General features: G+C 73.2%; 44 protein-coding genes and 2 pseudogenes (1 of these 46 running past the window's edge). 22 read left to right on the top strand and 24 right to left on the bottom strand.

Translation table 11 applies throughout. From position 1 onward, the window contains the following. On the bottom strand, positions 1-696 hold the 5' portion of the coding sequence (locus ACWGR4_RS23085) for an AfsR/SARP family transcriptional regulator (RefSeq protein ID WP_452133057.1). It extends 1,269 nt beyond the left edge of the window; 696 of the gene's 1,965 nt are visible here — the first part of the coding sequence; the start codon lies at positions 694-696; the stop codon falls past the left edge of the window. A gap of 164 nt (positions 697-860) precedes the next feature. On the opposite strand from ACWGR4_RS23085, the gene ACWGR4_RS23080 reads away from it, so the two are divergent. Beyond that, complete coding sequence (locus ACWGR4_RS23080) at positions 861-1,739, top strand: alpha/beta hydrolase (protein ID WP_452133056.1); 879 nt, start codon at positions 861-863, stop codon at positions 1,737-1,739. A gap of 101 nt (positions 1,740-1,840) precedes the next feature. On the opposite strand, the gene ACWGR4_RS23075 is transcribed toward ACWGR4_RS23080, so the two are convergent. The 6 genes from ACWGR4_RS23075 to ACWGR4_RS23050 all read right to left on the bottom strand — a co-directional run bounded on the left by ACWGR4_RS23075 (position 1,841) and on the right by ACWGR4_RS23050 (position 9,531). Beyond that, positions 1,841-2,233, bottom strand: a complete 393-nt coding sequence (locus tag ACWGR4_RS23075; RefSeq protein WP_452133055.1) for a hypothetical protein — start codon at positions 2,231-2,233, stop codon at positions 1,841-1,843. Then, positions 2,230-2,634 (bottom strand): cupin domain-containing protein, encoded by a 405-nt coding sequence (locus tag ACWGR4_RS23070; protein WP_379999888.1) that lies wholly within the window; start codon positions 2,632-2,634, stop codon positions 2,230-2,232. The genes ACWGR4_RS23075 and ACWGR4_RS23070 overlap by 4 nt, the downstream gene beginning before the upstream one ends. Positions 2,635-2,759: 125 nt before the next feature. Continuing rightward, positions 2,760-5,897 carry an ATP-binding protein gene (locus tag ACWGR4_RS23065; RefSeq protein WP_452133054.1) on the bottom strand — a complete coding sequence of 1,046 codons (3,138 nt, stop codon included), beginning with the start codon at positions 5,895-5,897 and terminating at the stop codon, positions 2,760-2,762. 141 nt (positions 5,898-6,038) lie between these two features. Then, positions 6,039-6,656: an acyltransferase gene (locus ACWGR4_RS23060; RefSeq protein WP_379999892.1), complete on the bottom strand. Its 618-nt coding sequence runs from the start codon at positions 6,654-6,656 to the stop codon at positions 6,039-6,041. Between the two features lie 46 nt (positions 6,657-6,702). Beyond that, a complete protein-coding gene (locus ACWGR4_RS23055) occupies positions 6,703-8,235 on the bottom strand; it encodes a glycosyltransferase (protein WP_452133053.1) in 1,533 nt (510 codons plus the stop codon). Positions 8,236-8,457: 222 nt separating this feature from the next. Beyond that, on the bottom strand, positions 8,458-9,531 hold the full coding sequence (locus tag ACWGR4_RS23050; protein ID WP_452130735.1) for a glycosyltransferase family 2 protein: 1,074 nt from the start codon (positions 9,529-9,531) through the stop codon (positions 8,458-8,460). A gap of 291 nt (positions 9,532-9,822) precedes the next feature. Here ACWGR4_RS23050 and ACWGR4_RS23045 point away from each other — a divergent pair, with 291 nt between their 5' ends. From ACWGR4_RS23045 to ACWGR4_RS23030, 4 genes are all read left to right on the top strand, one after another. Continuing rightward, positions 9,823-11,349, top strand: a complete 1,527-nt coding sequence (locus ACWGR4_RS23045) for an LCP family protein (protein ID WP_452130736.1) — start codon at positions 9,823-9,825, stop codon at positions 11,347-11,349. Positions 11,350-11,427: 78 nt separating this feature from the next. Next, positions 11,428-12,807, top strand: coding sequence for an LCP family glycopolymer transferase (locus ACWGR4_RS23040; RefSeq protein ID WP_452130737.1), 1,380 nt, complete (start codon positions 11,428-11,430; stop codon positions 12,805-12,807). A gap of 152 nt (positions 12,808-12,959) precedes the next feature. After that, positions 12,960-14,792 (top strand): HSP90 family protein, encoded by a 1,833-nt coding sequence (locus ACWGR4_RS23035; RefSeq protein WP_452130738.1) that lies wholly within the window; start codon positions 12,960-12,962, stop codon positions 14,790-14,792. A gap of 10 nt (positions 14,793-14,802) precedes the next feature. Beyond that, entirely contained in the window at positions 14,803-17,625 is a 2,823-nt protein-coding gene (locus tag ACWGR4_RS23030) for a tetratricopeptide repeat protein (protein WP_452130739.1), read from the top strand. A gap of 62 nt (positions 17,626-17,687) precedes the next feature. On the opposite strand, the gene ACWGR4_RS23025 is transcribed toward ACWGR4_RS23030, so the two are convergent. The 7 genes from ACWGR4_RS23025 to ACWGR4_RS22995 all read right to left on the bottom strand — a co-directional run bounded on the left by ACWGR4_RS23025 (position 17,688) and on the right by ACWGR4_RS22995 (position 27,328). Further along, on the bottom strand, positions 17,688-18,155 hold the full coding sequence (locus ACWGR4_RS23025) for a DUF6299 family protein (RefSeq protein WP_452130740.1): 468 nt from the start codon (positions 18,153-18,155) through the stop codon (positions 17,688-17,690). Positions 18,156-18,261: 106 nt separating this feature from the next. Then, on the bottom strand, positions 18,262-18,753 hold the full coding sequence (locus ACWGR4_RS23020) for a GNAT family N-acetyltransferase (RefSeq protein ID WP_452130741.1): 492 nt from the start codon (positions 18,751-18,753) through the stop codon (positions 18,262-18,264). Between the two features lie 184 nt (positions 18,754-18,937). Further along, a complete protein-coding gene (locus ACWGR4_RS23015) occupies positions 18,938-20,779 on the bottom strand; it encodes an LCP family glycopolymer transferase (protein WP_452130742.1) in 1,842 nt (613 codons plus the stop codon). A 347-nt stretch (positions 20,780-21,126) separates the two neighbouring features. Next, positions 21,127-22,632 (bottom strand): LCP family protein, encoded by a 1,506-nt coding sequence (locus ACWGR4_RS23010; RefSeq protein WP_379999912.1) that lies wholly within the window; start codon positions 22,630-22,632, stop codon positions 21,127-21,129. A 156-nt stretch (positions 22,633-22,788) separates the two neighbouring features. Next, complete coding sequence (locus ACWGR4_RS23005) at positions 22,789-24,858, bottom strand: LCP family glycopolymer transferase (RefSeq protein WP_452130743.1); 2,070 nt, start codon at positions 24,856-24,858, stop codon at positions 22,789-22,791. Positions 24,859-25,114: 256 nt separating this feature from the next. Beyond that, on the bottom strand, positions 25,115-26,485 hold the full coding sequence (locus ACWGR4_RS23000) for an LCP family protein (RefSeq protein WP_452130744.1): 1,371 nt from the start codon (positions 26,483-26,485) through the stop codon (positions 25,115-25,117). 96 nt (positions 26,486-26,581) lie between these two features. Then, positions 26,582-27,328, bottom strand: coding sequence for a TIGR03089 family protein (locus tag ACWGR4_RS22995; protein WP_452130745.1), 747 nt, complete (start codon positions 27,326-27,328; stop codon positions 26,582-26,584). A 124-nt stretch (positions 27,329-27,452) separates the two neighbouring features. Between ACWGR4_RS22995 and ACWGR4_RS22990 the strand changes: the two genes are divergently transcribed. Then, entirely contained in the window at positions 27,453-28,595 is a 1,143-nt protein-coding gene (locus ACWGR4_RS22990) for a peptidoglycan recognition protein family protein (protein WP_452130746.1), read from the top strand. A gap of 23 nt (positions 28,596-28,618) precedes the next feature. Here the strand turns inward: ACWGR4_RS22990 and ACWGR4_RS22985 are convergent, their stop codons facing one another. Beyond that, the gene (locus tag ACWGR4_RS22985; RefSeq protein ID WP_452130747.1) at positions 28,619-29,821 is read right to left on the bottom strand and encodes a glycosyltransferase family protein; all 1,203 of its coding nucleotides are present in this window, start codon (positions 29,819-29,821) and stop codon (positions 28,619-28,621) included. An 82-nt stretch (positions 29,822-29,903) separates the two neighbouring features. On the opposite strand from ACWGR4_RS22985, the gene ACWGR4_RS22980 reads away from it, so the two are divergent. Both ACWGR4_RS22980 and ACWGR4_RS22975 read left to right on the top strand, forming a co-directional pair. Next, positions 29,904-30,833: a DNA-3-methyladenine glycosylase family protein gene (locus ACWGR4_RS22980; RefSeq protein WP_395800264.1), complete on the top strand. Its 930-nt coding sequence runs from the start codon at positions 29,904-29,906 to the stop codon at positions 30,831-30,833. Between the two features lie 123 nt (positions 30,834-30,956). Further along, a pseudogene (locus ACWGR4_RS22975) lies at positions 30,957-31,400 on the top strand (SRPBCC family protein); the annotation flags it as partial. Between the two features lie 362 nt (positions 31,401-31,762). Here ACWGR4_RS22975 and ACWGR4_RS22970 read toward each other — a convergent pair. Both ACWGR4_RS22970 and cofD read right to left on the bottom strand, forming a co-directional pair. Next, positions 31,763-33,097, bottom strand: a complete 1,335-nt coding sequence (locus tag ACWGR4_RS22970; RefSeq protein ID WP_452130748.1) for a coenzyme F420-0:L-glutamate ligase — start codon at positions 33,095-33,097, stop codon at positions 31,763-31,765. Beyond that, positions 33,097-34,059, bottom strand: coding sequence for a 2-phospho-L-lactate transferase (cofD, locus tag ACWGR4_RS22965; RefSeq protein ID WP_379999931.1), 963 nt, complete (start codon positions 34,057-34,059; stop codon positions 33,097-33,099). The genes ACWGR4_RS22970 and cofD overlap by 1 nt, the downstream gene beginning before the upstream one ends. A 138-nt stretch (positions 34,060-34,197) precedes the next feature. On the opposite strand from cofD, the gene ACWGR4_RS22960 reads away from it, so the two are divergent. Continuing rightward, positions 34,198-35,193: an NAD-dependent epimerase/dehydratase family protein gene (locus ACWGR4_RS22960; protein ID WP_379999934.1), complete on the top strand. Its 996-nt coding sequence runs from the start codon at positions 34,198-34,200 to the stop codon at positions 35,191-35,193. A gap of 34 nt (positions 35,194-35,227) precedes the next feature. On the opposite strand, the gene ACWGR4_RS22955 is transcribed toward ACWGR4_RS22960, so the two are convergent. Further along, positions 35,228-36,346, bottom strand: a complete 1,119-nt coding sequence (locus tag ACWGR4_RS22955; protein WP_452130757.1) for a sensor histidine kinase — start codon at positions 36,344-36,346, stop codon at positions 35,228-35,230. Then, complete coding sequence (locus ACWGR4_RS22950; protein WP_379999936.1) at positions 36,343-37,035, bottom strand: response regulator transcription factor; 693 nt, start codon at positions 37,033-37,035, stop codon at positions 36,343-36,345. Before ACWGR4_RS22950 ends, ACWGR4_RS22955 begins: the two co-directional genes overlap by 4 nt. A 277-nt stretch (positions 37,036-37,312) precedes the next feature. Here ACWGR4_RS22950 and ACWGR4_RS22945 point away from each other — a divergent pair, with 277 nt between their 5' ends. Both ACWGR4_RS22945 and ACWGR4_RS22940 read left to right on the top strand, forming a co-directional pair. After that, positions 37,313-38,005, top strand: coding sequence for a glycosyltransferase family 2 protein (locus tag ACWGR4_RS22945; protein ID WP_452130758.1), 693 nt, complete (start codon positions 37,313-37,315; stop codon positions 38,003-38,005). Beyond that, on the top strand, positions 38,002-38,622 hold the full coding sequence (locus ACWGR4_RS22940) for a TIGR04282 family arsenosugar biosynthesis glycosyltransferase (protein ID WP_379999938.1): 621 nt from the start codon (positions 38,002-38,004) through the stop codon (positions 38,620-38,622). Before ACWGR4_RS22945 ends, ACWGR4_RS22940 begins: the two co-directional genes overlap by 4 nt. 263 nt (positions 38,623-38,885) lie before the next feature. Here ACWGR4_RS22940 and ACWGR4_RS22935 read toward each other — a convergent pair whose 3' ends face one another. Continuing rightward, on the bottom strand, positions 38,886-39,359 hold the full coding sequence (locus ACWGR4_RS22935) for a hypothetical protein (RefSeq protein ID WP_452130749.1): 474 nt from the start codon (positions 39,357-39,359) through the stop codon (positions 38,886-38,888). Next, positions 39,356-40,522, bottom strand: a complete 1,167-nt coding sequence (locus ACWGR4_RS22930; protein ID WP_452130750.1) for a molybdopterin-dependent oxidoreductase — start codon at positions 40,520-40,522, stop codon at positions 39,356-39,358. Before ACWGR4_RS22930 ends, ACWGR4_RS22935 begins: the two co-directional genes overlap by 4 nt. Positions 40,523-40,596: 74 nt before the next feature. Between ACWGR4_RS22930 and ACWGR4_RS22925 the strand changes: the two are divergent. Next, positions 40,597-41,745 (top strand): annotated as a pseudogene (locus tag ACWGR4_RS22925) (glycosyltransferase 87 family protein); the annotation flags it as partial. 221 nt (positions 41,746-41,966) lie between these two features. On the opposite strand, the gene ACWGR4_RS22920 reads toward ACWGR4_RS22925, so the two are convergent. Together ACWGR4_RS22920 and ACWGR4_RS22915 are read right to left on the bottom strand one after the other, a co-directional pair. Next, positions 41,967-42,404 carry a rhodanese-like domain-containing protein gene (locus tag ACWGR4_RS22920; protein ID WP_379999943.1) on the bottom strand — a complete coding sequence of 146 codons (438 nt, stop codon included), beginning with the start codon at positions 42,402-42,404 and terminating at the stop codon, positions 41,967-41,969. After that, on the bottom strand, positions 42,401-42,964 hold the full coding sequence (locus ACWGR4_RS22915; protein WP_379999945.1) for a cysteine dioxygenase: 564 nt from the start codon (positions 42,962-42,964) through the stop codon (positions 42,401-42,403). Before ACWGR4_RS22915 ends, ACWGR4_RS22920 begins: the two co-directional genes overlap by 4 nt. A 929-nt stretch (positions 42,965-43,893) precedes the next feature. Here ACWGR4_RS22915 and ACWGR4_RS22910 point away from each other — a divergent pair. From ACWGR4_RS22910 to ACWGR4_RS22900, 3 genes are all read left to right on the top strand, one after another. Further along, positions 43,894-44,163: a WhiB family transcriptional regulator gene (locus tag ACWGR4_RS22910; RefSeq protein ID WP_078976971.1), complete on the top strand. Its 270-nt coding sequence runs from the start codon at positions 43,894-43,896 to the stop codon at positions 44,161-44,163. Positions 44,164-44,295: 132 nt separating this feature from the next. After that, positions 44,296-48,063: a glycosyltransferase gene (locus ACWGR4_RS22905; protein ID WP_452130751.1), complete on the top strand. Its 3,768-nt coding sequence runs from the start codon at positions 44,296-44,298 to the stop codon at positions 48,061-48,063. Then, complete coding sequence (locus ACWGR4_RS22900) at positions 48,060-49,529, top strand: DUF5719 family protein (RefSeq protein ID WP_452130752.1); 1,470 nt, start codon at positions 48,060-48,062, stop codon at positions 49,527-49,529. The genes ACWGR4_RS22905 and ACWGR4_RS22900 overlap by 4 nt, the downstream gene beginning before the upstream one ends. A gap of 72 nt (positions 49,530-49,601) precedes the next feature. On the opposite strand, the gene ACWGR4_RS22895 is transcribed toward ACWGR4_RS22900, so the two are convergent. Then, positions 49,602-49,967: a metallopeptidase family protein gene (locus tag ACWGR4_RS22895; RefSeq protein WP_078976974.1), complete on the bottom strand. Its 366-nt coding sequence runs from the start codon at positions 49,965-49,967 to the stop codon at positions 49,602-49,604. Between the two features lie 266 nt (positions 49,968-50,233). Between ACWGR4_RS22895 and ACWGR4_RS22890 the strand changes: the two genes are divergently transcribed. The 7 genes from ACWGR4_RS22890 (at position 50,234) to ahcY (ending at position 57,518) form a co-directional block, all read left to right on the top strand. Then, on the top strand, positions 50,234-50,608 hold the full coding sequence (locus ACWGR4_RS22890; protein ID WP_174861553.1) for a DUF3499 domain-containing protein: 375 nt from the start codon (positions 50,234-50,236) through the stop codon (positions 50,606-50,608). A gap of 106 nt (positions 50,609-50,714) precedes the next feature. Then, positions 50,715-52,085: a phosphomannomutase/phosphoglucomutase gene (locus tag ACWGR4_RS22885; RefSeq protein ID WP_379999951.1), complete on the top strand. Its 1,371-nt coding sequence runs from the start codon at positions 50,715-50,717 to the stop codon at positions 52,083-52,085. Between the two features lie 103 nt (positions 52,086-52,188). Beyond that, entirely contained in the window at positions 52,189-52,374 is a 186-nt protein-coding gene (locus ACWGR4_RS22880) for a Trm112 family protein (protein WP_379999953.1), read from the top strand. Next, positions 52,371-53,552 carry an SIS domain-containing protein gene (locus ACWGR4_RS22875; protein WP_452130753.1) on the top strand — a complete coding sequence of 394 codons (1,182 nt, stop codon included), beginning with the start codon at positions 52,371-52,373 and terminating at the stop codon, positions 53,550-53,552. Before ACWGR4_RS22880 ends, ACWGR4_RS22875 begins: the two co-directional genes overlap by 4 nt. Positions 53,553-53,554: 2 nt before the next feature. Further along, complete coding sequence (gene manA, locus ACWGR4_RS22870; protein WP_452130754.1) at positions 53,555-54,793, top strand: mannose-6-phosphate isomerase, class I; 1,239 nt, start codon at positions 53,555-53,557, stop codon at positions 54,791-54,793. 138 nt (positions 54,794-54,931) lie between these two features. Beyond that, on the top strand, positions 54,932-55,912 hold the full coding sequence (locus ACWGR4_RS22865) for a cation diffusion facilitator family transporter (RefSeq protein WP_452130755.1): 981 nt from the start codon (positions 54,932-54,934) through the stop codon (positions 55,910-55,912). A gap of 157 nt (positions 55,913-56,069) precedes the next feature. Further along, the gene (gene ahcY / locus ACWGR4_RS22860; protein WP_452130756.1) at positions 56,070-57,518 is read left to right on the top strand and encodes an adenosylhomocysteinase; all 1,449 of its coding nucleotides are present in this window, start codon (positions 56,070-56,072) and stop codon (positions 57,516-57,518) included. Positions 57,519-57,671 lie beyond the last annotated feature (153 nt).

Below are 57,671 nucleotides of genomic sequence, written 5' to 3'. Positions count from 1 at the left end.
CCCGAGCCGCTCGACCAACAACCGTCGGGCCCGGCGCAACACCGCGAGCGCGTCGCCCTGGCGCCCGTCCCGATAGAGCCCGAGCGCCAGCAGTCGCCAGCCCTCCTCGCGCCACGGATGCTCGGCCACGTACCCGTCCAACTCCGCCACCGCCCGCGCGGCCTGCCCCACCGCCAGCCGGGCCGCCCCCCGGCGCTCCACGGCGTGCCGCCGCAGCTCACCGAGCCGGGCCCGCTCGGCCCGGGCCCACCGCTCGCCGGCGAAATCGGCGTACGCGGGCCCGCGCCAGCACTCCAGCGCCGCCGTCAGCCGGGGCAGCGCCTCACCCGGGGGCAGCGCGTCGGCGGCGCCCAGCATGTGTTCGAAACGCCCGCCGTCGACCGCGTCCCGATCCGCGCGCAATACATAGCCCGGCCCCGCCGTGACCAACAACCGGCCCGGAGCACGCGGCGGCCGATCCGGCTCGACGGCCCGGCGCAGCGCGGACACGAACGTGCGGACCGCACCGACCGCGTTCTCGGGCGGCTCCGCCCACAGATCCTCGACCAGCCGGGCCACCGGCACCACGCGCCCCCGGTCGACGAGCAGCCGCGCCAGCACCGCGCGGTGCCGGGGTCCCTTCAGGGCGACGAGGTCGCCGGCGGCGTCCCAGGCGACCACGGGGCCGAGCACCCCGAACGTGATGCCCGCCGCCATGACCAGCCCTTTCCCCTGCCGAAGTCCTGCCCCGAGCCCCGCTCCAGGCCCGCTCCGGGCCACGCTAGCGCGCGCTCATCCGATGCTCATCCGCTGCGGCGAGGGTGGGAGGCACCCCTTCGACGAGGACTCGACGAAGAGAACACGAGGAAAAGAGGCCACCCATGGCACCCGGCACCACCGCCGACCGCCGGCACCGGATCACCGTCGCGGACGGGGTCGCCCTGCACGCCGCCGTCTCCGGCTCGGGCCCCGCGATCGTGCTCCTGCACGGCTTCCCGCAGACCCACCTGATGTGGCGGCACGTCGCGGCGGATCTGGCCGCCGACCACACCGTGATCCGCCCCGACCTGCGCGGTTACGGCGCGAGCGACAAGCCCGTCGACACCGACGGTACGACCTACGCCAAACGCACGATGGCCGCCGACGTGGTCGCGCTCGCCGCGGCCCTGGGGCACGAGCGGTTCGCGCTGGCCGGGCACGATCGCGGCGCGCTGGTGGCCTTCCGCGCCGGTCTGGACCACCCGGACCGAATCACCCACCTCGCCGCCCTGGACGTACTGCCCACCCTCGACATGTGGGACGTCATGCACGGGGTGACCGCGGCCGTGGGCTTCCACCTGTACCTGATGGCCCAGCCGCCGGGTCTGCCGGAGCGGATGATTGCGGCCGACGCGGACGCCTTCTTCGGCCACTTCCTGGACACCTGGACCCTCGACCGGGGGGCGATCCCCGCCGACGTCCGCGCCGCGTACCTGAGGGCATGCCGCGAGGCGGTGCCGTCCATCGTCGCCGACTACCGGGCCTCGGCCGGGATCGATGTCGAGCACGACCGGGCAGACCTGGTGGCCGGCAACCGGCTGACGATGCCGGTCGCCGTGCTCCAGCAGGACTGGGGCGCGGCCCTCGGCTTCGACGCCGCCGCACTGTGGTCGGCCTGGGCGCCCGACCTGGCCCACACCACCGTCTCCACCGGCCACTTCATGGCGGAGGAGGCCCCCACCGAGGTCGCCGCCGCGCTGCGGGCCCTCCTGCGGCGCTGAGAGCACGCGGGGCGGTCGGCGAGACCGGCGGGGCGGCCCGGCCCGCGCGGGAGCCCGCGGGAGCCCGCGACGGATCACCCTGCGCGCTCACGGCTCCACGCTCACGGCTCCAGCAGCGTCACCTCCTCCGCGTGCCGGCGCTGTTGCGCCTCGTCCCAGTCGCCGGTGCAGTAGACCGCGAGCCGGGCGATCGTGTCGTCCTCGACGTCGGCCCGGATCAACTCCCGGCAGTACCAGTGCTGTTCGTTCTGCTCCCAGCGCTCCTCGACCTCGATCACGAACCCCGTCGGGGTCGGGTCGACCCGGTGGCGCGCGACGGTGCCCGGGGCCGGGTGTCCGCCCTTGCGCAGCGCGATCAGGTCCTCGATGCCTCGGGCCTGGAGCCGCCACTGCGGCAGGGTCAGGTCGCAGAAGGAGTCCGGACCGAACAGGCCCTCCGGCGGGGTGCCGGTCTCCAGGAAGGTGATCAGGCGGGCCACGAGTACGTCGTTCATGACCGCGCCTCCGACTTTTCGGCCTGCGCCGTCTTCGTCGCGGCCAGGTTGCGGCCGACGACCGCCATCGTCCGAGCCAGTGCCTCGGTGGGGCTGAACTCCACCAGTTCGGTGCCGGCGAAGATCAGCGGCAGGTGGCCGGGAGCGCCGTAGTAGGCGTCGCCGGCCCGGTAGACCTCGTCGTGGTCCGGGTAGCGGAAGACCACCTTTCCGGTGAGCACCACACCCCAGTGCGGGCTCTGGCAGCGGTCGTCGGGCAGTCCGGCGAACAACGCCGCCGGGTCGACGTCGGCCTTGTGGGTCTCGAACCCGACGGTGTAGCCGTCCAGTTCGGCATAGCGGCCTTCGATCACCGGCTCGTCCAGGGTGAACGCGGCCTGTGCTTTCGAGATGCCGGGCACGATGTCCTCCTCGATCGGTTCCGATCCCCTCGTCCGGGGACCCCCGTACGGAGAAGGCGTGCGATCGGGCGGCACGATGTGCGATCGCACCTCACGACGATGGTTCCGCCGCTGTTGTGCCGTGCTCACAGCCGCCATGTGACGGGTTGTTCCGGGCTGTACACGCACAGCGTGCCGGTGTGGATCGTGTTGGCCAGGTGTCGGCCCAGGGGTGGGTGGGCTCGGGTGATGCGGTCGATGGCGGCATGGATACGGGCGGTGACCGCGGTTCGGGCCCGTTCGGCGGGCGAGCCGGAGCGGCGGACGCGGCCGCCGAGGCCGTACGCGGCGGACAACTGCCCGACCAGCGCGTCGTGTTCGACGGCGATCCGGGCCGAACGCTCCGCGTCGCCGGCCGCGTCCGCCTCGGCCGCCTCGCCCTCCAGCTCCCGGAGCCGCCGTCGATACGCGGAGCGCGCGGCGGCGTCGATCACCTCGCCGGTGTCGCCCGGGCGGTGCAGCGCGTCGTCGGCCCGCGGAGCGGCCTCGGCGCCGGGGCCGGCGGTGGTGGCCAGGTCGAGTGCGGGCACCGGCGTGCCCGGACGGGCCAGCAGTACGGCGAGATCGTGCATGCCCTTGCTGTCGGGCAGCATCACCTCACGATCGGCGTAGCCCAGCCGCCACAGGCGGTCCGAACGGCGGAACACGTTCGGCCGGTCCGCCGCGGCCGGCGCGACACCGGCCTCTTGGGCGATCCGGGTGACCAGCGGGGCCGCGCCGATGCCCCGGGCGGCGGCGAGGGCGGCGGCGAAGTGGCGTTCGGCCGCCGCGTGGTCGCCGAGCGCGCTCGCCAACAGGCCGAGGTGTCGGTGTACCGGGCCGCGCACGGCGGCGCCGATGCCCTCGACCACGAACAGGTCCCGGTACGGCGACAGCCACTCGTACAACCGCCGGGCCAACGGGGTCGGGCCGACGAGCGCTATCGTCTCGGCGGCCTGGGCGAGCATCGGCAGCCACTCGCTGTCCCGGGGCGCGTCCGCGAGGAGCGGGCCGGCCGCCGCCAGTCGGCGTGCGGCCTGATCGGTGTCGCCCAGCTGCGCGGCGACCAGCGCGAGGCTCACCTTGGCCCATGCGTCCGGGATCTCGTCGAGGCGTGGTTGCCCGGCGATCAGCTCCGCGATGGCAGTTCGGTCCGCCGACTCGGCCAGCAGGCACCAGCGTTGGGTGGCCGCGAGCAGCGCGGCGTTGCCGCTGCCGGCCCGGCGGCCCAGTTCCTCCACCCGATCGACGCAGCGCGCGCAGTCGGCGAACCGGCCCTCCAGGAGCGCTCGCATGCCGCGCCACAGCGGGACGTACCAGGCGTAGAGCGGATGTCTCAGCGCACGTTCGGCGGCGCCGAAGGCCGGCATCTCGGCATCCGCCTCGGCGACCCTGCCGAGTTCGAGCAGCGCCACCATCCGCAGCCGGCGGCCCAGGAGTTCGAGCGCCGGATCGGGCAACCGGCGGGCCGCGTCGATGATTTCGGCGGACCGGGCCAGCCGCTCGGCGCAGTACGCCGGACCGGCGAGCGCGTCGCACTCGGCGGCGAGCGCGTAGCCCAGGCCGGCCGCGTCACCGCAGGCCCGCGCGAGGCGCACGGCCTCCTCGGCGAGGGCCAGGCGGACGGGCTCGGGCTCGATGAGGGTGACCGCCACGGAGAGGCGGGCGGTGACGGCGGCGAGCAGCTCGGGGTGCGCGACGAAGGCCCCGGCGCCGGCCGCCGGTTCGGCTCGCCGGTCCGACAGCTTCGTTCGCGCCTCGGTGAGCAGGTCGATCTGCGGGCGGTCGAGCAGGTCGACCTCGATGCCGGCCGGGCCGTTGCCGAGGCCGAGGGCGGCGTGCGCGAGCAGGTCGGCGCGCCCGTGCCGGCGGGCCAGGTCGGCGGCGCGCAGGAAGTCGACTCGTGCCGCCGCGCGTTCGCCCATGCCCAGGTGGGCCGTGCCCAGTTCGATCAGCACCTCGGCGAGTGTGGTGTCCGCCGCGCCGACCGTGCCCAGGGCCGCGACGCATCGTTCGTACCACTGGGCGGCGTCCTCGTACGCGAAGACGCCCGCCGCCTCGTCCCCGGCCCGGCGGGCGTACCCGGCCGCCGCCTCGGCGTGTTCCGGGCCGGCGCGCAGCAGGTGGTGGGCGACCTGGGCGGGACCGACGTCCCGACCCCGGGCGGCGAATTCGGCCAGTACGCCCCCCGCTCGCTCGTGCCACGCGACCCGCTCCGCCGGGGACAACGCCTCGTACGTCGCCGCCCGCATCAGCTCGTGCCGGAACGCGCCGGACCCGGCCTCGACCAGGGCGAGCAGCCCGGCCGCCGTCGCCTCGGCGAGGACCGTACGCACCTCGCCCAACGGCACCCGCGCGACCTCGGCGAGCGCATCCAGCCGGAAGTCCGCGCCGAGTGCCGCCGCCGCGCCCAGGACGCGTGCGCACTCCGGCGGCAGCTCGGCCAATCGGACACCGACCGCGTCCCGGACCGACGCGGGTAGCGGTCCGGGGGCGCGGTGGCGCAGCAGCTCGGTGACGAAGAAGGCGTCCCCGCCGGAGCGCGTGTGCAGCGTCCGGACCGCGGCCGGGTCGGGCCGTCCGCCGTCGGCGGCCTCGACCAGTGCGCGCACGTCCGGCTCGGTGAGCGGACCCAGCGGCAGGCAGCGTGCGGTGCGCAGGAGCGCGGAGCGGGCCGACGACCGTCCGCGCCAGGAGGCCTCGTCCTCCCGGAGGGTCACCAGCAGGAGCGCCGTCGTCGTACGCAGGCTCGGCGCGAGGTCCGGGAGGAGGCGGACCGAGGAGGCGTCGGCCTCGTGGACGTCGTCGACGATCAGGAGGAGCGGGGTGCTCGCGGCGCCCGTTCGGATCAGCCGGGCGAAATCCCCGGCCAGCCGGAACCGGGCCGCCTCGGGTGCGCTCCCGTGCGGGCCGTGGGTATGGCCTCCCGTGCGGCCGGACACCAGTGCGCGCAGGCCCGGCAGTGTCTCGGCCAGGCGGGCACCCGCCGCGTCGCCCGCGACCAGCTCCCGAGCCACCGCCGACCACGGGCGCAACGGGGCGGCGGCCGTCTCGGGCGGACAGCTCACCCACAGGACGCGGAATCCCCGCGCCCGCCGCGCGACCTCCTCGGCGGTCCTGGTCTTGCCCGCCCCCGCCGCCCCGGTCAGCGCGACCACACCACCGCGCCCCGCGCGGGCATCGGCCAGCGCCGAGTCCACCTCGGCCAACACCTCGGTGCGTCCGACGAAGGGAAAGCCGGCCATGCTCAGTCCTCCCACCCCTCACCGGGGGCCGGGTCCCAAAAGACCGAGGCCGCACGTGCTCGTCTCACCACCCCAGCGTGAGATACCCGCCCGAACCGGACAATCACCCTGCTCCGGTCGCAGCGTGTCGCCCGCTTCGACTCAGGTTTGCGCGGGCTCCGTCGCCGTCGTGGTCGCCGCCGGCGTCAGCTCGCCGTCCCGCTCCGTGAACAGGTCGCCCGTTTCCGGGCAGCGCCACGAACCGTCGCCGGTCGGGGTCAGCGGCACACCCGCGCGGCCCACCCACTTGATGCGGCGGGCCGGTACGCCGGCCATCAGGGCGTAGTCCGGGACGTCGCGGTGGACCACGGCACCCGCCGCGATCAGGGCCCAGCGGCCGATCGTGACGCCCGCGACGACCACACTCCTGGCGCCCACGGCGGCGCCCCGACGGACCGTCACACCCTGTGCGTGCCAGTCCTGTTCGCCCTTGATCCGGCCGTCGGGGGTGACCGCGCGCGGATAGAGGTCGTTGGTCAGCACCACCGCCGGCCCGATGAAGACGCCGTCCTCCAGGACGGCCGGCTCGTACACCAGCGCGTGGTTCTGCACCTTGACGTTGGCCCCGACGCGCACGGCGGGGCCGATGTACGCGCCGCGCCCGATCACGCAGTTCGGGCCCAGGACCGCGTCCTCCCGGATCTGGGCGAGGTGCCACACACGGGTGCCCTCGCCGATGCTCGCCGAATCGTCCACGTCCGCGCTGGGGTCGATTGCCATTTCCCGAACGCTAGTGCCCGTCCGGGCTCCGCGCCCGGGAAAGGGCTCACTCGGCCGCGACGCCCAGGAAATCGGCGAGGATCCGGGCCGAGCGCCGGCCGTCGTGGTGTTCGGCCACGTAGGCCGGTCCCCGCGCGGCCATCTCGCGCGCCGCGTCGGGCTCGGCGGCGATCTCCTCCAGGACCTCGGCGAGCGAGTCCGGGTCGGCGGCGCGGATCGGCAGGTCGGCCGGCAGGTGCGCGGTCGCCGACTCGTGGAGGTAGCAGATCGTCAGTCGGCCGGCGGCCATGCCCTGACACGACGTCATCCCGTAGGAGCCGCAGGCGAATTGGTCGAGCACGATGTCGGCGTCGGCGAACAGCGCCGGGAGTTCGGCGGCGGGTCGGTTCAGGATTCGGCGGTATTCGATCAGGCCGATGTCGTGCAGTCGGTGCAGCGTCGGCTCGATCCGCGCGGTGCCGCGCAGGAAGGGGCCGGCCATCACGTGCACCACGACCGGCCGTTCGCGGGTGAGCACCGGAGTGTCCGTGCGCCAGTCCGCCGGGTCGAGCGCGGCGGGCAGCCACACCGCGTCCGGCACGTCGGCGATCAGGTCGGGCGTGGCCACGAACGTCGGCACCTCCAGGCCGCGCAGGATCGGCAACAGCCGGTCCACCTTGGCCTGGAGCGCGTGGGTCAGCTCGTAGCGCGGGTCGAATGGGGAGAACTCGACGCGGGCCCGATGCGCCGCCGGATCGCGCACCTCCGAGCCGTACAGGACCAGTCCGAGTGCGATCCCGGCCGCGCGCAGCTCGGCCAGGTCGGTGTCCACCCAGGAGCCGCCGAGTCGACCGAACGCGGGCATCCCGCACTCGGCGAGCACATGCGTATAGCGGTCCAGGACCTCGGCGAGCCGGCCCAGCTGCCAGCGGGTGGACAACCAGTCGTCGGTGCCGATCGCCCGATCGGTGGGGTGACCGAGGGTGTTCGCCGAGGCGAGCGCGGCCGACTCGGCGCGCACCCCGGGCAGGTGCCGCTCCACCGCGCGGGCCCACGCGTGGCCCTGCCCGGCGGTGTTGGTCGGCCCGATCCCGAGCACGGGGGAGGGCGTCGGGGCCGGCACCGCGTCGGCCGCGAACGCGCGCACGTACGGCTCGTACGCCCGGGCGCAGCGCGCCGCCCACGCCGTCGCGTCGCGCTCGACCTCGGCGCGGTGCCGGTTGCGGATCGCGTCCAGGTCGCGCTGGGCCATCATCCGGCGCAGGCCGCGGATCACCCCGCCGCCGTCCAGCGCCTCGACCGCGGCCCGTGCCGCGGCCAGTTCGGCGGTGCGGGCCGGGTCGACCGGTACCCGTAGCGACCGCACCACACCGGTCTCGGAGACCTCGACGGAGGTGGTCACCGCGACCGTCTCGGCCGGCGCCACGTGCAGCGTGTACATGCCCTCGACCGGATCGTGCGGCACCTGCCCGCCCACGTCCGTGTGGGTCACGACGACCCGTCGCAGCCGCTCGGGCGGGGTGAATCCACGGTCCTCCGCGGCCTGCCGGGCATCCGGAATCGCCACACCCGCGGCCACAGCCGAGTCCCTGTCGCTCATTGCCGTCGTCTCCCAAGGCCGTGCCGACTGTTCACAGACTGTCACCGGGGACGAGCGGTGACCAGCGTCGCCACGTTACTTGGCTTTACCGAAAGGACCCGGTTTCCGCCGGGGGGCACGGCGCGTCGGGCCGGGAGGCGGGCGCCCCGCGCGCACGGATACGCGTCGGCCCGGGCCGCACACAGGGGCGACCCGGGCCGACGCGACGCGTGCGGGGTGTCCTCAGCCGGACTCCTCGGCGCCTCGTTCCGTACCCGCCTCGACCCGCTCGGCCAGGCTCTTCGGGCTGGTCAAAAAGCCCGCGCCCCACGACCCGTGCATCGTCGCGAGCACCCCGGGCAGCCGGACCAGCGCGTTCGGGCTCAGGTCGCGGCCCTCCCACGCGGCGCCGGCGAGGATGCCCATCGCGTACCCGCCCGGCACCAGCCAGCCGACCTTGCGCCCGGACAGACCCACCACGGTCCCGGCGGCCACCGCGGCGAGCGCGGCCGGCGGGGCCAGGTAGCGCAGGTTGACCGAGCCCTCGTGATGCCGGGTGACCACCCGACGCCAACGGCCGTAATGGAAGTACTGCTTCGCCAGCGCCTTGGTGGTCGGCCGGGGCCGATACGAGACCTCCAACTCGGGGGAGAACCAGATCAGATAGCCGGCCTGCCGGATCCGATAGTTCAGCTCCCAGTCCTGGGCCCGCTCGAACTCCTCGTTGTAGCCGCCCAGTTCCTCCAGCACCTCGCGGCGGAAGACGCCCAGGTAGACGGTGTCGGAGGGACCCGCGCCGCCGCCGGTGTGGAAGCGCGCGTTGCCGACGCCGAGCTTGGAGGTCATCGCCCGCGCGACGGCCTCCTCGTACGGCGTGGTGCCCTCGGCGTGCATCAGCCCGCCGACGTTGGCCGCGCCGGTCTCGGCGAGCAGTCGCACGGCGGTGGAGATGTAGCCGGGCGGCAGGATCCCGTGGCCGTCCACCCGCACGATCACGGGGTGACTCGACGCACGGATCGCCGCGTTGAGCGCACTGGGGGTGCGGCCGGTGGGGTTGGGCACGGTGCGCACGCGGGAGTCGTTCGCGACCAGTCGGGCGGCGATGGCGTCGGTGTCGTCCGTGGACGGACCGAGCGCGATCACCACCTCGATGTCGCCGAGGTAGTCCTGGGCGAGCACCCGCCCGACGGCCTCCTCGAGGTGTCGGGACTCGTTGAGCACCGGCATGATCACGGAGACGGGCGGTTTTTCGGGAAGCGGCTCCACCCGGCGAGCAGGAGGCTCGGGCGTGGCGGGCTCGTCGGCGGTGTGATTCATCGTCTCGGAGCGTACTGCGAACGGCCCCCTCGCCGGGCATCGACCGGGTGGGCGAGCAGGTATCGAGCGGACGACGGCCGGGTGGGCGAGCGGGCGCCGACCGTCGGCGTGCCGCTGCGGTTCGCCCCCCGTCCCGCTTTACGGTGGTTCGACGCCCACCGCAACCGTGGCCGGACGACGAGGCGTCCTTCGGGTGTAAGCGGGTACGGATGCACATCCGCACGGCGCGCGCGACGGCGCGCAACGGAACGGCGGGACGAGATCGGTCCGCGAGGAGGGACACCGCACCCCATGGCGACAACCGGCGGCCGATCCTCGGCGAGAAGCCCCCAGGGCGACCGGAACGGGCAGCGCGTCGGCCGCAACTGGCTGGTGCTGCTCACCGGCGCGCTGGCCGCGGCGATCCTGGCCACCAGCGGCATCGGCTGGGCCTGGGTGAAGCACTTCGACGGGAAGATCCAACGGATAGACCCGTTCAAGGGTCTGACGGACCGTCCGGACACCGGATCCGGCAAGGACCTGAACTTCCTGATCGTCGGCTCCGACAACCGCGAGGGCATCCCCAGGGAGACGCTGAACAAGCTGCACGCGGGCGGCGAGTCGTGCGACTGCACCGACACGATCATGATCGTGCACCTGAACGGCAAGCGGGACCGGGCCACCATCACCAGCCTGCCGCGCGACAGCTACGTGGACTTCCCCGCGCACAAGGACAAGACCACCGGGCAGCAGCGGGGCCCGTCCAAGGGCAAGATCAACGCCGCGTACACGCTCGGCGGCCCGTCGCTGACCGTGGCCACCGTGGAGAAGGCCACCGGGATCCGGATCGACCACTACATCGAGGTCAACTTCGTCTCCTTCGTCAGCGTCGTGGACACCCTCGGCGGCATCGAGATGTGTACGCCCAAGGCGCTGCGCGACCCCAAGTCGGGCCTGGACCTGCCCGCCGGCACCAGCAAACTGGACGGCGTCAAGGCGCTGCAGTTCGTCCGCGCCCGCTACATCGCCAGCGACCCGACCGGCGACATCGGCCGCACCCAGCGCCAGCAGAAGTTCATCACCCAGGTGCTCGCGAAGGCGACCTCCTCCGGCACGCTGACCGACCCGCTCAAGCTCAAGAACGTGCTGGACGCGGTGCTCGGATCGATCAAGGTGGACGAGGGGATGAGCTCGCAGTCCTTCCTGGAACTGGGTACCAAGATGCGCAACCTGTCCAACTCGGGCGTGACCTACGCCCAGGTGCCGCTCAAGAGCATCGACCACCAGGTCCCGGAGTGGGGCTCGACGGTGTTGTGGGACGACGCCAAGGCCCCCGGCCTGTTCCGGGCGATCCGCGAGGACAAGGACCTGATCGCGCCGCCGGAGAAGAAGGCCGACGGGCCGAGCCCGAGCACCGCCGCCGCGCCCTCGCCCGTGTCGGTGGAGGTGGCGCCGGGCGACATCTCGGTGCAGGTGTACAACGGCACGCCGGCCACGAGCCCGGGCACGCGCGCGTACGACGACCTCAAGGGCGCGGGCTTCGTCATGGCCGGTCAGCCGCGCAGCTCCAACGCCTCGGACGGGACGCGTACGATCATCCGCTACGACCCCAAGTGGAACCGCTCGGTCAAGACGGTGCAGGCCGCGCTGCCGGGCGCGACCTCGGAGCAGGTCACCGGCCTGGGCCGGACGATCGAGGTGATCGTGGGCTCGTCGTATCCGGGCCTGACCCCGGTTCGGGTCGGCGGTACCAACACCGAGGCGCCCCCGACCGACCCGGCGTCGCCGGGTCCGGCATACTCCGCCAAATCCGGCGATGAGGTCTCATGTAAGAAGTGAGCATCAAGTGTGGAACAGATGGTCGCCGAGTTCGGCATTCGGTTGCCTCGGGGCTGATCCAGTGACAGCTTCGGGGTCATGAACACGTGGCCGCCGGGGTGGGCGGATGGCGACCAGCAGCCGCAGCAGCCTCCCCCGGGAACGATTCCGAGCCGCCCCGGCGGGAACGCCGCGGGCGGCTATCCACCGCCGCCGGCGCAAAGCCCGAGCGGATACCCGCCGCCGCCCCGGACCCCCGACGGCTACCCGCGTCCGCAATCGGGCACGGCCGGGCCGGGCGGCGTGCCGCCGGTGCAGGGGCCGCCCGGCGCGGACGGCTACCCGCCCCAGCCGTCGTACGCCGACGCGAACGCCGCGCCGCCCGGGCCGCCGCCGCAGCGCGCTCCGGGCGAGCCGGGCGGACCGGGGGGTCCGGACGGCCCCGGTGGTCCCGACGGCCCGGCCGGCCCGCCCGCGCGCCCCCGGCGTCCGGTCAATATCAAGAAGCGCATCCTCATCGGGGTCGGCATCTTCGTCGCGCTCGTGCTCACGTTCGGCGTGGTGACCTACTTCTGGGCCGACTCGAAGATCCGGCACGAGGACGTGCTGGACAACTACGCGGGCCGGCCCAAGGGCATCGAGGGCACCACGTGGCTGATCGTCGGCTCGGACAGCCGCGAGGGTCTGGACGCGACCGACCGCAAGAAGCTGCACACCGGCAAGGCCCCGGGCAAGCGCACCGACTCGATGATGCTGCTGCACAAGGGCAAGGGCGGCACCGCGCTGATCAGCCTGCCGCGCGACTCGTACGTGGACATCCCCGCCTTCAGCAAGAACGGCAAGACGGTCAAGGCGCAGAAGAACAAGCTGAACGCGGCCTTCGAGAAGGGCGGCGCGCCGCTGCTCGCCCGCACCGTGGAGATGGCCACCGGCATTCGGCTCGACCACTACGCGGAGATCGGGTTCGGCGGGTTCAACAACATCGTCAACGCGATGGACGGTGTGGACATCTGCCTCAAGGGGCCGATCAAGGACCCGAAGTCCGGGGCGAACCTGGAGGCCGGCTGCCAGACGCTGAACGGCGAGCAGTCGCTGGCCTTCGTGCGCTCGCGCTACTACGACCCGGCGCGCTCGGACCTGGCCCGGATGGAGAACCAGCAGATGTTCCTCAGCGCGCTGGCCAAGAAGGCCAAGTCGGCGGGGATCCTGCTCAACCCGTTCAGCGCCTTCCCGGTCGCCGACGCCTCGCTGAGCGCGGTGACGGTGGACGACGACGCGGGCCTGTTCGACCTGTACGACCTGTTCAAGGACATGGGCAGCCTGTCCGGCGGCAAGGGCGTCACCACCACGGTGCCGATCGCCAACCCCGGCCACATGGTCAAGGACATCGGCTCGACCGTGTTGTGGGACGACAAGGGGGCCAAGGCGCTGTTCCAGGCGTTGCGCGACGGACGCACGGTGGACGCGGCCAAGAACTGACCCGGGGACGGGGCGCCGGATCGTGGCGCCCCGTCCCGCCCGTGGTGACTGATGGTCGACAAGTGACTCGCCGCCTGTCCCCGTCGTTTCGTACCATCGGCACTCGGCCGGGATGTCGGCCGGCGACCCTGCCCCGAGGTGACTGACTCCGCATGAACGACGCCGCGATATCCGACGCAGACCACACCTTCCAGGTCGATCTGCGGGGTCTGGTCGACCTGTTGTCGCACCACCTCTACTCCAGCCCTCGGGTATACCTGCGCGAGCTGCTGCAGAACGGCGTCGACGCGGTCACCGCGCGGCGGGCCGTCGATCCGCAGGCCGAGGCGGCGATCACCATCACGGTCGCCGACGGCGGGCTGCGCGTCGCCGACACCGGGGTCGGGCTGACCGAGGCCGACGTGCACCGCTTCCTGGCCACCATCGGCCGCAGCTCCAAGCGCGACGCGCTGGAGAGCGCGCGGCGCGACTACATCGGCCAGTTCGGCATCGGCCTGCTCGCCTGCTTCGTGGTCGCCGACGAGATCACCGTGGTGACCCGCTCGGCGCTGACCGACGCGGCGCCGGTGGAGTGGAAGGCGGGCTCGGACGGCCGCTACACGGTTCGCACCCTGGACCCGAGCGCACACGAAGTGCCGGGCACCACCGTGTTCCTGACTCCGCGTCGGGGCAGCGAGGCGTGGTTCGCCCCCGAGCGGGTGATCGAACTGGCCCGCGACTTCGGCGCGTTGCTGCCCTACCGGGTCACCGTGGTGGCCGGCGGCGAGCACACTCCGATCACCGACACCCCCGCGGTGTGGGACCGGCCGTACCCGACGGTGGGTCTGCGGCGGGCCGCGCTGACCGCCTACTGCGAGAGCCGGCTCGGCTTCACTCCGCTGGACGTGATCGACCTCGACGTACCGCTCGCGGGCGTGCGCGGCGCCGCGTTCGTCCTGCCGGAGGCGGTCAGTCCGGCGATGCGCGGCAAGCACCGCGTGCATCTCAAGGGCATGTTGCTCACCGAGAACGCCGACGGGCTGCTGCCCGACTGGGCGTTCTTCGTGCGCTGCGTGGTGGACACCGACACGTTGCGGCCCACCGCGTCGCGGGAGAGCCTGTACGACGACGAGTCGCTGGCCGGGGTGCGCGACGCGCTCGGCGGGCACATCCGGGACTGGCTCGCGGACCTGGCCGCGCACGACCAGCCGCGCCTGGCCCGGTTTTTGAGTGTGCATCACCTCGGCGTCAAGGCACTGGCCCGGCACGACGACGAACTGCTGCGCCTGGTGCTGCCGTGGTTGCCGTTCGAGACCACCGACGGGCGGATCGCGCTGGACGAGTTCGCCCGCCGGCACCCGGTCGTGCACGTGACCTCGACGGTCGAGGAGTATCGGCAGGTCGCGCCGATCGCGGCGGCGGCCGGCCTCGGCGTGGTCAACGGCGGCTACACCTACGATCTGGACCTGGTGTACCGGCTCGCGGAGATCCGGCCGGGCACCACCGTCGCCGAACTCGACCCGGACACCGTCACCGCGCACCTGGACGCGGTCGACCCGGCCGTGGAACTGGGTGCGGCGAGCTTCCTCGCGCACGCGCGGGCCGCGCTGGACCCGCTCGCGTGCGACCTGTCGCTGCGCACGTTCCAGCCGGTGACCGTGCCCGCGCTGTTGCTGGACGGGCGCGATGCGCGCGGGGAGCGGGGTCGGGCCGAGGCCGAGCAGGACGCGGCCGGGCGCGGTGACGACCTGTGGTCGGGGATCCTCGGCTCGCTGCGCAACCAGGGCCCGCGCGCGCAGCTCGTGCTCAACCATCTCAACCCGCTGGTCCGCCGGATCGCCGGCCTGGCGGATCCGGAACTGGCCCGGGCCGCGGTCGAAGGGCTCTACGGCCAGGCCCTGTTGCTCAGCCACCGTCCGCTCACCGCGGCCGAGACCGGCCTGCTCGGCCGATCCTTCCTCGGCCTGCTCGAGCGCGCCGTCCACCAGCCGAACCCCGCCGAATAGGAACCCTGTGATGGAAATCCGTGACGACGCCGGGTTCTTCGCTGCCCTGGACGCGAACGAGGAACAGCCCTACGGCAAGGCCCGCACCGCCCGGGCGGAGGAACTGGTCACCGTCGCCGAACGTATGGGCAACGACGAGAACCTCGCCTGGGCGCTGCTGCGGCTGATCACCGCGTACAACTACGGCGGCGAGTCGCCGCGCACCCCGGTGCCGCTGTCCCGGCTGCTCAAGCTGTGGGACGAGCACCCGGAGGGCTTCGACGAGCAGTTGACGCACCACCTGTTCTGGGATCTGAAGTGGATCACCAGTTCGCTGCTCTCGGTGCCCGAGGTGCCGCTGACCGCGATCCGCGGCTACCTCGCCGACATGGAACGCCGCTACCGCACGGCCGGACACAGCCTGCGGCCGGTGCACCAGAGCCGGTTCTACCTGGCCCGGCACATCGGCGCCGACGCGGAGACCACCGAGGCGTTCGAGGCGTGGCTGGCGGCGGACCGGGACCGGCTGGCCGACTGCGACGCGTGCGAACGGCGCGAGCAGGCACGCTGGTTGATCGCGCAGGGCCGGGACGCGGACGCGCTGGAACTGCTCGCGCCGACCCTGGACGGGGCGCTCACCTGCGCGGAGGAGCCGCAGGTCTCGCTGGCCACGTCGATGTTGCCGCTGGTGCGCGAGGGCAGCCCGGACCGGGCCCGGGCGCACCACCTGCGCGGCTACCGGTCGGTGCGGGGCAAGGTGAGCACGTACGCGGCGGTCGCCGAGCACATCGAGTTCTGCGCGCTGACCGGCAACGAGGGGCGCGGGATCGAGATCCTGGCCGAGCACCGGGCCTGGCTGGCGCGTCCGCAGAGCGACCCGTCGGACCACTCCGACTTCCTGGCCGGCGTCGCGGTGCTGCTGCGGCGTCTGGTCGCGGTGGGCGGGCCGGAGCTGGTGGTGTTCGAGGACACCACCGCCGGTGGGCTGGGCGAGACGGTCGAGCGGGAGCTGTTCGAGATCGCCGCGCGCTTCGACGCGCGCAACGGGAACGACGCGGTGAGTTCGCGAGTGCGGCGCCGGTTGGCGGCGGCCCCGGTGGCGGATTCGCTGCCGCTGGGCCTGCGTTCGGTCCGGGTGGCGACGCGGGCTGCCGTTGCTCCGGCGACAACTGCGGTGTCCGGGCGGGGAGTTGCGGAACTGCTTTCCTATGCACGTGAGTTGGATGAGCAGGGGCATCCCCGGGCGGAGGCCGCCTGGCGGGACTACGCGGCGGCGGCGCGGGCGCAGGGGCAGGACGTGGACCCGTTCGCGCTTGCCGCGATCACCGAGGCGGACGGCATCGAGCTGGTCGAGGAGGGCGAGTTCGCGGCCGGCGCCGCGGCGCTCGACCGGGCCGCTGCCGGCTATCGGGCGGCGGACGCGGCGGGGCGGGCGGTGGGCGCCGAGGTGCGGCTCGCGATGGCCCGGTTCCGCGCCGACGAGCCGGACGCGCTCGCGTTGTTCGAGGCGGCGCAGGTCAAGGCCGCCGCATTCCTGCCGGACGACGCGGCGCCGCTCGCGCTGGTCCTGCACCACCGCGCGATCGTGGCGTTGGCGAGCGAGGACGCGGACGCGATCCTGACCGAGCTGCACGACCTGGGCCGCGACCACGGGCTGCGGCACCGCCAGTCGGCCGCCCTGCACATCCGGGCCGAGCGGGCGTTGCAGGACGACCGGACGGCGGACGCCGAGGCCGACCTGAGCGCTGCCATCACGCTGTGCCGCGAGGCCGAGCGGCCGTGGCTGGCCTGCCGGCCGCTGTTCCTGCGCAGCCAGGTGCGGATGCGGCTCGCCGACCCGGCGGCGGCCGAGGCGGACATGCGGGCGGCGCTGGAGACGGCCGCGTTCTACACCGAGCCGCAGTTCCCGGTGGGACACGCGCTGACCATGCTGGCCAACGCGATCGGGGCGCAGAACCGGCCCGAGGACGCGCTGCCGTTCGCGCTGGAGGCCGCGCACGTCTTCGACGACGAGGGCGACCCGGAGATGGCCGCGGCCTGCCGACGGGGCGCGGTGGGTATGTTGTTCGGCCTGGGTCGGGACGCGGAGGCCGCGGCGATCCTGGAGGAGTTGCTTCCGGAGGTCGAGGAGCACCACGGCCCCGAACACGCGATGCAGGAACGCTGGGCGCTCGGGTTGTGCCTGCGCCGACTCGGCGACACCCGGGAGGCGGCCCGGCACCTGGCGATGGCGGCGGAGACCGCGGTGAAGGTGGCCGACCGGGCGACCCAGGCGGAGCTGGCGGTGGCCGCGGCACACGCGCTCGACGACGCGGGGATGGCGCCGCAGGCCCAGGCGGCGTTCGGGCGGGCGATCGAACTGCTGCGCGCCGAGGGGGATGTGCGCGAGACGGTCCGGGCGCTGCGGGCGAAGGCGTGGAACATCGCGAGCAGCACCGACCGGGAGGACCCGTCGGGGGTGGACCGGGCGGTGGCGCTGTTCGCCGAGGCGCTGCGGGAGCTGGCGGGCGCCGAGACCGGTGCGGGGGCGGCGGACGACGAGGCGACGATGCTCGCGGTCGAGCGGGCGGGTACGCACCACCAACTGGCCCACCTGCTGGCCCGTGCCGACCGGCTGCACCCCGCACGGGCGGCGGCGGACAAGGCGGCGACGGCGTATGTGGCGGTGCTGCCGGAGGAGGCCGACGGCTACCTGGACGCGGTGCAACTGGCGGCGCGCATCGAGGCGTTCGGTCTGGACGAGCGGCCGGCGGCGGTGACCCGGTTGGACGTGGCGCTGAAGGTGTGCGCGACGAGCGGGGTCACGGCAGTGGAGGAACTGACGGAGCTGCGCGAGGAGTTGGACCGGGCCTGAGCCCGGAGGAGCCCGGCCGGGCGGGGTGTCCGGCCGGGCTTGGGATCAGGCCGGGCTTGGGGTCAGGCGGGGGTGATCGTCACGTCGCGCGCGCTCTGCGCGAGGATGTTCGGCACCACGGGGACCACACCTTCGCCGGGCAGGAGTTCGAGCAGCGTCGCGTCGGCGCGTGCGGGACCGGGCACGAAGTCGAGCGGAGGCCGCGCGGAACTGTGCCAGTCGTGCGTCAGGCCATCGCACGTGGCGGCGCTGCCACCGACCGAGAAGTTCCGGCCGGCCTGGCTGACGGTGCCGCCGACCAACACGCTCCCGGTGTGCTCGGCCGCGCAGCTGTAGGTGCCGGAGACCGTGACGGTGCCGTCGGCCGCCACCCACACGGTGGGGTCGAGCGAAACCTGGTCGCCCGCGACCGGGAGCCGCCGTGCGTGCGGTTGCGCCTGTGCCTGTGCGGCGACGGGGACGAACGCGAGTGCGAGCCCGGCGAATCCTACGGACAGGGCCATGGCCTTACGGCCGGAACTGATCATCATGCCGACGCCAACGATCCGCACCCCCGAAGGTTCCGTGCACGCGTACGAACGGGGGAACGAGGCCGAGGCGTACCGCCGGCCGCCGAAGCGCGGGGAGGGGGTCGGGTCAGTCGATGTCGAGGATGGCTTCGATGGTGTCGCCGTGGGGGGTGGGGGTGGCGCGCGTGTGCAGGTGGGCGCCGGCGCCGGTGAGGAGGCGTCGGGCGGCGGTGTTGGCGTCGGTCGTGGTGGCGACGACGCGGGGCGCGCCCTGGGCTCGGGCTTCGGCGCGGAGGAGGGCGACGACGGCGCGGCCCACACCTCGGCCGCGGTGTTCGCGGCCGATCCACAGGCCGGTCTCCAGGTCCCCGTCCGGAGTCGGCTGGAGGCGGGCGGCGCCGACCACCACGTCGTCGACCAGGATCGCGTAGGTGGTGGGCGTGGCGGCCCACTCGTGATGAAAGGCCAAGAACGCGGCCCGCCGATCGGCGGTCCACCCGTTCGCCCCGGCCTCGACGGGCATGACCTCCCCCGGCTCGGCCCCGCGCACGGCCGCATCCAACAGGGAGGCCGACAACTCCTCGTCCAACCGCCGAAGCACCACCCGAAACCCCTCCATCCTCGAACCCTCCCCACCCCCCAACCCCTCCGTCAACTCCATTCCGCCGCCCGCCGCCCGCCGCCCGCCCGGCGCCCGGCGGCACACTTCGCCGTCCGGTGGCCGGGTGGTGGGGGATTGGGTGTGCGACGGCCGCGCCTCCTCCCTCTTTTCGGGGGCGAGGCGCGGCCGTCGGTGGGGTGCGTCAGCGGTTTTTCTTGGGCGCGCAGATGTTTTTGTCGGCTGTTTCCATGTCGATGTTCTTGGGGGGATCCGTGGGCGGGGCCGCGTTGTTGGGTGGGGCGGTGCCCGGGTAGTCCTTGCCGATCAGGAGTTCGAAGCGGGTTACCGCAGTGGACGTGCTCTCGGTCAGGGCGCTGTCGGGCAGGCCCGTCGCGGCGGCCAGGGCCTTGGCGGCGTCCAGGCGGCCCTTGGGGTAGGTGATCGAGCTGGTCGTGTGGGTCTTGCCGTCCTTCGCGTTCCCCGCGCTGACCGCGACGAACCTGCGGCCGACCAGGTCCGCCGCCACCTCGTTGGCCCGCTTGTTGACCCCGCTGCCGTTGCGGACGTCGACCTTGAGCGTGGCCGGGTCCACCTTCGGCGCCTCCGGCGTCGGCGGGGCCGCCGGCTGCTCCGCGGGCTTGTCGTCCTTGGTGACCGCGGTGTCCGTACGCAGCATCGCCATCAGGTTGTTGGCCTCGGGCTGCTTCGGCTGCACCTTGACCTTGGGCAGCGGCGGGTATTCCTCGACCGGCAGCGTGGTGAACGCCATCCGCTTCTCGGGGACCTTCTTCAACTGGTTGCCGAGCGAGATCAGCTTGTCCACGCCGCCGAGGCCCTTGTCCACGGTCAGCGACTCCACCGCGATGTTGGCGATCTTGAACATGCCCTGGACATTGGTCAACGACGCGCTGTTCTTGAGCTTGCGGGTGAGCGCCATCAGGAACGCCTTCTGCGCCTTGATCCGGGCCAGGTCGCTGCCGTCGCCGAAGGCGTGCCGCGCGCGCAGGAACTTCAGCGCGGTCTCCCCGCTGAGGTTCTGGTCGCCGGCGTCGAGCTTGAGGTCGGTGCCGCCCTGCTGGTTCGGCAGCACCGGGTCGTTGATCGGCTCCGAGATGCACATGTCCACGCCGTCGACCGCGTCGGTCATCTTCTTCACGCCGGTGAAGTCGATCATGATGTAGTGGTCCACCTGGACCCCGAGCATCTTGTCGACCGTGGACACCGTGCACGGCGGACCGCCGTTGGCCAGGCTCTCGTTGAACGACTGCGGCCCGTTGGACGCGGGATACGTCTTGCCGTCCACGACACACTTGGGTATCTGCACCATGGTGTCGCGGGGGATGCTGACCAGCGTCGCGTTGCTGCGGTCGGCCGACACGTGCATCAGGATCGTGACGTCGGCCAGGCCCTCGGTGTGCTCGGACGCGCCGTACTTCTTGCCGAGACCCTTACGGCTGTCGTTGCCGATCAGCACGATGTTCAGCGGCCTGCGTCCGAACGCGTCCTCCTCCGCCTTGGGGACGCCTTCGCTGCCCGCGTTCTTCGCGGTGGTGGATATCTTGCTGTCCAGATACTTGATGTAGCCGTACGCCGTGCCGGCCAGCACCACGATCAGCCCCACCACGGTGAGCGCGATCCACTTGAGCCGCTTCTTCACCTTGCTCTTGGGCGCGGCCTTGTCCCTGCCCGCGGCGGCGTTGCGGGCGCCCGCGCGCCCGGCGGGGGCCGTTCCCGCGCCCCGCCGACGCGACGACGGCGGCGCGTCGGCAGCGGTGCCGGCGCTCTGATCCGAGCCGGTGCCCCGGCCCGAGGCGGCCTCCACCGCCGACGGCCGGCGCCGGCCCTCGGGCGTACCCGCCGCCCCGGGGGTGCGCGGCCGGGTCGTGCCGGGGGCATCGACCGCACCGCCGCCCGGCGCCCGCAGCTCGAAGCTGCCGGTGTCCGGGTTCATCACCCACATGTCCGCGACGTCCGCGTCGTCCATGCCGCCCAGGGGATCGTTGTCCCCGGGCGCGCCACGATGCGGCCCGTTCCCTCTGTTCACGCCGAGATCCCCTCCGGCTGTACCCGCCGCCGCACGGTCCCCCCGGCTGTGCACGGTCCTCTTGGCGACACCGGGGTTCCGGAGCCACCCACGGAACCCGACGGTGATAAGTGATGGTCGGTATGAAGCAGCCACCATAACCGGCGAGATCTCGCCATGGTCACCGAGACTGCGAAGTCCTGACACTCGGATCATCGGAAAAGGTACAAAAACCTGATCCGACCGTTCCCGATCCGTCGTCAGTCGGTCGACAGCCGGTCATGGACCGGTCGTCGACCGGTCGAGGAGGAGCACACACGAGCGTCCTGATTCGCACGTCGCGCGTGCCCCCCTCGACCGGGCGCCGGTCATTTCCGGCGCGGTGAGGCGCACTTCGTGTTGTCGGCCGTCTCCAGGTTCAGGTCGGCCGCCTTGGGCGGCTCCGGCACCCGCTCGGGCCCGGCGCTCGCCGGACCCGTCGGCGCGCCGCTGTCGCCGGTACCCGCGTCGGGCAGATCCGCGCCGATCAGCAGCTTGATCGTGGTCTCCCCCGCACGGGCCGCCTCCAGCGCGGTCTCCGGCAGGTTCAGCGCCACGGCGATCGCCCCGGCCTGCTCCCGCTTGCCGTCGGGGTAGGTGATCCGACTGTTGGCGTGTTCCCGCCCGTCCGGCATGGACGTACCCGAAGTCGCCTTGAAACCCAGCCGCTTGAGCGCGTCGACCACCGGGGCGATTCGTTTCCGCGCGCTCCCGCTGTCCACCGTCACCCGGATCTGCGCCGCGTCGGACGGTGCGATCGTCTGCGGCGGGGCCGGCGTCTCGGTCACCGGCGCGGGCGGCGGATCCGTGGCCGGATCGCCCGCGGTCAACGGCAGATCGGCGCGGATCGCGGCCCACAGGTTGTCGGCGGCGGGCCGTCTGGGCTGGACCTGATCCGGCGCGGGCCGGTAGGTCTCGGTCGGCAGCGTGGTGAACGCCATGCGCTTTTCCGGCACCTTCTTGATCTCGTCGGCGAGGTCGATCAGCTTGTCCACGCCCGCCAGGTCGTTGTCGACGGTCAACGCGCCGACCGCACTGTTGGCGATCCGGAACATGCCGTCCACGTTGGTCAGTTTCGCGTTGCTCTTCAACTCGCGCGCCAGCGACGCCAGGAACACCTTCTGCGCCTCGATCCGCGCCAGGTCGCTGCCGTCGCCGAACGCGTGCCGCGCGCGCAGGAATTGCAGCGCGTCGTTGCCGCTCAGCGTGTTCGGACCGGCCGGCAGGTCCAGTCCGGTGCCGCCGCGCTGCCCGGACAGGACCGGGTCGTGGATCGGCGCGTCCAGGCAGATCGGCACGCCGCCGACCGCGTCGGTCAGGTCGCGGACGCCCTTGAAGTTCACCTCGACGTAGTGGTCGATGCGCACCTGGAGCATCCGGTCCACGGTCGCCACCGTGCACGGCGCGCCGATGTCGCGGAAGCTGTCGTTGAACTGGCCGAACCGGGCTTCGGTGACCTTCTTGTCCTTGCCCTTGCCGATCTCACATCGCGGGATGTCCACCATCGTGTCCCGGGGGATGTTCACCAGCGTGGCGTTGGAGCGGTCGGCGGACAGGTGCATCAGGATCGCCACGTCGGCGAGCCCTTCGTGCCCCTCCGCGCCGTAGCGCCGGCCCTCGCCGATCCGACTGTCGTTGCCGATCAGCAGGATGTTCATCGGACTTCGGCCCTGGGCGTCCTTCGGGGACGCCGGTGGTCGGTTGTTCTTGTCGGCGGTGATCTGGGTGTGGTGCAGCTTCCCGTTCAGGTACCGGATGTACCCGTACGCGCTGCCGGCCAGGATCAACAGGACACCGACCACGGAGATCGCGATCCATTTGAGGCGCTTTTTCACTGTGCTCTTTCTGCGTCCGTCCCGTCCACCGGGTGCCGCTGCTCCCCCGGTTCCGGTCTCCGCGTCCGTGCCCATGCGTGGCGTCCCCTCCGGCGACCCGCCGGGGGCGTCGCGGTCGGCGACGTCCCCGGCTCTCCCTGATGCGGTGTCGATGAATCAGCCCGCGCACACGTCCTGTTCCGCCGTCCGCCCCGAGACGGTGACGATCGGGCTCGTGTCCGCGGGCGTGGTCGGCTTGGCCGACGGGATGCCGCTGGTCGAAGTGGGGTCTGCCGTGGACGTCGACGAGGGCGCCCCCGTACCCGACGCGGTGGAACCGGCCGGGGACCGCGTGGAGCCCTTGCCGGTCGCGCCCGTGCCCGGGGCGGTCGGGGTGACGGTCACCCGTTCGCCGTTCTCGTCGATCGTGGTGCGGGTGGACGGCAGCGGGGTCGCCGGCTGCTCGATCCGCACCTCGCCGTTGTTCTCGAAGCCGTTCTCGTCCTTGCCGCTGACGCCCGCGCCCACCGCGACCCGGTCGAAGCGGATCGCCTCGAACAGCCGGTCCGCCTTGGGCTGGACCAGTTCGTCCCGGTCGGTGTCGAACCGGTACGGCTGCCGGGGCACGGTCAGGAACGCGACCTTGTCGTTCGGGATGCCCTTGATGCTGTCGGACAGGTCCATCAGCTCCTTGAGCGAGCTCAGTCCCGGGTCGGCGGTGATCGACCGGGTTCCGGCGTCGAGGAGGTTGTACAACTTCCACGGCTGGGTCAGCATGTCGCCGACCTTGACCTTCTTAACGAGCGCGGCCAGAAAACGCTGCTGTCGGGTCATCCGTTGGGTGTCGCTGCCGTCGTCGACGTTCTTGCGGGCGCGTACGTAGCCGAGCGCCTGCTCGCCGTCGAGCTTGTGCTTGCCGGCCGGCAGGTCGAGCTTGGCGGCGGTGTCGCGCATCGGGCGGCTCAGGCACACCTCGACACCGTTGACCGCGTCGACCATCTCCTTGAAGCCGGAGAAGTCGATCACGATGTGGTGGTCGACCCGGACCTTGGTCATCTGTTCGATGGTCTTGATCGTGCAGGCGGCGCCGCCGATCTCGAACGCGTGGTTGAACTGGTCCCGGTACGCCCGCGACTTGCTGCCGTCCGGCCGGACGCAGGAGGGGATGTCCACCATCAGGTCGCGCGGAATGCTGACCGCGACCGAGCTCTTCCGGTCGGCGGCGAGGTGCAGCAGGATCGTGGTGTCGGAGCGCTTGGTGCCCTCGCCGACGTCGCCGTACTGCTTGTTGTCGCCGCTGCGGTCGTCCGAGCCCATCAGCAGGATGTTGGCCGCGTCGTGCGTGCCGGCCGCCACCTGCGGGCGTTCGGTCTCCGGGCCGAGCTTCGCGCTCAGGTCCTCGGTGGTGATGTTGCCGTCCAGCTTGCGGTACAGGGTGTAGACCACGACGCTGCCGGCGACCAGGCTCAGGGCCACGGTGACGGTGACGCCGATCAGGATGCGCTTGTACACCCGGCGGCGCCGGTCGCGCCGGGTCCGCCGGTCGGCCGCCTTGCCGCCGTCGGCGGCCATCGCGGCCACGGCGGCGGTGAGTGGGTCGCCGTCGGCCGGGGGAGGGGTGGTGGTGGGGGCGGTGGAGGGCCCCGCCGCACCCGTCCCAGCCGGGGTCGCGCCGTCGCCGCCCTCGGCCGTGGTGGTGTCGCCCGGAGCGCCCGCCGCACCCGCCGCGTCGGCCGCCGCGCCCTCGGCGGTCGCGCCGTCTGCCGCCACACCCGCCGCGTCGGGGGCTACCTCGGCCGCCGTGCCGTCGCCCGGCTCGGCCGCCGAACCCCCGCCCGATTCGCCCGAGTTGCCCGCCGGACTGTCGCCCGGCACGGCCGCTTCGCCCGCTGTGCCGTCGCCGACCTCGGCCGACTCGCCCGCCTCTGCGGCATGGGCGGCCACGGCGGCGTCCCCCGCACCCGGTGCGGGTACAGGGCCGGCCGCTGCCGATTCGCCCACCGGTTCGACCGTGTCGGGCCCGGTCGCCGCACCCGAAGTCGGCGTCGCGGGCCCCGCGTCCGCGCCCGAGGCATCCGGGCCCACCGCGTCCGCATCCCGCGCGTTGCCGGCTTCCCCGTCCCCCACCGGCCCGTTCGGGGGCGGAGTCGTGGATATGTCCGGTTCGGTCGGGGTCTCGGGCGCCGTTTCCGGGCTCGCGTCCCGACCGGATCCGGCCTGCTTGCCGGCCCGTTCGCTGTCACTCACGTCGTGTCTGCTTCTTTCCCCAAGGCGCCCAACGCTCATCAAGCGACGAACCGCGCGTGGGGCGGCCGTTGCACTGATAGACGTGGCGCCGGTTCTTCGAGTTGCGTGCACCCTTGTGCGTGTGACACAGGTCACGCCGAACCGTCGCAACACCACGTGTCGACCCGGCCCGCACGGCTGCCGGCACGTTATCGTGCGCGACTCCCAGGGCCGGCCCCCAGGTGGGGTGCCGGCCTCCGGCCGTGATGACGCGCGATCAGTTCGCCTTGCAGATGTCCTGGTCCCCGTCGCGGGTGTCGGCCTTCACCGGCGGCTTCACCGGCTCGACCGGAACCGCGCCGGCCCCGGACGCGGCGGACGCCGGCACCGCGCCCGGACCGCCGAGTGCTCGCGCGGGCGCACCGGCCGGGACCGCCCCACCCGCCGGCGCGACCGGGGCCGGTGCCGGTTCCGTGCCCGGTTTGCGCCGATCGTCCAGCGGCTCGTCGTGGTTGATCGCGTCGAACAACCGCCGCGCGTCGGGCTGGATCAGCGCGACCCGGTTGTTGTCGTCCGGCGGGTTGTACACCGGGATGTGCGCGAAGGTGATGTTCTTCGTCTCCAGGTCGCGCATCCCGCGCGCGAGATCGACCAGCGCGGAGACCGAGTCCAGGCCCTCGTCCGCCCGGATCGACCTGGTCAGCGCGTCGGCGAGGGTGAACAGCCGGGTCGGGCTGGTCAGCGTGTCGCCGCTGCGGATCTGCTTGGCGAGCGAGGCCACGAACGCCTGCTGCCGCTTGATCCGGCCCAGGTCGCTGCCGTCGCCGCCGAGCCCGATGTCGTGGCGCAGCCGTACGTAGTCCAGCGCCTCCCGGCCGTGCACCTTGCGCCGGCCGGCCGACAACGAGATGTTGCCCTCGCGGTCCTGCACGGTCCTGGGCAGGCAGATCTCCACCCCGCCGACCGCGTCGACCATGCCCTTGAAGCCGGAGAAGTCCACGATGATGTGGTGGTCCACGCGCATCGCGGTGACCTTCTCGACGGTGTTGCGCGTACAGGCTGCGCCGCCGAGTTCGAACGCCGAATTGAACATCGCCCCGCGCTGTTCGGCCGAGCGCGCCCCGTCCTTGGTCACACAGGAGGGCACGGTCACCAGCAGGTCGCGCGGGATGCTCATGACCACCGCGTGTTCGCGGTCGGACGTCAGGTGCACGAGGAGCGTGGTGTCCGAGCGCTCGCCGATGTCGCCTCCGCCGCCGAGCGCGCGGTTCTCGCCGGCCCGCGAGTCCGAGCCGATGATCAGCAGATTCATCGGCTTGCCCTTGCCGTTGCCGCCCGCGTCGGGACGGTCGGCGTTGAGCTTGCCGTCGACCGGGTCGGTCTTGATGTTGCCGTCGAGCCGTCGGTACGCGACGTAGGCGGCCGAGACGCCGGTCAGCAGGATCAGCGTGATGCCCACCCCGATCGGCAGGAACACCCGGCGCCGCCGGTTGCGTCTGCGGCGCGCGCGCCGGGTGGCGGCCCGACCGGCGGCGGCGTCGACCGGGGTGGACTCGTACGCCGGGCACGCCGCCGGTTCGGGCACGTCTTCGGGCACGTCGGGTTCGGGCGCACGTTCGGACCGGTACAGGTGATCCCACACGTCCATGAACCCCACGCCTCCCCGCCTGCTGAGGGACCGCCGGGCACGGCACTACGGGCGGTCGGGGTCACGAAAGCGCAGCCCGACCCGTCTTGTCATGGACTAGTCGGCGGAACGGGTGACGGCGCGCGTGACGCGCTCCGCCTCGATTCGCCGCTCCAGCAGGGATTCGTCCAGGTGACGGCATACGACGACGGGTACGGACGCGGCCAGGGGCGCGAGCAGGCCCGCCCGCAATCCACCCGTTCGGGCGAAGCTCGAAGAGGTGAGCAAGCGATCGCCGGGGCCGAGGTTCCACTCCCGCGCGGCGGCCTCGCCCGCCGCGGCCAGGTCGCCGGCGGTGTACTTGCGGCCGGCCTCGATCAGCGCCGGCGCATCGGCGCGCGCCGAGCCGTCGGGCACGAACCGGTCGCCGTGTCCGGCCACTTCCGCCGCGTAGTCCAGGAAGCCGGCCGGCGGCTCGGGGAAGCGCCCGCCCATCGGCCGCAGCGCCAGGGCGACCCGCTCGCCGGGGCAGGTCGCCGCCCGGTCGAGCGTGTCGGGGCCGGACACCACCACGTCGGCGTCGGCGGGATCGCCGTCGAAGGTCACCGCCAGGCCGAGCGACCACGCGGCGAGCAACCACACCTGGGTCTGCCAGTGCGCCGGCAGCAGCAGCGACACCCGGGCGCCGGGCTCGACCGCGAGGTCGTCGCGCAGCAGATTCGCGGTCTTGGCGACCCAGTTGTCGAACGTCGCGACGGAGAGCTCGACCCGCTCGCCGGTGGCGTCGTCGTAGAAGGTGGTGAAGGGCCGCGCGGAGTCGGCGGCGAGCGCGGAGCGCAACTGATCGACCGGAGTGCTGGGCATGAGCCCAGCCTATCGAGCGGATGAATTCGTACGACAAATGGGTGTAATTGCTGCATTTGATACAAGCGTTGTGCGGTACCGGGCACCCGAACGACTCCACCGCCCACGATGGAGGGGCCCGCCCGTGTTCACCAGAATCGTGCTGTCGATCGTCGCCCTCGCCGTGCCGACCGTGCTCGCCGGACCTCCCGCGCAGGCCGACGCGGGACCGGGCACCCCCGGTACCACGATCACCCTCCCGCTGACCGGGATCGAACAGGAGTCCGACGTCGCCGCGCCCCGCGAGGGCCGGACCGGGGTACTGACCGCCGAACGCGACACCGCAGCCTTCTCGTTGCTCGGCGTCACCTGGGCCGACCCCGACCCGGCCGCGGGCGCGCGGGTGGCCGTCCACGTACGCACCCGCACCGGCGGGGTGTGGAGCCCCTGGCGCGCGCTGCACGCGAGCGGCGACGGGAGCGGGCCGGCCGAGGGCCGTGTCCGCGGCGGCACCGAGCCGTTCTGGGCCGGTCGTTCCGACGGTGTCCAGATCCGCGTGGGCGTGCTCGCCGGAGCGCTGCCGGCGGACCTGCGGGCCGAACTCGTCGACCCCGGCGAGTCGATCGTCGACCGCATGCCACCGCGCCCGACCCGGCCGAACAGGGTCGACGGCCGGGTCAAGGGCCGCGCCGAGCGGCCCGCGATCGTGGCCCGTCGCGACTGGGGTGCGGACGAGTCGTTGCGGGACGCGAAGTTCAAGTACACCGGCACCGTGCGCGCCGCGTTCGTGCACCACACCGCCGACGGCAACGACTTCCCGTGCAGCGACTCGCCCAAGGTGCTCCGCTCGATCTACCGCTACCACGTGCTGACCAACGGCTGGGCCGACGTGGGCTACAACTTCCTGGTCGACCAGTGCGGCACGGTCTTCGAGGGCCGCGCCGGCGGGGTCGACAAGCCGGTGCTCGGCGCGCACACGCTCGGCTTCAACACGGACAGCATGGGCGTGGCCGCGATGGGCACCTACACCAGCGCCGAGCCGCCCGGGCCGATGCTGATCGCGCTGTCCACCCTGATCGCCTGGAAGCTCGGCCTGGACGACCGCGACCCGGCCGGCCGCGTCACGCTGACCTCCTCCGACAGCGGCAGCCGCTACCCCAAGGGCACGACCCACTCCTTCGACGTGATCTCCGGCCACCGGGACGCGTTCAACACCGAATGCCCCGGCCAGGCGCTCTACGAGCAACTGCCCGCGATCCGCAAGGACGTATCCGTGCGGCTGGGCTGACCGCGGCGCCGGCGGCGGGCGGGCTACCGTACGCCCTTGTCCACGATCTCCCGCAGGCGCTCCACCAGCGGCTCGACCACCGCCTCGGGGACGAACCGCTCCCGCGCCAACGCGACCGCCGCCGCGCGCAGTCGGGCCACCTCCGGCGGATGCTGGGCCAGCCGGCGCAGCGCGTCGGCCAGCGCGTCGGAGTCGCCCGCCGGGACGAACAACCCGGCCGCGCCGAGCAGTCGGCGCTGCGGCGCGGTGTCCGAGGTGAGCACCGCACACCCCGCCGCGGCGCCCTGGAAGACCTTGTTCGGCACCAGCCGCAACGCCTTGGCGCCGGTGCCGAACACCCCCAGGCACACGTCGTGCGCGGCGACCAGGCGCGGCAGTTCGGCCTCGGGCACCCAGGTCCGCCAGGTCACCCGGGGCGCGTTCGGCCCGACCAGGTCCTTCGTGCGCTGGGCCTGGAGGCCGCGGCCGATCATGGTCACGGTGATCGGATAGCCGTCCAGCCGACTGAGCGCGGCGCCGATCACCGGTGCGCCCTGCACCGGCGAGTACAGCCCGACCGAGATCACCCGCAGGTCCTCGCCCGGCCGAAAGCCCGGCTCGAAGTCGGCCGCGGGCTCCGGTGGCGGCTCGGGTCGCGGCTCTGCCGACGCGTCGCCGAGCGGGTCGAGGGACGTCTTCGGGCCCGCCCGCCCCGCGTCGAACCACACCGGCGCCGCCCCGATCGGCACCACCACGGCCCGATCCCGCTGCGCCGGCGCGAGTACCCGGCGGTGCTCCTCGGTGTCCACCAGGACCAGTCGCGCCGCGGCGATCGCCGCCTGCTCGATCCGGTCCACCTTGCGCAGTTCGGCCTGGGCGGCGTGGCCCAGCCGATCGGCGACGTCGTCCACGCTCTCCAGGTGGTCCAGCACCAGCGGTACCCCGGGGAACAACCGTCGCGCGATCTGGATGTCGAGCCGCCCCTGATAGCCGACGATCACCACGTCGGGACGCGGCGCGCGCCGAGCCTTGGCCACCAGCTCCGCGATGCACCGCGCGTGCCGTATTCGCTGGCGGGGGATCCCGGGGTGCGCCGACGGCGGCGGGACCATCGGGCCCGCGTCCATGTGGCCGAGCGGAACGTTGCAGGTCACCACCTCGATGCCGTGCCGCCGCAAGCCCTCGATGAGGATTCCCACCCGGGGGTGGACGGTCGTGTCATAGGTGCCGAACGCCATCACCCGCATAGCTGAAGTCTGCTCTGCGCACATCGGCACAAAACCGGGAAGGTACCGTGGCGGTCCGAACCCGGACCCCGAGGAGAGCCCGTTGCACCCCAGTGCCCACCGGCGCGTGTGGCGTCCCGGGTTCGCCCTCGATCTCCGGCTCACCCTCGGCCAACTGCGCCGGGGACACAGCGATCCGACGTACCACGCGGGCGCCGACGGCTCGGTGTGGCGCACCTCGCGCACCCCCGAAGGGCCGTGCACGCTGCGGGTGATCGACCGACCCGCGACCGGCGAGATCGAGGCGAGCGCGTGGGGACCGGGCGCCGAGTGGCAGCTGCACGCGTTGCCGGCGCTGCTCGGCGCCGACGACGACCCGGCCGCGCTCGTCGCCCGCCACCCGATCGTGCGCGACGCGCAACGCCGGTACACCGGCCTGCGGATGCCGCGCAGCGCGCTGGTCCTGGCCGCCCTGGTGCCCTCGATCCTGGAGCAGAAGGTCACCACGATCGAGGCGCGCCGGGCCTTTCGGCTGCTGCTCGGCAAGTACGGCGAGGCCCCGCCCGGCCCGGCGCCGGCGGGTCTGCGGGTGATCCCCGACGCGCGTACCTGGGCGCTGATCCCGTCCTGGGACTGGGCCCGCGCCGGAGTGGACGGGCGCCGCTCGCGCACCGTGATCGAGGCGACCCGGGTGGCGGGCCGCCTGGAGGCGACCACCGAGGTGTCGCATCCCGAGGCGGCCCGGCTGATGCGCCTGGTGCCCGGGATCGGGGTGTGGACCGCGGCCGAGACCATGCAGCGCTCGCACGGCGACCCCGACGCGCTGTCCGTGGGCGACCTGCACCTGCCCAAGACCATCGGCTTCGCGCTCGCCGGGCACGCCGTGGACGACGCCGGAATGCTCGAACTCCTCGCCTGCTACGGGGGAAACCGGCACCGGGCCGCGCTGCTGATCCGCATGTCGGGGGTCAAGGTCCCGCGCCGCGCGCCCCGCTATGCCCCGCGCCCGCACTTCACCGGCAGGACCCTGTGAACGGCCGTCCCTCGGCGGGCGCCACGTTTGTGCCCCCGGGCCTCGGGCAGCCGTTCGGGTGAAGGACCCGGCTGCGCAGCACGGCAGCTCGGAACCGACACCGAGAACGAGGAGGAAGTGCTCGTGACGACCGTCCAGCACTCGATCGACGTGGACGTGCCGGTCCGCACCGCCTACAACCAGTGGACCCAGTTCCGGGAGTTCCCGCGGTTCATGAGCGGGGTCGAACGGATCGACCAGATCAACGCGACACACACCCACTGGGTGACCAAAATCGCCGGAGTGACCCGGGAGTTCGACGCCGAGATCACCGAGCAGCGGCCCGACGAGCGGGTCGCGTGGAAGACCGTGGACGGCCCGCACCAGGCGGGTGTGGTCACCTTCCATCGGCTCGACGACGTACACACCCGCGTGATGTTCCAGATGGAGTTCGACCCCGACGGCCTCGTGGAGACGGTCGGCGACAAGCTCGGCTTCGTCCGCGGCCGGACCAAGGGCGACCTGGAACATTTCAAGACGTTCGTGGAGGAGCGGGGCCAAGAGACCGGCGGCTGGCGCGGTGAGGTCGAGCCGCCCGGCAGCCACGGATCGGCCGACCTGCCGCAGACGCCGCCTCCGCCCTACCCCGGCCCCGGCATGCCGCCCACTCCCGGGCGGACCGGAGCCCCGGGCGGCGGGCACATCCCGCCGCCGCGCCCGCAGGCTCCGCCGACCGTCGGCGGCGGGACGCAGGGCTACTGATCAGGCGTGAAGCCCCCGGACATCGGCCGGACACCGCCGTCGACCCGACGTCGGCGGCGGTGTGGGCCCGCCGATTCCGGGCCGGCAGCGCCGAGCGGTGACGCACCGCGGTGAACCATGACGAAAGGGTGGGCCCGTCGCGAGCCCACCCCTTCGCCATGTCCGGGTTCGTCCGCCCGGTGCCGCGCTCAGCGCACCACGATCACGTCGTCCACCGTGCGGGCCGGACGCTCCCGGGGCGGCTCGGCCGGCCGGCCCACCGCGACGGCGCCCATCGGGTCCCAGTCGGCGGGCAGCGCGAGCGTGGCGCGCACCACGTCCGGACAGAACATCGTCGACGACACCCACGCGGAGCCCAGGCCCTCGGCGGTCAGCGCGATCAGCAGATTCTGCACGGCGGCGCCCGCCGCGACGGTGAACATCTCCCGCTCGGCCCGCGAGCGCACCGGGTCGGGGTAGGCGTGCGCGCCGTCGGTGACCAGGCACGGCACCACCAGGTACGGCGCGTTGCGCAACACGTCGCCGCGCCCGACGCGCCGGGCGATCCGGTCCTCGTCCAGGCCGTCCGCGCGCAGATCCGCCACCCAGCGGGAGCGCATCGCGTCGAGCAGGGCGGTCCGGGCCGGCGCGCTCTCCAGGAGCACGAAACGCCACGGCACGGTGTGATGCGGCGCGGGCGCGGTGATCGCGGCGGCCACCGCGCGGCGCACCGCCTCCGGATCCACCGGCTCGTCGGTGAACGCGCGCACCGTACGTCGGGCGGTGATCGCGGTGCGGGCCCCCTCGGCGACCGCCTCGGCGGTACCGAGTCGGAACATGTCGTCCTGGGCGCCGCGCACCAGCGGGCGCACTCCGGCCCCGTCGGCCTCGGTGACCAGGTGCGCGAGGCCGCGCACCACCGCCACCGGGACGGCGCCGGCCTTGCCCTTGACCAGTTCGGCGGCGCTTGCGAGTTCGTCGACCACGGCGGTGATCGTCACCGCCAGCTCGTTGCCGTGCGTGTCGATCCGGCCCCGGTGGTCGTCGACCGCGTCCAGCCCGGCGACGCCGATCGCGACGTCGGTGACCCCGTTGCGCCACGGCCGGCCGAAGGTGTCCGACACCACGACGCCCACCCGCACGCCGGCCCGCTCGGCAAGGGCCGCCCGCAACCGCCGGGCGGAGGCGTCCGAATCCTCGGGCAGCAACAACAGCGTGCCCGCCTCGGTGTTGGAGGCATCCACACCGGCCGCGGCCATCACGAAGCCGTGCCGGGTCTGCACGATCCGGGTCTGCCCCTTGCGGGCGACCAGGCGGACCGCCTCGGCGTCGATCACCTTCTCCCGATCGACCCCGCGCAGCAGCCGTCCCTCGGCCTTGCTGAAAATCTTCGAGGTGACCACGAGCACGTCGCCGTCGCGCAGTCCGGGACCGTCGGGGCCGGCCGCCGCGTCCGCGATCAGCGCGGGCAGGTCGGCGCCTTCGCCGATCTCCGGCAGCCCGGACACGCCCAGGATCGAATAGCCGCTCGGCGGGGCGCCCATCACCGCACCTCGTCCGCGAGCGCGAGCGCGGCCCGGGCCATCTCGGCGGTGGCCTCGACATCGCTCATCAACAGCGGGATCGCCCGGCACGGGATGCCGGCCGCCTCCACGCTCAGCACGGCCGCCGCGTCGGCGGTGTCCACGAGCCAGCCGTCGAGCAGACCGGGGCCGTAGTGCTGTGCGACCGCCGCCGCGCTCGTCTCCACGCCGACGGCCTCCAGGACCCGGTCGGCCATCCCGCGCACCGGGGCGCCCCCGATGATCGGCGACAGGCCGATCACCGGCGCCTCGGCGGCCACCAGCGCCTCCCGGATGCCGGGCACGCCCAGGATGGTGCCGATGCTGACCACCGGATTCGACGGCGGGAACAGGATCAGGTCGGCCTCGGCGATGGCCTCCAACACGCCGGGCGCGGGCTTGGCGGTCTCGATCCCGACCGGCACGATCGCGTGCGCCGTCGGCGCGGCCCGCAGCCGTACCCAATACTCCTGGAAATGCACCGCCTTGCGGGTGCCGGGCTTGTCCGGATCATCGATCACCACGTGCGTCTCGACGCGGTCGTCGCTCATCGGGATCAGCCGCACCCCCGGCTGCCACCGCGCGCACAGCGCCTCGGTGACGGCCGACAGCGGATACCCGGCGCCGAGCATCTGGGTCCGCACGATGTGGGTCGCGTAGTCCCGATCGCCGAGCCCGAACCAGGTCGGCTCGACCCCGTAGGCGGCCATCTCCTCGCGAATGCTCCACGACTCGTCCCGACGCCCCCAACCCTGCTCCTCGTTGATGCCGTCGCCGAGCGTGTACATGACGGTGTCGAGGTCCGGACACACCTTCAGCCCGAACAGGTGGATGTCGTCCCCGGTATTGCCGACGACGGTGATCTCCGCTTCCGGAACGGCCGCCTTGAGCCCCCGCAGAAACCGAGCCCCGCCGATACCGCCGGCCAGTACAACGATGCGCATGAAACCAGTCTCGCAGCACCCGACACCGAAGCGCCGGGGTGGGCGAACCCGACGCGCCGGCACGGCAGGTCTTACGAACGGGTGACATCGGGGCGTGTGGGGGGATTCGGGGGTGCGGAGCGACTTAGTTTGGGCGGTATGAGGATCCTTGTCACCGGCGGAGCCGGGTTCATCGGGTCGCATGTCGTGGAGTGCCTGGTCGAGGCCGGCCACGAGGTGCGGGTGTTCGATCTGGTGTCCGTCGAGGGTGTGGACTCCGTGGTCGGGGACGTGCGCGACGCGGATGCGGTGGCGCGGGCGCTGGTCGGTGTGGACGCGGTGTGTCATCAGGCGGCCAAGGTCGGGCTCGGGCTGGATCTGGGGGACGCGCCCGACTACGTGGGCTGCAACGACCTCGGTACCGCGGTGTTGTTGGCCGCCATGGGGCGCGCCGGTATCGGGCGGCTGGTGCTGGCCAGTTCGATGGTGGTCTACGGGGAGGGCCTGGGGCGGTGCGCCGAGCACGGTGACGTGGTGCCCGGTGCGCGGCCGATCGAGGCGTTGGAGGCGGGGCGCTTCGAGCCGCCGTGTCCGGTGTGCGGGATGGAGGTGACGCCGGGACGGATCTCCGAGGAGGCGGCGCCCGACCCGCGCAACGTCTACGCCGCGACCAAGCTGGCCCAGGAGCACCTGGCCGGCGCGTGGGCCCGGAGCACCGGCGGCGTGGCCACCGCCCTGCGCTACCACAACGTCTACGGTCCGAGGATGCCGCTGGACACCCCGTACGCGGGCGTGGCCGCGATCTTCCGCTCGATGCTGCGCGCCGGGATGCCGCCTCGGGTGTACGAAGACGGCGGCCAGCGGCGCGACTTCGTGCACGTACGGGACGTGGCCACGGCCAACCTGGCCGCCTTCGAGCGGTCGGCGCCCGGTCTGCGGGCGTACAACGTGGCCACCGGCGTGCCGCGCACGGTGGGCGAGATGGCCCTCGCCCTGGCGGCCGCGCACGCCGGCCCGACGCCGATCACCACGGCGGAGTATCGACTGGGCGACGTACGCCACATCACCGCCTCCGCGGCCCGGCTGGAGGCCGAACTCGGCTGGCGCGCCGAGATCGAATTCGCGGACGGCATGGCCCAATTCGCCCACGTGTGAGCGACCCGCCGGCGGGCCCGGAGCACCCCCGCCCTCACCCCGCCGGCAGGCGCACCTCGAAGCGGCAGCCCGTGCCCGTGTTGGCGACCGCGACCCGGCCCGCGTGGGCTTCGACGATGCCGCGGACGATGGCCAGGCCCAGACCCGCGCCGCCGGCCGGGGACGGGGTGCGGGCGTGGGTGCCCCGCCAGCCCGTGTCGAACACACGCGGCAGGTCTTCCTCCGGGATGCCGCCGCACGCGTCGGTGACCGAGACCACCACCTCGCCGGCGGCGGTGCGCACGCCGACCGCCACCGTGCCGTCCGACGGGGTGTGCCGGATCGCGTTGACCAGCAGGTTCGTCAAAGCCCTGGACATCTCCCGGCCGTCCACCCGCACCGGCACCGCGACCATGTCCTCGCCCGCCACCCGGACCGCGCGGGAGCGGGCCAACTCCTCGGTGCCCGCCATCGCGTCCGCCACCAGGTCGTAGAGCGAGACCCGGGCCGGGGACAACTTCAGCGCGCCCGCCTGGATCCGGGACAGCTCGAACAGGTCGTCCACCATGCCGCTGAGCCGATCCACCTCGGTGCGGATCCGCCGGTGATAGCGCGCCGGGTCCTCGGGCAGGCCGTCCTCCAGCGCCTCCGCCATCGCCCGCAGGCCCGCCAGCGGGGTGCGCAGATCGTGCGATATCCACGCGATCAACTCGCGGCGCGCGTGCTCGACCGCGCGCTCGCGGGCGCGCGACTCGGCCAGCTGTACCCCGGCGCGCTCCAACTCGCGGCCCAGTTCGGCCAGTTCGGCCACGGCCGAGACCTGCCGCGGCGGCGCGGGCAGGGGCGGCCCACCGCCGAGCGCCCGAGCGGTGCCGCGCAGCGCCCGTACGTCGGCCACCACCGGGCGGCCCAGCACCATCGCCACGCCGATCGCCAGCACCGCCGACACCGCGCAGACCACCATCACCACGGTCAGGTCGTGCGAGGACAACAACATCGCCTGCGAGACGCCGACGGTGCCCGCCGCCATGCCGGCTATCGTCACCACCGACATCGCGGCCAGCGCGACCGACAACGAGCGGTTGCGCAACCCCCGCAGGCCGAGCAGCCCGAGCAGCGTGACGCCCAGGCCGCTGCCCCCCGCGATCAGGCAGATCAGCGCGAAATCCTTCACCGGCACCCGGGTTCGACCTCCAAGCGGTATCCCACGCCCCACACGGTCACCAGGAGCCGGGGTGCGGCCGGGTCGTCCTCGATCTTCTCCCGCAGGCGCCGTACGTGCACGGTCACCGTGGACTGGTCGCCGAACTCCCACCCCCACACCCGGCGCATCAACTCCTCCCGGGTGAAGGCCCGGCCCGGCGCTGCCAGGAAAAAGCAGAGCAGGTCGAACTCGCGTGCGGTGAGCGAGAGTTCGCGGCCGGCGCGGAGCACCCGGTGGGCCCGCACGTCCACCTCGACGTCGGCGTGCCGAAGCACCGACGGCACCGCCGCCGCGACCGGCCCCGCGACGCGGCGCAGCACCGACTGCACCCGCAACACCAACTCGCGCGGGCTGAACGGCTTGGTGACGTAGTCGTCCGCGCCGACCTCCAGACCGAGCACCCGATCGCCCTCGTCGCCCAGCGCGGTCAGCATCACCACCGGGATCGGGCCGCGCTCGCGCAGCCGCCGGCATACGTCGAGGCCGTCCATGCCCGGCAACATCAGGTCGAGCACCACGAGATCCGGCGGGTCGGCGGCGGCCAGGTCGAGGGCGGACGGTCCGTCGGCGGCGTGCGCGGTGTGGAAGCCCGCGCGTTCGAGATAGCCGACGACGACCTCGGCCACGGTCGGGTCGTCGTCGACGACGAGCACCTTCATGCCGGCGAGTGTAGGTGCGCGAAGGTGGACGATTCCGGCGCGGGTCGGATCCGTAAGCGGCCCGTAACCCACACGGCCGTATCGACGCGACGTCAGTACTTCGTAAGCACGTCATGCCTGGGTACGCGGCGCACGCATACCTAGCGTGAGCCGCATGGACGCCTCTTCAGCACATGCCGCAGAGCAATCCGCGGCCCATTTCGCGGCGCGATCCGCCGAGCCGGCCGCCACGCACTCCGCGGCTCGTTCCACAGCCCACTCCACCGAGCCGGCCACGATGCACTCGGCGGCGCCCTTTGCCGCCCACACCGTGGACGTGGTGCTGCCCTGTCTCGACGAGGCCCGCGCGCTGCCCTGGGTGCTCGCACGGATGCCGGCCGGATATCGCCCCCTCGTGGTGGACAACGGCTCGCGCGACGGCTCGGCCGACCTGGCCCGCTCGCTGGGCGCCGAGGTGGTGGTCGAGCAGCGGCGCGGCTTCGGCGCCGCCTGCCACGCGGGGCTGCTCGCCGCGACCGCGCCGATCGTCTGCTTCTGCGATTGCGACGCGTCCCTCGACCCCGCCCAACTGCCCGAGGTGGTGGACCCCGTACGCGCCGGCGACGCGGATCTGATGCTCGGCCGCCGCCGCCCGCAGAGCCTCGGCGCCTGGCCGATCCACGCCCGCCTCGCCAACGCGGTGCTCGCCCGCCGACTGCGCGGGCGCACCGGCGCCCGCCTGCACGACCTGGGACCGATGCGCGCCGCCCGGCGCGCCGACCTGCTCGCCCTCGACGTCCGCGACCGGCGCTCCGGCTACCCGCTGGAGACGGTGGTCCGCGCCGCCGACGCCCGCTGGCGGATCGCCGAGGTCGACGTGCTGTACCACCCGCGCACGGGCCGTTCCAAGGTCACCGGCACGGTACGCGGCACGGTCACGGCCGTGCGCGACATGAGCGCGGTACTGGTCCGCCCCGGGCGGCCCGCATGACCACGCTGCTCGTGATCGCCAAGGCCCCCGTCCCGGGCCGGGTCAAGACCCGGCTGACCCCGCCGCTGACCCCCGACCAGGCCGCCGCGGTGGCCGAGGCCGCACTCGTCGACACGCTCGCGGCGGTGCTGGCCACGCCCGCCCGCCGCCGCGTCCTGGTGCTCGCGGGCGCGCCGGGGCCGTGGTTGCCGCCCGGCTTCGAGGTGCGCCCGCAGCACGGCGGCGGCCTCGACCTGCGCCTCGCCGCCGCGTTCGCCGGCTGTACCGGGCCGACCCTGCTGGTCGGCATGGACACCCCGCAGATCACCCCCGACCTGCTGAGCGTGGACTGGTCGGCCGCCGACGCGTGGTTCGGCCCGGCCACAGACGGCGGGTTCTGGGCGATCGGCATGCGCCGACCGGACCCCTCGGTCTTCCCCGGCGTGCCGATGTCGGTGCCCGAGACCGGCGCGGTACAGCGCGCCCGGCTGCTCGCCGCCGGCCTGACCGTGCGCGACCTGCCCACCCTGACCGACATCGACACGGCCGACGACCTGGCCGCCGTCACCCGCGACATCCCCGGCACACACTGCGCCGGCGTGGCCCGCGCGCTGCTCGGCGACGGGGTGTATGCATGACCCTGGTCCACGAACCGACGCCCGGGACGAACGCCGCGAGCGATCCGTACACGGATGCCGCCGACCCCTACGCGGTCGCGCTGCGCGACGGCGGCGCGCTCTACCTGCGCCGGCACGGCGGCCGGCGGCAACGCCTCGAACCGGCCCGCCGGTGCGCCGAGCCGGCCGCCGCCGACGACACCCTGCCGGCCCGCTGTACCGGCCCCACCCTCGACGTCGGGCACGAGCCCGCCCGCGCGCCCGCGTGCCCCGTCCGCCTCCGCTCAGCCGCGCCCCCGCCCGCGCACGTACCCCCACCCCACCACCAGCGCCGTCCCCGCCACCACCACGCCCCACACGATCGCCAGCCCGTCCGCGTAGTCCAGCGGCAACACCGACGGATTCTGCGTGGGCAGCGGCCGCAACAGCGCCGGCAGCGCGATCAGCGTGCCCGCCACCCCCACCGCGAGCCCGCCGAGCACGGTCCGGCGCACCCACGCGGGCGGCCCCGGCCGCACCCGCATCACCAGCGCGCCGACCACGAAGACCACCACCGCGAACACCGCGTCGTGCAGCAGCAACCCACCGACCAGCCACTTCGCCAGACCCACCCGATCGCGCAGGAACGGGTCGTCGCGGACCCCGACCACACCCCACCCGATCCCGGCCAGGCCCACCGCCCCGAGCACGAGGCGAACGACCGTGACCACCCGCCCCGTACGCGGCGCGACCGGCGGCGGCTCGAAGGCCGTACTCATCGCACTACCTCCATCCTGGCGACCCACTTCGTCTGCAACACGCCCGGCCGATTCGGCGCGATGATCCGCGCGGGATACCCGTGATCCTCGGCCAGCGGAGCGCCGTTGAGCATCAGCGCCAGCAGGGTCAGCGGATCGTCGGTCCACTCGCCCGGCATGTCCATCACCGAGTACGGACTGAACCGCTCGTGCGAGAACACCCGCAGCCGATCCCCCGGCGCCGCGCCCGCCCGCTCCAGCAGATCCCGGATTCGCACCCCCGACCAGTGCGCCGACGCGCTCCAGCCCTCGACACACGTGATCGGCAACACGGACCGACTCTGCGGCATCGCCAACAACTCCGCCCGGGACAGCGCGAACGGCCGCGGCCCGGCCACCTCCAGCCGCCACCCGGGATCACGCACCGCCGCGAACACGCCCGCCGCGGCGGCCGTCCGGTTCACCGGCAGCCCCTGCGGACCCAGATCCGCCCGCCGCGGCGCCAGTACCGACACCCGTCCCAGCGGCGTCACCGTCTGCCCCACCGTGGCCAGCGTGACCGCACCCACCCCCGCGCCGAGCACGGTCAACAACCCGCGCCGCGACGGCCCCTGCGGATCCGCAGGCGCCCCGCGCGGCCGGCGCCAATGCGCCACGATCAGCGGCAACTTCACCGCCACGTGCAGCGTGATCGCCCCCGCCGCCACCCACGCGATCCAGTAGTGCGCCGGCACGAACGGGAACGGCCACGGATACCACTGGACGACGTTCAACAACCCGGTACCCAGCTCGAAGATCGCCGCCATCATCAACACCGCGACGGACAACCGCTCCAGGGCGTGCACCACCGACTTCGCCGGCGGCCAGGCGAACAGGTGCGGATACACCACCCACAACTTCACCAGGAGCAACGGCACCGCGGCGATCCCGGTCGCCACGTGCAGCCCCTGGGTGAGCCGATACCCCCACACCGGTCGCGCGGGCAACGCGAGCCAGTGCGGCTGATGTTGCAGCACATGGCTGTACAGCCCGGTCAGGAAGCAGATCAGGAAGGCCGGACCGAGCAACCGGCCCACCACCACGGCCGTGCGCGGATCGTGCAGCGTGTCGCGGAAGGCCCCGGCCCGGAACGGACCCCGCCGCAACGCGGCGGGCGGCTCCGGCAGGCGGATGTCGAGCTTCATGGGTCCAGCCAACGCGCAAAACCCGCCGCCGGCCCCCATTGACCGCCTTACGGAGTGCTGACGGTCGGCCCGGGATGCCCCGAAAACGGCCCGCCCGCCGACAGACTCGCCACATGCCACCGAGCCCGCCGCCCACGACCACGAACGCGACCACGCCCACCCGCACACCCGCGACTCCCGGCCCCGCGACCACGATCGCCGCCGCCGGCACCGGGCTCGCCCTCGCGGCGGCCGTGGGCTGCGCGGTGTACGGGCCGTGGACGCACCCCGGCAACATCGGCGTATTCGTGGTCCACGGCGTCGCCTGGACGCTGTTCGCCCTCGGCGCCCACCTCGTACGCCGGCTTCCCGTGCGCCGCGCGGTGCCGCTGATCCTGCTCGGCGCGATGGCGCTGCCCTTCCTCGCGACCGGCGCCGAACCGCGCACCAGCGACGACGCCTACCGCTACGCCTTCGACGGCCGGGTCCAGGCGGCGGGCCACTCGCCCTACGCGCACACCCCCGCCGACCCGGAGGTGGCCCGCTACCGCGACGACTGGCTGTTCCCGAAGGGCGAGTGCGTCGGATGGTTCCGGCACCCGCTGCCGGACGGCGGCTGCACCCGGATCAACCGACCCCAGGTGCACACCATCTACCCACCCGTGGCCGAGGCCTACTACCTGCTCGTGCACCTGGCCACCCCGCCCGGTGGGCACGAACCGGTCCAGGCCGCCGCCGCGTTGCTCGCCGTCGCGGTCACCGTGACCCTGCTCCTGGTGCTGCGCCGCTTCGGGCGCGACCCCAGGAACGCCGTGTGGTGGGCGTGGTGTCCGATGGTCGCGCTCGAAGCGGGCAACAACGCGCACGTGGACGTGCTCGGCGTACTGCTCATGGTGCTCGGCCTGGCCGCGGTCGCCGCCCGCCGGCCGATCCTGGGCGGCGTACTGCTCGGCGGCGCGGTCGCGACCAAGATGTTCCCCGCCGCGGCCCTGCCCGCCGGACTGCGCCGCGCCCCGGGGCGACTGCTCGGCGCGGCCGGGCTCACCGTCGTGCTGGTCTACCTGCCACACGTGCTCGCCGCCGGGCACGCGGTGCTCGGCTACCTCCCCGGCTACCTGGCCGAGGAACGCTACGACGACGGCGCCCGGTTCGGCCTGCTCGGCCTGGTGCTGCCGGTCGAGGCCGCCCCGTACGCCGCCGTTGTCGTGCTGCTCGCCCTCACCGCCGCGGTGATCGCCCGCGCCGACCCCGACCGGCCCTGGCACGGCGCGCTCACCCTCACCGGCGGCATGTTGTTCGTACTCACCCCGGCCTACCCCTGGTACGCGCTGCTCGTGGTCGCGCTCGTGGCCCTGGACGGCCGGCGGTGGGAGTGGCTGGCGCTCGGCCCGGCCGGCTACGCGCTCTACCTCACCTGGGGCCTGGACCTGTCCCCGGACCAGGTCCGCGCCACCCACCAGATCGGCTACGGCGTGGCGTTGCTCGTCGTACTCGCCGCCGCGCTCGTGCGCCGGCTGCGTCCGGCGGACGGCACCACGGGCAGCCCCGCCGCCTTCCACGCCTGGAAGCCGCCGATCAGGTCGGTCGCCCCGGACAGCCCCAGGTCCACCAGGGAGGCCGCGGCGAGGCTCGATGCGTAGCCCTCGTCGCAGAACACCACCACGCGCACGTCCCAGCCGGTCGCCTCGGGCACCCGGGCCGTGCCCTCGGGATCGAGCCGCCACTCCAGATGGTTGCGCTCGATCACCAACGCGCCGGGGATCGCGCCGTCGGCGTCGCGCTGGAAGTCGGGGCGGGTGTCCACCAGGATCGCCCCGTCGTGGAACGCGGCGTGCGCCTGCTCGGGGCTCACCCGCACGAGCCGGGCCCGGGCCAGGTCCAGGAGTCGGTCGACGGCGCTCACCACTGCTCTCCCGAACGCTCGACGCCGACCCGACGCAGCGGCGCGAAGCTCGGCCGGTCGATGTCCTCGGCCGCGTCGTAGAGGTTCATCGACGCCAGGCGCGGGCTGTACACGTGCACGCTGACCGCGGGCTCGGTGCCCATGTTGGTCACCTCGTGCACGTAGGTCGGCCCGAATACGCGGGTCGCGCCCGGGGCGAGCACGCGCTCGCGGGCGCCGGCCCGACGCAGCGGGGTGACCACGAGCGAGCGCTCGTGCAACTCACCGGAGACCACGGTGAACACGCCGGACGAGCCGCCGTGGTCGTGCAGACCGGTGCCCTGGCCGGGCAGCCAGCTGAGCAGCCACACCTCCAGGTCCTCGGTGGCGGCGAGCCGCTTGTACCAGCGGGTGATCGGGTCGTAGCGGACCTGGTCGAGTTCGGCGGCGACCAGGCCGGCATGCTGCCGGGCGAGCGCGGCGAGCCGGGCGACGGCGGGACGCACCGGGGGAGCGACGGGGAGGGCGAGCACGGCGGGGGCGGCGAGCGGGTCGCCGGCGACGGTGATGTCGCTGGACATAAGGGGGAGTCCTTCGGGATGTCTGCGCGAAATCTCACGCGCGGCGGATCTGGCGAACGCGGCGGATCGAAAACGAACACGCGAGCGGCAGACGGCGACCCGAACGGACAATCGACCGAATCGAACGGTCGTGTCGATAAAGGGGGAAAGGGGGAGAAGCCCCTTCAATGAGTGCCGCCGCTTGCGCGGAGGACTGCCGAAATGGCGTCCTCAGGCGTTACAGCCGGTACAACAGCTGTACACGTGGTCACACGGCGGACACAGCGCACAGAAGACCCGACGGGCGTCGACAGGACGACTCCGGAACAGGCTGCAGCGTGCGGACATGGGAAAAGGACACCGTCTGGGGGGTGGCCCTGTCAACTCGCCGCGATCCGCCACGCCCCCCGGTCCCCGATTCGGGTGACCGGGGTCGCGGGCACGGATGAACCGGGACGGTGGACAAGACTGGGCACGAGTCGCCGGCGCAGGCGGACCACGAGGCGGCGAACTCGGCCGACCGCTGGCCGATTCGGGTGAGGAATCCGGGGAAGGGATTGAAGCTCGCGGGGCACGGGGAGGCCCATTTCCGTGTGACGTCGGTCATCATCGCGGTTTTCCGGTCCCGCCCGGGAACTGCGTGGATGGTGCGAGGCGTAGTCCCTCGTAGAGGTCATCACGGGTTGGCATCGAAGGGCGTCGCGCCTCCCGCCGGTACGCTCCCCGCCCGGAACGTCGAGGCGATTACGCGGCACAACAGGTTGTCCGGATGTGTCCATTTATGTGGTCAATCCGGATTGTTGTGGTCCCGGGGAGTGAATCCCCGCCCTAATAGCAGAGCCCGGCTTGACGTCGCAGCAACGACGCGCTTGTAATTTCACACACGTCGTGAACCGTTACCGGTAACGGCTTAATCACGGGGACGCAAAAACGGGTCGAGGAGGCACGCGATGGGCGAGCTGTTCCAGCTACTGGTCGCCGACGGCGAGAGTGAGGAGGAGGAGTTCGGTTGGCAGGAGCGCGCCCTGTGCGCCCAGACCGACCCCGAGTCCTTCTTTCCCGAGAAGGGCGGCTCGACGCGGGAGGCCAAGAAGGTCTGCCTGGCGTGCGAGGTGCGCGACGAGTGCCTGGAATACGCGCTGGCCAACGACGAACGCTTCGGAATCTGGGGCGGACTGTCCGAGCGCGAGCGGCGCCGCCTCAAGAAGGCGGCCGTCTGACGGTCGTCGGTTCGGGCCCGCGCCCGATCCGGGCGGGGCCGAGGTGCCCGTCGCGTAGTGTGTGGGCCGTTCGGCCGGATGCCGGACCGCTGGTACCACGCCGCTACGAGCCCCCCGGGGTCCCCGCACTCGATGTCACTTTTCAGCCATCAGTCGGCATACGCGCAAGCTCCGGCTTTCCCACGGCACATCGTCACCGCGATCCTCGTCGCCCATGACGGGGCCCGCTGGCTGCCCCGCACACTGACCGGCCTGCTCGGTCAGGAGCGCCCGGTCCAGCGCGTCGTCGCGGTCGACACCGGCAGCACCGACGCCTCGGCGGGTCTGCTGGAGGACGCCCTCGGCCGGGACTCGGTGCTGCACACCGAGCGACGGACCGCGTTCGGTGCCGCCGTGAGCGAGGCCCTGCGCGCCGCGCCGCACCTCGACCCCGCGTCCCTGCCGTACCGCACCGACACGTACGACGTGTCGGATCCGTACGGCGACACCGACGAGGACCGCCCGCCGAGGTCGACCGAACCGGTCGAGTGGCTGTGGCTCCTCCACGACGACAGCGAACCCGCCCCCGACGCCCTGCACCTGCTGCTGCGCGCCGCCGACGAACTGCCCTCGGTGGCCGTGCTCGGCCCCAAGGTGCGCAGCTGGTACGACCGCAGGCAACTGCTCGAGGTCGGCACCACGCTCACCGGCAGCGGCCGACGCTGGACCGGCCTGGAGCGCCGCGAGCAGGACCAGGGCCAACACGACGCGATCCGCGGCGTGCTCTCCGTCTCCAGCGCCGGCCTGCTGGTGCGCCGCGACGTGTGGGAGAGCCTGGGCGGCTTCGACCCGCGCCTGCCGCTCTCGCGCGACGACACCGACTTCGGCTGGCGCGTCAACGCCGCCGGGCACCGCGTGGTCGTGGTCCCGGACGCGGTGATCCAGCACGCCGAGGCGGCCACACGCGAGCGCCGGCCGATCGACGTCGCCGCCGACCGGCCGCACCGCGTGGACCGCGCGGGCGCAGCCTTCACGCTGCTTGCGAACACCACCGGCGCCGGCTGGCCGCTGCTGTGGTTCCGCCTGCTGTTCGGCGGCCTGTTCCGCAGCCTGGGCTACCTGCTCGGCAAGCTGCCCGGCATGGCGCTGGACGAACTGCTCGGCACCGTCTCGGTGTTGTTCCGCCCCGCCGGCTTCCTGTCCGCGCGGCGGGCCCGGGCCCGCACCCGCACCATGTCCGACAAGGACCTGGGCGACCTGTTCCCCAGCCGCGCGGCCACCGTGCGGCACGCCGCCGAGGGCCTGATCGGCAACCTGCGGCGCAGCGAGGAACCGGAGAACCGGTCCGGCCGGCACAGCAGCGCCGAGTCGGGCCCGGTCGACGAGGACGCCGAGTCGCTCGACACGGAGAACTTCGTCAAGCTGCGCATGCTGATGCGCCGCCCCGGCCTCTCGCTCGCCGTCGCGCTCACCCTGATCACCCTGTTCGCCGCGCGCGATCTGCTCTCCGGCGGCAGCCTGTTCGGCGGCGCCCTGCTGCCCGCGCCCGAGGGCGCGTCGGACCTGTGGGACCGCTACGCCGACACCTGGCAGGGCGTCGGCTTCGGCGAGGCGGCGAGCGCGCCGCCCTACGTCGGCGCGCTGGCCGCGTTCGCCACGCTGCTGTTCGGCAAGGCCGGCACGGCGGTGGCGGTACTGCTGATCGGCAGCGTCCCGCTGGCCGGGATGAGCGCCTACCTGTGCTCGCGCCGCCTGGTGTCCGCGCCCGGCGTGCGGGTGTGGGGGGCGTCCGCGTACGCACTGACCCCCGTCGCCACCGGCGCGATCGCCGCCGGCCGGATCGGCACCGCCGTCGCCCTCGTCTTGGCCCCCGTGGTCGCGCGCGGCGCGGCCCAAGTGCTCGGCGCCGGCGACCTCAAGGCGTCCATGCGCGCCGCCTGGGCCACCGGCCTGGTGCTCGCGGTCGTCGCCGCGTTCACCCCGCTGCTCTGGCTCGCCACCGCACTGCTCGCGCTGATCGCCGTCGGGGCCGGCTTCGCCGGGCTGCTCGGCCCGCGTCCGGGCATCGGCCTGCTGCTGCGGGTCGGCGTGGTGCTGGGCACCCCGCTCGTGCTGCTCGGCCCGTGGACCCTGGCTCTCGCGGGCAAGCCGGCGCTGTTCCTGAGCGAGCCCGGCCTGGCCGGCGACGCGCTGGCCGACAAGGGCACCAGCCCGGTCGGCCTGCTGCTGCTCGACCCGGGCGGCCCCGGCACACTGCCGATCTGGCTCACCGGCGCGCTGCTGGTCGCCGCGCTGGCCGCGCTGTTGCGCGACTCACGTCGGGCCGCCGTGCTCGGCGCGTGGGCGGTGGCCCTGGTCGGCCTGCTGCTCGCGGTCGTGGTCAGCCACGCCGAGATCACCGTCGAGGCGACCGGCGCCAAGGTGCCCGCGTGGCCCGGCGCGGCCGTCGTGGTGATCGCGCTCGGCTACGTGATGGCGGCGATGGTCGGCGCCGAGGACGCCCGCACCCGGGTCGCGGCCGGCAGCTTCGGCTGGCGCCAGCCCACCGCGGTGGTGCTGGCCGTGGTCGCCGGCGCCGCCCCGTTCCTGGCCGCCGGGACCTGGCTGTGGAAGGGCGCCGACGGCCCGCTGGAGCGGCGCGACCCGGTCGTGGTGCCCGCGTTCGTGGCCGAGGAGGCCACCGGCGCGCGCCACCCGCGCACCCTCGTGCTCACCTCGCCCGAACCGGGCAACGTCAGCTACACGATCGTGCGCGGCGCGGGTCCGGCGCTCGGCGACGCCGAGATGGCGCCCAAGGCGTCCACCTACCGGCAATTCAACACCTTCCTGGGCAAGTTGATCGCCGGCGGCGGTGGCGCGGACGCGAGCATGCTGGCCCCGTACGGCATCGAGTTCATCCAGCTCAAGCCGCCGGTGGGCAGCGAGTTGACCGCCCGGCTCGACGGCACCCCCGGCCTGGCCCGGGTCGGTGCCACCCAGGGCGCCACGCTCTGGCGGCTGCAATACCCGGTCGGCCGGGCGCTGATCGTCGACCCCGACGGCAAGGCCAAGGCCCTGCCGACCACCCGTGAGGGCGTGTCCACCCGGATCGAGGCGGGTCCCCAGGGTCGGATCCTGCGGCTCGCCGAACGCGCCGACTCCGGCTGGCAGGCCACCCAGGGCGGGAGGAAGCTCACCGCCCGCACGCTGGACGGCTGGGCCCAGGGCTTCGAACTGCGCCCCGAGGCCGGCCGGCTCGAACTCACCCACTCCTCGGGCGGACACGGCATCTGGCTGCTCGTGCAGGGCGTGTTCGTGTTCGTCGTCTTCGTCATGGCGCTGCCCGCCCGCCGGCGCGGCACCGACGACGACCTGCCCGAGGCCGCCGCAACGCCGGTCGCGGCCGCCGGCGCCGGCGAGGGCGGCGGGCGGCGCGGCCGACGCAAGGCCGAACCGGCCGAGCCGGTCGAGGCGCCGGAAGCGGTGCCGGTCGCGGTGGCCGCCGACGGGCTCGACGCGTACGGGTTCCCCGAGTTCCCCGAACAGCGCACCGACCCGGCCGAGGCGCCGGTGCCGGTCGAGGCCTGGCAGGGCACGCCCTACGACGGCACCGCGACGCCGGCGTACGAGCAATACCCGCAGCAGGACTACGGGCAGCAGTACCAGGGCTATCCGGACTACCAGGGGTACCAGTACGACCAGCACGCCCAGGGCATGCCGGCCCAGGGCGCGCCGGACGGCTCGGACGCGGCGGGCTCCTTCGGCTGGACCGGGCAACCACACCAGTCGCACCAGCAACCCGCCTACGACGAGTACGGCAACCCGCTGCCACCGCAGCAGTACGACCCGACCGCCTACCAGGATCCCGCCGCCGGCCGGCCGCCCGAGCCGCGCTCGGGTGACGATCCGTGGCCGCCGTCCCCGCAGGGAGACCGCCCGTGAAGCGCACCACCCTCTCCCTGGCCGCCGTCGTCGCGCTGCTGGCCGTCGTCGTCGGCCTTGCGGTCGTGACCCGCCCGACCGAGAGCAAGGCCGCGCCGCCGCCCGCGGCGTCGCGGGTGCCGGTGCAGCAGGCCGAGGTGTCCTGCCCGTTCGTGCGCCAGCTGCCCGGCAGCTCGACCGCGGTCTCCGCACTCGCCCCGCCCGCCCAGGCCGGGGCGAGCGGCGGCGAGGCGAACGTCGTCGAACTCGGCGACCGGACCAAGGTGCGCACCAAGGTCGAGGCCCCGGGCAAGCTCGCGAGCATCGGCGTGGACAACACCGACGTGCCGCCGCTCCTGGGCACCGCCTCGGGCGCGTTCGCCCCGGGCTTCGGCGCGGGCGCGGTCACCAGGGTGCCCAGCAACGCCGGCCGCGGCCTGGCCGGGGTCACCTGCGAGGGGTCCACCACCGACCGCTGGTTCGTCGGTGCCGCCACGACGGAGAACCGGGAGGCGTACCTGTACCTGTCCAACAGCCGGGACACCCCCGCCGTCGTCGACGTGGAACTGTTCGGGCGCAACGGCCCGATCGAGTCCGAGGCCGGCCGCGGCATGTCGCTGGCCCCCGGCGCCTCGACGGCGATCCTGCTGCGCACGCTCAACCCCAGCGCGATCGAGCCCGGCCTGGCGGTGCACGTGATCGCGCGCTCCGGGCGGGTCGGCGCGGCGATCCGGGACCAGGAGGGGGCGGTCGGCACCGACTGGCTGCCCTCGTCAGGGGCCCCGAGCCGCAACCTGGTGATCACCGGCCTGCCCGCGATCACCGGCGACGCCGGCAACGTGCAGCTGATGCTGTTCTCGCCGAGCGGGGAGAGCACCGACGTGCAACTGTCCGTCGCGGGCAAGGTGAACACCTTCAAGCCGGTCGAGCACGAGACCACCGAGGTCAAGGGCAACAAGCTGACCGTCTTCGACCTCGGCCCGGTCAACCGCGGCGACGCGGGCGCGCTCCGGCTGGTCTCCGGCCGCGCGGACATCATCGCCGGCGTCCGGGTGGTGCAGGGCGGCGGCACCGACGCGGAGGTGGCGTTCCTGAGCGCCACTCCGGAGCTGACCGGTCGCGCGGTGATCGCGGAGAACCGCACCGGCGGCGCGGTCGCCACGACCGTCACGCTGACCGCGCCCAAGGGCCCGGCCAAGGTCAAGCTCACCGCGTTCGGCGACAAGGGCGACCCGGTCTCCGCCGACGTCGAGGTACCCGCCGGCACCACCGTCCAGGTCAACGCCCCGGCCCCGGCCGGCGCCACGCGGTTCGCCCTGGTCGCCGAACCGCAACCCGGCTCGCAGCCGGTGCACCTGGCCCGCACGGTCACCGAGACGATGAACAAGACCGCCGCGTTCACGGTGCAGCCCTTCGTACCCGGCGTGGAGACCGTGGTGGTGCCCAACGCCCGCCAGGACCTGTCCCTGCTGGTCCCGCAGCGGTAGCCGCACGCTCGCGAAACGACGAAGGCCCGGGACCCTCCTGCGGGGGTCCGGGCCTTCGTGGTTCCGGCTCGCTCAGTCGTCGGGGTCGATGGTGTCCGGATCCATCCCCAACAGGTCCGCGACCTGCTCCACCAGCACGTCGTTGACCAGCATCTCCAGCTCGGCCCGACCCTCCGCGCGCAGCTCCAGCGGGCGCCGGTACAGGATGATCGTGGCGGGCACGGCCTTGGTCGCCGGCACCAGCCGGCCCAGCGCCACCGCCTCGTCGCCGTTCACCGCCGTCTCGGCCTCGGGCACGTCCAGGACCGCGAAGCGGACCTCCTCCAACTGCGGCCAGCGCTTGGCGAGCCGTTCCACGACATCGGCGGCGAGGTCGTCGAACCGCTGCGCGCGGGTCAGCGCGATCGGCACGGGGGGTGGGGCGAGCGGGCCGCGCATGCCGCGGCCGTGCCGGTCGCGCCGACTGCGACGGCGCGAGTCGCGCTCGCGGGGGGAAGAGGGGACCGAGTGCTCGTTGTGCACGGCACGAGCTTAGGGCCTGGCCGCCCGATCCGGACCGGTCCGCGCCGCTCCGTCGATGGACGTCGCGGACCGCCCCGAACGGGTGTCCCCATGCCGCCGACATCCTGTGAGGAGCGACACGTGAGTCACACCGCACCCGGATACCACGCGGGTTCGGCCCGCTTGCGGTACCGTCCATCGTCGTGAGCCCTGTACGTCGCTGTTCGCGGACCGCCTGCGGCCGAACCGCAGTCGCCACGTTGACGTACGTCTACGCCGACTCCACGGCCGTCCTGGGCCCTCTCGCGACCTACGCCGAGCCCCATTGCTACGACCTGTGCGCCGAGCACTCGGAGCGGCTGACCGCGCCGCGCGGCTGGGATGTCGTGCGCCTGGCGCCGGATCCGAGCGCGGGCAAGCCGAGCAGCGACGACCTGGAGGCGCTGGCCAACGCGGTGCGCGAGGCCGCCCGCCCGCCGCAACCCCCGCAGCCCGCGCCCGAGCCGCCGGACCGCGACGGCCGTCCCGAGACCGGCCGCCGGGGCCACTTGCGTGTTCTGCGCTCACCCGAGAGCTGACCGCCGGCCGATAGGGTCTGAGGCGTCGTCCGCGGGGCAGGGGTCGACGGACAACGGCCAACACCGCGGCGAATCGGGACCGCGGTCGAGCGAGTGGAGTCTTCGGGTGCGCGACCTCTCCCAGATCGTGAAGGCGTACGACGTGCGGGGCGTGGTCCCCGACCAGCTGGACGCCGACACCGCGCGGGCACTGGGCGCGGCGTTCGTTCGGGTCACCGGGGCTGCGGCGATCGTGGTCGGCCGGGACATGCGGCCCTCCTCGCCCGAGTTGTCCGGCGCGTTCGCCGAGGGCGCCGCGGCCCAGGGCGCCGACGTCACGCTGATCGGGCTCGCCTCCACCGACGAGCTGTACTTCGCCAGTGGCAGCCTGGACCTTCCCGGCGCGATGTTCACCGCGAGCCACAACCCCGCGCAGTACAACGGCATCAAGATGTGCCGCGCCGGCGCCGCGCCGATCGGCCAGGACAGCGGCCTCGCCGACATCCGCGCGCTCGCCGAGGCCGGTGTGCCCGACTTCGCCGGCACCCCGGGCACGATCGGCGAGCACGACGTGCTCGCCGACTACGCCGCGCACCTGCTCGGCCTGGTCGACCTGACCGGCATCCGGCCGCTGAAGGTGGTCGTGGACGCGGGCAACGGCATGGGCGGGCACACCGTGCCGACCGTGCTCGGCGCCGCGAGCGGGCTGCCGCTGGAGATCGTCCCGCTCTACTTCGAGCTGGACGGCTCCTTCCCCAACCACGAGGCGAACCCGCTGGACCCGAAGAACCTGGTCGACCTCCAGGCGAAGGTCCGCGAGAGCGGCGCCGACCTGGGCCTGGCCTTCGACGGCGACGCCGACCGCTGCTTCGTGGTCGACGAGCACGGCGACCCGGTGTCCCCCTCGGCGGTGACCGCGCTGGTCGCAGTCCGCGAGATCGCCCGCGCGAAGGCCAACGGCGAGGCGAAGCCGATCGTCATCCACAACCTGATCACCTCCCGCGCGGTGCCCGAGATCGTCGCCGAGCACGGCGGCGAGGCGGTGCGTACCCGGGTGGGCCACTCGTTCATCAAGGGCGAGATGGCCAAGACCGGCGCGATCTTCGGCGGCGAGCACTCGGCGCACTACTACTTCCGCGACTTCTGGCGGGCCGACACCGGGATGCTCGCCGCGATCCACGTGCTCGCCGCGCTCGGCGGCCAGGACCGCCCGCTGTCCGAGTTCGCGAGCGAGTACGACCGCTACCCGGCATCCGGCGAGATCAACAGCGAGGTGGTCGACCAGGCGGCGGCGACCGCGCGGGTCCGGGCCGCGTTCGCGGGCCGGCCCGGGGTCGCCGTGGACGACCTGGACGGGATGACCGTGGTCGCCGACCGGTGGTGGTTCAACCTGCGCGCGTCCAACACCGAGCCGCTGCTGCGGCTGAATGTCGAGGCGGACGACGAGCCGACCATGATCGCGATCCGCGACGAGGTGCTGGCACTCGTCCGGGACTGACCGGTCGGCTCGGTAAGGTGATGGGTTCAATCGGACGACTGCCGCACCGGATCCGGACGAGCAGGTACGAACGGTACGAACAGTCGGAAATGTGGGAGATGTCGTGAATCTGGAACCGTCGCAGCTGGCGATCCTGACGTGCCCGGTCTGCCACGCCTCGCTGCACCGGGACGGGGACGCCGCGCTGGCCTGCGACAACTCCTCCTGCGGGCTGGTGTACCCCGTCGTCGACGACATCCCGGTACTGCTCGTGGACGAGGCTCGCCGGTCGGGCACCGATCGGGCATGAACATCCTCGACGAGGCCCTGCTGGACGACCAGGACGGCATCGCCCGGGCCGATACGGCGGAGACCCTGCGGGCGCTGGCCGGTGCCGGCGCCCAGGTCCGCCGGGCCGTGCAGGCCGCGCGCGAGGCGCTGCCCGCCGCGATCGCGCCCCGGGACCGGCCGCGCACGGTGATTCTGGCCGCGCCCGCGTACGGGCCGCTCGGCCATGCGCTGCGCGCGGTCACCGGCGCCGACGCGGCGCTGCCGGTGATCCTCGGCGCGGGCGGCACGCTGCCCGGCTGGGCCGGTCCGATGGACCTCGTGTTGACGGCCGGGCGCGGCGACGAGCCGGGCCTGATCGACCTCGCCGGCCAGGCCTACCGGCGCGGCTGCCAGACGGTCGCGGCCACGCCCGGCGGGTCGGCCCTGGACGCCGCCGTACAGCAGAGCCGGGGCGTGGTGGTCCGGGTCCCCGTCGACACCGGCTCCGTGGGCGCGGCCGGCTACGCCGACGAGACCGTGTTCGCCGCGCAGACCGCGTTCTGGCCGCTGTTCACCGCGCTGCTCGCGATCACCGGCGCGTGCGGCGCGAGTGCGTTCACCCCCGGCGAGGGCCTGGCGAGCGTGGACGCGATGGCCGACCGTCTCGACGAGACGAGCACCCGCTGCCGGCCCGCCGCCGAGGCGTACCTCAACCCCGCCAAGGGCCTGGCCGGCGCGATCGCCGGCACCATCCCGGTCGTGTGGGGCGCGGGCACCGTGGCGGGCGTGGCCGCCGAGCGCTTCGCCACGATGCTCACCGGCGTGGCCGCCGCACCCGCGCTGTCCGGCCCGCTGCCGATCGCCGGCCGCTACATGGACCGGGTCTTCCAGGCGGGCGAGACCGGTGCCGCCGACGACCCCGACGACTTCTTCCGCGACCGGGTGGACGAGCCCGACCCGGTGCGGATGTACCCGGTGCTGCTCGTCGATCACGACGACCCGGCCGCCGCCGCGCCCGTCGACCACGCCCGCCGCACCCTGGGCGCGCTGGGCCGGGCGGCCGTCGGTGAGGTCGGCGCCCGCGGCGGCAGCCCCGTCGAGCGGCTGGCCGAGCTGATCGCCGTCACCGACTTCGCGGCCGTCTACCTGGCCCTGGGCACCGGCGTGGGTCCCGCCGCGCCGGGGTTGTTCCCCTGGACCGAAGGTGGTCCCCGCTAGCCATGGACCGCCTTCTCAACCGGATCCGCGCCAACGCGTGGGGTTCGCTCACGGCCATCCCCGAACTGCTCGGCGTCGCCCCCACGGGCGAGCCGCAGGCCGAGCTGTGGATGGGCGCCCACCCGGGCGCGCCGTCCGAGGTCGATCGCGGCTCCGGGGCCCGCTCGCTGGTCGAACTGATCGCCGCGGACCCGGCCGGCGAGCTGGGCCCGGACACCGCCGCCCGGTTCGGCCCGCGCCTGCCGTTCCTGCTCAAGGTGCTGGCCGCCGAGGAGCCGCTGTCGCTCCAGGTGCACCCCGACGCGGTCCAGGCCCGGCAGGGCTTCGCCGAGGAGGAGGCGCGCGGCGTCCCGATCGACGCGCCGCACCGCAACTACCGCGACTCCAGCCACAAACCGGAGATGATCTGCGCGCTCGGCGACTTCGAGGGCCTGGTCGGCTACCGCGAGATCGCCGAGACGCTGAAGCTGCTCGACGCCCTCGACGTGCCCGAACTGGCCCCGTTCGCCCGGGCGTTGCGCAATCCGGACGAGGAGGCGGCGCTACGCGCGGCGACCACGCACGTGTTGATGCTGCCCGAGCGCCTGCGCACCACGGTGGTGGACGCGGTCGCCGCGGCCTGCCGCCGACTGGCCGCGAACGGCTCGCCCTACGCGGAGGCGTGCGCCGCGGTCGCCGGTCTGGCCGAGCGCCATCCGGGCGATCCCGGTGTCGCGGTGGCGCTGCTGCTCAACCACATCCGGCTGCGCGAGGGCGAGGCGGTCTTCCTCGCGGCCGGCATGCCGCACTCCTACCTGCACGGGGTGGTGGTCGAGATCCTGGCCAACTCCGACAACGTGCTGCGCTGCGGCCTGACCGACAAGCACATCGACGTCGGCGAGCTGCTGCGGATCATGGCCTTCCGGGCCGGCCCGGTGGAGATCCTGGGCCCCGAGCCGAGCGCGGCGCACCCGGGCGAGGAGGTCTACACGACTCCCGTGGCCGACTTCCGCCTGTCCCGGCTGCCCGCGGGACCCGGCCGCGGACCGCATTTTTTGGACACCGCCGGCCCGCAGATCCTGCTGTGCGTACGCGGCTCCGCCACCGTGCGCCAAGAGCGCGAGCCGGGGGGCGCGGCCGGAACGACCCTCGACCTGGCGCGCGGCCGGTCGGTGTACATCCGCGCGGGTGAACCCCGCGTCGCGGTCACCGTCGACGGCGCCGGCGGCCTGGTCTTCCGGGCGACCGTGCCCTGCCGCTGAGCGCGGCCGCGGCCGAGCGCGGCCGGGTGCACTTACCGCAAGTCTGCCGGGGTAGACGCCGGCCCGATGACACACTGATCGCCGACACAGGCGGCCGGTGACGACGGCGGTGGTCAACCAACGGGCGGGAGTCGATCGATGAGTGCGGGCGGCGGTACCAAGGCGGTCGTGGCGGCACTGGCCGCGAACCTGGGGATCGCGGTGGCCAAATTCGTGGCCTTCGCCTTCACCCGGTCCTCGTCGATGCTGGCGGAGGGCGTGCACTCGATGGCCGATTCCGGCAACCAGGTGCTGCTCCTGGTGGGCGGCAAACGCGCGGAACGCGACGCCACCCCCGAGCACCCGTTCGGCTACGGCCGCGAGCGCTACATCTACGGTTTCCTGGTCTCCATCGTGCTGTTCTCCGTCGGTGGCATGTTCGCCATCTACGAGGGCTACGAGAAGATCGCCCACCCGCACGAGTTGAAGAGCTGGTACTGGGCGGTCGGCGTGCTGGTGTTCTCCATCGTCCTGGAGGGCTTCTCCTTCCGGACCGCGATCAAGGAGTCCAACCGGCACCGGGGCTCGCTGACCTGGGCGCAGTTCATCCGCCGGGCCAAGTCGCCGGAACTGCCGATCGTGCTTTTGGAGGACTTCGGCGCGCTGATCGGCCTGATCCTCGCGCTCGGCGGCGTCGGCCTGGCGGTGGCCACCGACGACGGCGTCTGGGACGGCATCGGGACGCTGTGCATCGGCGTGCTGCTCGTGCTGATCGCGATCGTTTTGGCCCTGGAGACCCGCAGCCTGCTGCTCGGCGAGGCGGCCGGGATCGAGACGGTCCGCGAGATCGAGGCGGCGATCGTGGCCGGCCCCGACGTCGAGCGGCTGATCCACATGCGCACGCTGCACCTGGGCCCGGAGGAACTGCTGGTCGCGGCCAAGATCGCGGTGCGCCACGAGGACACGGCGGCCGACGTGGCCCGGGCGATCGACGCCGCCGAGGCCCGCATCCGCGCCGCCGTCCCGATCGCCCGAGCGATCTACCTGGAACCGGACATATACCGGGCCGACGAGGCCGCCCGCGGCGCCGATCCCGAGGCGACACCTGGCGGAAAGTACCCGCACACGCCAACCGGATGAGGTGTTAACGTCGTTGGCGCACAACGACAGTCGCTGCAGAGGGCGGTCGGGTCTCGGGCCCGTAGGCACAGAAGTGTCCGACTGGATGGCACGTCATCGGCGCCCCCGGCACCGGTGTGTCTCCAGTCCCATCCACCCCCTGCAGAAGGATCGAAACATGGCTTCGCAGCTCGACGGCGACTTCAAGGTCGCCGACCTCTCCCTTGCCGCGTTCGGCCGCAAGGAGATCACCCTCGCCGAGCACGAGATGCCCGGTCTGATGGCGATCCGGCGTGAGTTCGCCGCGGCCCAGCCGCTGGCCGGTGCGCGGATCATGGGTTCGCTGCACATGACCGTGCAGACCGCCGTGCTGATCGAGACGCTGACCGCGCTCGGCGCCGAGGTGCGCTGGGTCTCCTGCAACATCTACTCCACCCAGGACCACGCCGCCGCGGCGGTCGCGGTGGGCCCCGAGGGCACCCCCGAGGACCCGCGCGGCGTGCCGGTCTACGCCTGGAAGGGCGAGACCCTGGAGGAGTACTGGTGGTGCACCGAGCAGGCGCTGAACTGGCCCGGGCACGACGGTCCGAACATGATCCTCGACGACGGCGGCGACGCCACGATGCTCGTCCACAAGGGCGTCGAGTTCGAGAAGGCCGGCGCCGTCCCGGACGCGACCGCCGACGACTCCGAGGAGTACACGGTTTTCCTGGCGCTGCTGCGCGCCAACCTGGCCGAGAACCCCGGCAAGTGGACCGCGATGGCTCCCGGCATCAAGGGCGTCACCGAGGAGACCACCACCGGCGTGCACCGCCTGTACGAGATGTTCCGGGAGGGCTCGCTGCTCTTCCCGGCGATCAACGTCAACGACTCGGTCACCAAGAGCAAGTTCGACAACAAGTACGGCGTGCGCCACTCGCTGATCGACGGCATCAACCGCGCCACCGACGTCCTGATCGGCGGCAAGGTCGCGGTCGTCTGCGGCTACGGCGACGTCGGCAAGGGCTCCGCCGAGTCGCTGCGCGGTCAGGGCGCCCGGGTGATCGTCACCGAGGTCGACCCGATCTGCGCGCTCCAGGCGGCGATGGACGGCTACCAGGTCACCACGCTGGACGAGGTGGTCGAGATCGCCGACATCTTCATCACCACCACCGGTAACCGCGACATCATCATGGCGTCCGACATGCAGCGGATGAAGCACCAGGCGATCGTCGGCAACATCGGCCACTTCGACAACGAGATCGACATGGCCGGCCTGGCCAGGATCCCGGGCATCGTCAAGGACGAGGTCAAGCCGCAGGTGCACACCTGGACCTTCCCCGACGGCAAGACGCTGATCGTGCTGTCCGAGGGCCGCCTGCTCAACCTGGGCAACGCGACCGGTCACCCGAGCTTCGTGATGTCGAACAGCTTCACGAACCAGACCATCGCCCAGATCGAGCTGTTCACCAAGCCCGAGGAATACCCGATCGGCGTGTACGTGCTGCCCAAGCACCTCGACGAGAAGGTCGCGCGCCTGCACCTGGACGCGCTCGGCGTCAAGCTCACCACCCTCACCGAGAGCCAGGCCGCCTACATCGGCGTGCAGGTCGACGGCCCGTACAAGCCGGACGCGTACCGGTACTGATCTCCACCGGGTCGACCCGCTCGACCCGATCGGTGCGGTGACGCGCCGATTCGTCGACGCGGGTCGGCATACTCGCCCGTCCCACGGACAGACGCACGGACGGACAACGGATCGGCGGTGGGCGGGGGGGGGGGCGAACCGCCCCCCGGCCCC

The organism is Embleya sp. NPDC055664 (assembly GCF_053618075.1).
This window is presented reverse-complemented; position numbering and strand designations above follow the sequence as displayed.

Bases quoted from the DNA above. Each gene is read 5' to 3' on its own strand.
- ACWGR4_RS23080 (WP_452133056.1), top strand. From the start codon at position 861: ATGGCACCCGGCACCACCGCCGACCGCCGGCACCGGATCACCGTCGCG.
- ACWGR4_RS23075 (WP_452133055.1), bottom strand. From the start codon at position 2,233: ATGAACGACGTACTCGTGGCCCGCCTGATCACCTTCCTGGAGACCGGC.
- ACWGR4_RS23065 (WP_452133054.1), bottom strand. From the start codon at position 5,897: ATGGCCGGCTTTCCCTTCGTCGGACGCACCGAGGTGTTGGCCGAGGTG.
- ACWGR4_RS23060 (WP_379999892.1), bottom strand. From the start codon at position 6,656: ATGGCAATCGACCCCAGCGCGGACGTGGACGATTCGGCGAGCATCGGC.
- ACWGR4_RS23055 (WP_452133053.1), bottom strand. From the start codon at position 8,235: ATGAGCGACAGGGACTCGGCTGTGGCCGCGGGTGTGGCGATTCCGGAT.
- ACWGR4_RS23050 (WP_452130735.1), bottom strand. From the start codon at position 9,531: ATGAATCACACCGCCGACGAGCCCGCCACGCCCGAGCCTCCTGCTCGC.
- ACWGR4_RS23045 (WP_452130736.1), top strand. From the start codon at position 9,823: ATGGCGACAACCGGCGGCCGATCCTCGGCGAGAAGCCCCCAGGGCGAC.
- ACWGR4_RS23040 (WP_452130737.1), top strand. From the start codon at position 11,428: ATGAACACGTGGCCGCCGGGGTGGGCGGATGGCGACCAGCAGCCGCAG.
- ACWGR4_RS23035 (WP_452130738.1), top strand. From the start codon at position 12,960: ATGAACGACGCCGCGATATCCGACGCAGACCACACCTTCCAGGTCGAT.
- ACWGR4_RS23030 (WP_452130739.1), top strand. From the start codon at position 14,803: ATGGAAATCCGTGACGACGCCGGGTTCTTCGCTGCCCTGGACGCGAAC.
- ACWGR4_RS23025 (WP_452130740.1), bottom strand. From the start codon at position 18,155: ATGATGATCAGTTCCGGCCGTAAGGCCATGGCCCTGTCCGTAGGATTC.
- ACWGR4_RS23020 (WP_452130741.1), bottom strand. From the start codon at position 18,753: ATGGAGGGGTTTCGGGTGGTGCTTCGGCGGTTGGACGAGGAGTTGTCG.
- ACWGR4_RS23000 (WP_452130744.1), bottom strand. From the start codon at position 26,485: ATGGACGTGTGGGATCACCTGTACCGGTCCGAACGTGCGCCCGAACCC.
- ACWGR4_RS22995 (WP_452130745.1), bottom strand. From the start codon at position 27,328: ATGCCCAGCACTCCGGTCGATCAGTTGCGCTCCGCGCTCGCCGCCGAC.
- ACWGR4_RS22985 (WP_452130747.1), bottom strand. From the start codon at position 29,821: ATGCGGGTGATGGCGTTCGGCACCTATGACACGACCGTCCACCCCCGG.
- ACWGR4_RS22970 (WP_452130748.1), bottom strand. From the start codon at position 33,097: ATGGGCGCCCCGCCGAGCGGCTATTCGATCCTGGGCGTGTCCGGGCTG.
- cofD (WP_379999931.1), bottom strand. From the start codon at position 34,059: ATGCGCATCGTTGTACTGGCCGGCGGTATCGGCGGGGCTCGGTTTCTG.
- ACWGR4_RS22960 (WP_379999934.1), top strand. From the start codon at position 34,198: ATGAGGATCCTTGTCACCGGCGGAGCCGGGTTCATCGGGTCGCATGTC.
- ACWGR4_RS22950 (WP_379999936.1), bottom strand. From the start codon at position 37,035: ATGAAGGTGCTCGTCGTCGACGACGACCCGACCGTGGCCGAGGTCGTC.
- ACWGR4_RS22945 (WP_452130758.1), top strand. From the start codon at position 37,313: ATGCACTCGGCGGCGCCCTTTGCCGCCCACACCGTGGACGTGGTGCTG.
- ACWGR4_RS22940 (WP_379999938.1), top strand. From the start codon at position 38,002: ATGACCACGCTGCTCGTGATCGCCAAGGCCCCCGTCCCGGGCCGGGTC.
- ACWGR4_RS22935 (WP_452130749.1), bottom strand. From the start codon at position 39,359: ATGAGTACGGCCTTCGAGCCGCCGCCGGTCGCGCCGCGTACGGGGCGG.
- ACWGR4_RS22930 (WP_452130750.1), bottom strand. From the start codon at position 40,522: ATGAAGCTCGACATCCGCCTGCCGGAGCCGCCCGCCGCGTTGCGGCGG.
- ACWGR4_RS22915 (WP_379999945.1), bottom strand. From the start codon at position 42,964: ATGTCCAGCGACATCACCGTCGCCGGCGACCCGCTCGCCGCCCCCGCC.
- ACWGR4_RS22910 (WP_078976971.1), top strand. From the start codon at position 43,894: ATGGGCGAGCTGTTCCAGCTACTGGTCGCCGACGGCGAGAGTGAGGAG.
- ACWGR4_RS22905 (WP_452130751.1), top strand. From the start codon at position 44,296: ATGTCACTTTTCAGCCATCAGTCGGCATACGCGCAAGCTCCGGCTTTC.
- ACWGR4_RS22895 (WP_078976974.1), bottom strand. From the start codon at position 49,967: ATGCGCGGCCCGCTCGCCCCACCCCCCGTGCCGATCGCGCTGACCCGC.
- ACWGR4_RS22875 (WP_452130753.1), top strand. From the start codon at position 52,371: ATGAACATCCTCGACGAGGCCCTGCTGGACGACCAGGACGGCATCGCC.
- manA (WP_452130754.1), top strand. From the start codon at position 53,555: ATGGACCGCCTTCTCAACCGGATCCGCGCCAACGCGTGGGGTTCGCTC.
- ACWGR4_RS22865 (WP_452130755.1), top strand. From the start codon at position 54,932: ATGAGTGCGGGCGGCGGTACCAAGGCGGTCGTGGCGGCACTGGCCGCG.
- ahcY (WP_452130756.1), top strand. From the start codon at position 56,070: ATGGCTTCGCAGCTCGACGGCGACTTCAAGGTCGCCGACCTCTCCCTT.